This window comes from Amycolatopsis bullii, from assembly GCF_014654205.1.
Taxonomy (GTDB): domain Bacteria; phylum Actinomycetota; class Actinomycetes; order Mycobacteriales; family Pseudonocardiaceae; genus Amycolatopsis; species Amycolatopsis plumensis.
In genome coordinates this window covers 169834-224359 of sequence record NZ_BNAW01000005.1, presented here as the reverse complement: position 1 = coordinate 224359, position 54526 = coordinate 169834, and the positions used below count along the sequence as shown (strand labels likewise).

Below are 54526 nucleotides of genomic sequence, written 5' to 3'. Positions count from 1 at the left end.
CCCGCAGCTGTTCGGCCGCGCGGGCGAAGTTCAGCTGCTCGGCGACCACCAGGAAGTACCGGACCAGCCGCAGATCCAGGTCGGGGAGCATGTTCGCAGGCTACTCCGTCATGCCGTTCCGGTATGGCGTCGTGCGGATGAGGTCTTGGACGCACGGCACCGCGCGATGGTGTCTTGGGGACATGACCATGGCTTTCGTCAACGGCGTTCCCGTGACTCCCGCGGTGTGGGCGCCGCTGATCGACGAGTTGCCCGAGGCCCGGCAGCGAGAGGTGGTCCTGCTCGCGCCGCCCGGCTTCGGCGCACCCCTCCCGGCGGATTTCGCGGCCACGTTCGACGACTACCGGAACTGGCTCATCGACGAGCTCTCGCGGTTCGAACTTCTGGAACAGCTGGTGAACTCCGGTGGAGCGCGGCGCTCGCGAGGGTGAGTTCAGCTGACCTTTCCACGGGCGCGGTGTCGAGATCGGTGGCGGTCAGGGCCGAAGTCGGCGGCCCGACATCGACATGGATCCGCCGAGCGCGGAGACAGTTCCAGTGCCCGGGCGGCAAGGCTGGCGTGCACGGCGCGCGGCGTACCACCTGGCGAATCATCCAGTTTCAACCACGATCGCTGGGTGATCCGCCATGGCCGCCCCGCAACCCGGGGTGATGGACTGGCCTCATGAAACCGACCTCGGTGATCACGCGGGTGGACGTGCCCGCCAGAGAGGGCCGGGCCGTTCGAGTCGGCGCCGGGGACCTCGTGCGCGTCAGCACACCCGAAGGGGCTCAGGTGGGCGACCTCTTCGCGTTCGTCTCGGCCGACGCCGCGGAGCACCTGAGCGCCGCGCACACCCGCGGCCACGTCGACCGGCTGTTCCCGCACGTGCGCGAACAGTTCGTCACCACACGCAGACGACCCGTCCTGACCCTGGTCGAGGACACCTCGCCGGGCCGCCACGACATGCTGATCCCCGCCTGCGACCCGGCCCGCTACCGGAACCTGGGCCACCACGGCGAGCACGCGTCGTGCGCGGAAAACCTCGTGACCGCCTTGCGCGGACTGGACATCGAGATCACGACGGTGCCGCAGCCGGTGAACCTGTTCATGGACATCACCCCGAACGCCGGCGGCGATCTCGAGTGGCGGTCGTCGCCCGCCGCTCCCGGCGCCACCGTGTCCTTCCGCGCGGAGCTGGACTGTGTCGTCGTCGTGTCCGCGTGCCCACAGGACCTCGTCGGCATCAACGGGCACGAACCCGGCCCGCTGGTCATCGAGGTCCACCGAACCGACTCCGACGAAAGGTAGCTCGATGAGCACGACCCACCCCGCACTCACCCCGGTCCGCCTGGGGAAGCACGAGCTCTCCTCGCGGTATGCCGTCGCACCGATGACCCGCGTCTCCGCCTCCCCGGAGGGCGTGCCCACCGCAGACATGGCCGACTACTACGCCGAGTTCGCCGCCGGCGGGTTCCCCCTGGTGATCACCGAGGGCGTCTACCCCGACGCCGCGTACAGCCAGGGCTACCTCAATCAGCCCGGTCTGGCCTGCGCCGAGCACGTCGAGGCGTGGCGCGCGGTCACCGGCGCCGTGCACGCGGCAGGCGGAGTGGTGATCGCCCAGCTCATGCACGCGGGCGCGCTGTCGCAGGGCAACCGGTACACGAGCGAGCGGATCGGGCCGTCCGCGGTCCAGCCGCGTGGCGAGATGATGCCCGAATACGGCGGGAGCGGCCCGTGGCCGGTGCCCAGGGAGATGTCCGCACAGGACATCGAAGACGTCATCGACGGTTTCGCGGCCGCGGCGGGCAACGCGGTCACCGCCGGCTTCGACGGGGTCGAAGTGCACGCGGCCAACGGATACTTGCTCGATCAGTTCATCACCGACTACACCAACAAGCGCACGGACTCCTACGGCGGGCCGATGGCCAACCGGATCAGGTTGACCGCCGACGTCACGCGGGCGATCAAGGCCGTGGTGCCGCCGGAGTTCGTGGTCGGCGTCCGGCTGTCACAGACGAAGGTCAACGACTTCACCTACCGCTGGCCGGGCGGGGAACGCGACGCCGAGACCGCCTACACGGCACTGGCCGCGGCGGGGGCGGATTACCTGCACATCGCGAGCGAGGGGCGCAACTGGCTCGATACCGCGCGGCTCGCGAGCGGGCGTACTCTCACCAGCGTCGCCCGCGAGGTCACCGGTCTGCCCGTGATCGTCAACGGTGGCATGCACAACGTGGTGCTCGCCGAGCGAGTGCTGGATGAGGGGCATGGGGACTTGCTGTCGATCGCGAGGGCTGCGCTGGCCAACCCGGACCTGCCGCACCGGGTGGCCAAGGGGGTCGAGCTGGACCGGTTCGACCACGGCATGCTCGACCCGACGGTCACGCTGGACAACGCGCGCCGCCGGCGAGCGGGCGAACGAGGATGACCGCCGGTTCGTGGCTGGGTGGCGGCGCCGCGGTCGCCACCCTCACGTTCGACGTGGACGCGGAAACCCCGATACTGGCGGCGGGGGCGCACTACGCCGGGCACCAGATGACCATGTCGCACCAGTCCTACGGGCCGGACGTCGGCGTGCCGCGCATCCTGGACATGCTCGACGAGCTGGGTGTCCCGGCGACGTTCTTCGTTCCGGGCTGGGTGGCGCGGAACCGCCCGGGGCTCGCGGCTTCCATCGTGGAACGTGGTCACGAGGTCGCCCACCACTCCTACGCCCACCGTGCCCCGACTTCGATGAGCGAGCAGGAGGAACGCGACGACTTCGCCAAGGCGATGGAGGTCTTCGCCGCGCAGAGGATCGAGATCCGGGGTCACCGCGCGGCGCTGTGGGGCGCGCGGTGGCAGACCCCGGAACTGGTCGCCGAGCACGGCCTGTCCTACGACTCCTCGCTGATGGCCGACGACCGCCCGTACCGGATCGCGACTGCCGGTGGCGAGATCGCCGAACTGCCCGTGCACTGGTCGCTGGACGACTGGGAGCAGTACGCCTTCCTGCCGGAACCGCACATCGGCTCGGTGATCGAGTCGCCGGCGAAGGTCCTGGAGCTGTGGCGTGCCGAGCTGGACGGGATGCGGCACTACGGCTGCCTGTTCAACCTCTGCTGCCACCCGTTCCTGTCCGGGCGGCCGGGCCGGATCATGGCGCTGCGCAGGCTCGTGGAATACGCCTTGGAGTGCGGCGACGTCACGTTCCTGCGTTGCCGCGACCTCGCGGACGCCGTGCTCGCCGACCCGGCGCTCACCGCCCGGCCGGTGCCGAAACCACCGGTCTACCCGTAGAACTCGGCTGCTTCGAGCGCGAGGTAGAGGTCGACCCGGTCCTCGGTGCGGGCCACGTCCCGGCCGGTCAGCTCGGTGATCTTGACGAGCCGGTTCCGCAGTGTGTTGACGTGGACGAACATGGCCTCGGCCGTCGCCGTCCAGTGCCCGCCGTGTTCGAGGAACGTCCGGATGGTGCGGACCAGCTCGCTGCCGCGCTGGGCGTCGTGCTCCCGCAGCGGGCCCAGCACCACGTCGGCGAAGTTCCGCAACGTGTCGGCGTCGTGCAAGCCGAGCAGCAGGCGGTGCGTGCCCAGTTCGGCGAACGTCGCGACCGGGGGACCACCCCGGCGCCGAAGGACGTGGCAAGCCTCCCGCGAGCGCACCAACGGCTGCTTGAGTCCGGCGGCGTTCTCGGCGCTCCCACCGATACCGACCACCGCGGCGCGGCCGGGGAACCGTGTGCCGACGGCGCCTGCCAGCCGGGTGGCGAGGTCGTGGAGGTCGGTATCGGGCCGCCGCCACGGCACCACCGCGACGACGTCCCCGGTACCCCCGGCCACCGCCGCCGGAGAGTTCTCGGCCAGGAAGAACTCCATGACCGCCTCCGTCAGGCCAGGCAGGGTCGGCGCCCCGGCGCCCGTGAAGGCCAGGGCCACCACCGCGAGCGAGCCGCTGGGATCGACGCCGAACGCGCGGAGCCTGCCCGGCACCTCACCGCTGCGCTGCGGACCGGAGAGGATCATGTCCAGCAGCTCACTGGCGAACCGCAGCTCGATCGCGTGCACCGCCTGCTGCTTGGCCGTTTCCAAGCTGAGGAACCGGGCGGCTTGCTCCAGCGCGGCGCGCTCCCCGTCGCCGAGATCTCGCAGGCGACGCAGGCACAGCAGCGCCGCGTCGAGGTCCCCGATCGCGCCGACGAGGAAGACACTCGCCACTTCCTCGTCCCCGAGGTCGATCTCCAGCGGCGGTGGGTGGTCACCGAGGCGTTCGGCCACGGCGGCGCGCTGCTCCGCCGTCAGGTCCGCTCCGGCCGAGGCCACCGACCGTCCGGCCCGGTCGACCACGGCCAGCGGTACGTCGTAGTCGCGGCGCAGCACCTCCAGCACCCCGGAGGCCCCTGCTCCCTGTGACAGCGCGGTCGCCAGTGCGTCGCCGCGTCGCACCATGCCGAGCAGGCTGGACTGACGCATCGCGGCGTAGTGGCCGGCGGCCGCTCGCGTCACCGCCGTGAACGGCACTCCCGCGCCGATCTCCACCAGAGGCAGCGCGGCCGCGGCGCACGCGTCGATCATCGCCCGCGGCGTCCGCGGCATCTGCCGACGCAGGCCGAACACGATCCCGGCGGCACCCGCGTGCACCACGTTGCCGACGAACTCCGCCGCCTCGGCGTGCTCGAGCCACATGCCGTTCGTGAGCACCAGCTCCCGCTCGCCGAGGTACGGCGACGGATCGGGAAGTTCGGTGTTGTGCACCCACACGACAGCCTCGTCGAGCGCCCCGGGCCGGCCCTCCACGAGCAGGTGCAGGTCGAGATCGGCGTTGTCTACCAACGATCGGAGCGTGAACACGTTGTGAGCTTAATACAGTGATCCGGCCACAAGCTGGAGTTTCCTCTACTGGTCACGGTGGGGTCCTGGGTGCTTCGGTGAGGCCAGTCACCCGGCGGCCCCCAGGAGGTAGCGATGGCGCAGGACACGGCGGACAGTGTGCGTTTCGACGCGCACGGAATAGAGCCGATCCCCGACCACGGGCGTGACTCCACGCCGTGGGAGCAGTTCTGGATCTGGTCCGGCGCCAACATCGCGCCGATCAACTGGGTGCTCGGCGCGCTCGGTGTCACCCTCGGGCTGAGCCTGGTCGAGACGCTGGCGGTGGTGGCCCTCGGCAACCTGGCCGGATGCGCGGTCTTCGGCCTGTGCAACGTGATGGGCCATCGCACCGGCGTGAACCAGATGGTGCTCGGTCGTGCCTCCTTCGGCCGCCGTGGCGCCAAGGTGCCCGGTGTCGTCCAGGGGTTGCTGGCGATGGCGTGGGTGGGCGTCAACACGTGGGTGGTGCTGGACCTCATGCTGGCAGCGTTGCGACAGCTCGGCATCGAGGGCGGACCGTGGCTGCGTTACATCGTCGCCGGCGTGATCATGGCGGTGCAGCTGTGGCTGGCGCTGTACGGCTTCTACGCCATCCGCACGTTCGAGAAGTACACCGTGCCGGTCACGGTCCTGGTGATGGTGGTGATGACGACGCTCGCGCTCAGCCGGGCGAAGGTGGACTGGACGTCGTCGACCGCGGCCTCCGTGCCGGACAAGGTCACCGCCGTGACCCAGCTGCTCACCGCGATCGGGGTGGGCTGGGGTGTCACGTGGGTGCCCTACTCCGCGGACTACAGCCGGTTCGTCCGTCGTGGCGCCTCCTCGCGTTCGGTGTTCTGGGCCTCGGCGCTGGGCATGTACCTGCCGACCGTGTGGCTCGCGGCGCTGGGCGCGTGCCTGGCCAGCGCGGGCGGGAGCAGTGATCCGTCGGCGCTTGTGGTGAGCGCGTTCGGCTCGATGGCGTTGCCGGTGCTGCTGTTGATCATGCACGGACCCATCGCGACGAACATCCTCAACCTCTATTCGTCCTCACTGGCCGCGCTGACCGTCGGCGTGAAGGTCGCGCGGTGGAAGCTCACCCTCTTCGCGGGCGTGGTCGCGTCGGTGGTCCTGCTGACCTTGATGGAGGCGGAGAGCTTCGCGCACGCCTTCGACAACTGGATGACTTTTATCCTCATCTGGATCAGCCCGTGGGCGGCCATCGTGCTGATCGACTACTTCGTGCTGCGTCGCGGCCGGCTGGACGTCTCATCGCTCTACACCGGTACCGCCGCGGTGAACTGGCGCGGGCTGCTGAGCCTCGGGCTGGGTGTGTTCGCCGCGTGGACGTGGCAGTACGGGCTCACGCCGGTGATGCAGGGGCCGCTGGCGACCGCGATGAACCACACGGACTTCTCGTGGCTGTCCGGCTCGCTGGTCGCCGGCGGGCTGTATTACCTGTTGCAGAAGACGCGTTCGCCGGAAGCGCGGGCGATCGAGGCCGACCGGTGACCCCGGAGGAGGCGCTGATGGTGGCGCGACGGACACCGGACACGTTCCTTCAGCTCATGCCCGCCGCGCGGAACGAGGAAGCCGCCGGGCCGCTCGGCGGCGTGCCGTTCGCGGTGAAGGACATCTTCGACGTGCGTGGGACGCGCACCACGGCGGCGTCGCATGTGTTCGACCACCGGCCGCCCGCACGCGAGGACGCGGAAGCGGTGCGGCGCGTCACCGCCGCCGGGGCCGTCCTGATCGGCAAGACCACCATGAGCGAGCTGGCGTTCTCCGGGCTCGGGGTGAACGAAGGGTTCGGCACGCCGACGCTGTGCCGCGCCGGCCGTGACCATGTCGTCGGCGGGTCGTCGTCGGGGTCGGCCGCGGCCGTCCGCGCCGGCGTCGTCCCGTTCGCGCTCGGGAGCGACACGTCCGGGTCCGCGCGGATCCCGGCGGCGTGGACCGGCCTGTTCGGGTTCCGCCCCAGCTGGGGGCGGTACCCGAGCGCCGGGATGACCGCGCTCGCACCCACGCTCGACACGGTCGGTCTCATCGCGGACAGTCTCGAGTACGTCGAGACCGTCGACCGGGTCCTCGCGGACGTTCCGCCTCCGGTGGGGGATGTGCGGGCCCCGACGTACGTGGTCCCGCACGAGGCATACCTCGCGAGCTGTGACCCGGATGTCCTGGAACGGTTCCACGCCGACGTGTCCCGGCTGCGCGCGGCAGGGCACCGGATCGCCGAGCGGAAGATCGACTCCCTCGACGCGGCGCGCGGGCTTCACCAGCGTCACGTGCACATCGTGGAAGCGGAGGCGTTCGCGGCGTTCGGGGCGTATCTGGAGCAACCGGACCTGCTCGGACCTGCGGCGCGGCGCCGCCTCGAGCGAGCGCGTTCCCGTCTGCGCGCGGGCTCTGCCGACGTGCTCTACCAGGCCATGCCGTCGCTACGGCGTCAGTTCCGCCGGGAACTGGGGGAGGCGCTGCTGCTGAGCCCGGCGGTCGAGATCGACGCTCCCGCGTACGAGGACGTCCGCACGTCACCGCAGACGCACGACGAACGGAACGGGCGTGCTTTGACCATGACCATGGTGCTGAGCTACCTCGACGCGCCGAGCCTGGTCATTCCCACCGGTACCGGCGAGCAGCCGGCGAGCGTCCAGCTCTCGAGCTGCTCCGGGCAGGACCACTCGGTACTGCGCGCGGCCCGGCTGCTCACCGGGACCTGAGAAGCGGAGACCAGGCGGGTCGCCGCCGACCGCCGCGCAGGCGCCGGATCGGACGGTGGGAGCGCCTCGGCGATGGATCGTGACGGTACCGGCCCGATGACCGCGTCGTTGCGCGGTGAGCTCGGCCCGGTCGCGGGCACCCCGGATCGGCGCCGACCGGCGGCGTGGCCCCGCCCGGCACCCGGGCGGGGGCCGTCGCTTCCCGCATACTTTGATCGACCGATGTCTTGATCCGGCGGTCACGAGATCGTGGCTGCATGACGGTGAACGAGATCGACAAGACCCCCGCCGGCCGGCCGGCCGAGCCGCCCGACGCCCACGACCAGTGGAACTTCGCGGTGCGTCGCGAGACGCCGACGCAGCGGCTGGACCGCAACTACGCCGAGATCCTGCAGGAAGTGCGGGTGGCGCAGACCGGTGTGCAGCTGCTGCTCGCCTTCCTGCTCACCGTCGCCTTCACCCCGCGCTTCGCGACGCTGACCGAGTTCGAGCGGCGCGTCTACGTGGCCGCGCTGGTGCTCGGGGCCGCCGCCACCGCACTGCTGATCGCGCCGGCCGCCTTTCACCGGCTCGTCTACCAACGGCGGCTCAAGCGGCAGCTGGTGCTCGCGTCCAGCCGGTTCGCGTTGTGCGGGCTGACCCTGCTCATGCTCTCCATCGGCTCCGCGCTCCTGCTGATCCTCAGCGTCACCCTCGGGCCCGCGCACGCCGCGTGGTTCACCACCGGCGCGCTGGGCTGGTTCGCGCTGTGGTGGTTCGCTTTCCCGCTGTGGAGCCGGATGCGCCACTCCGGAGACCGCTAGCCCGACGCCGAATTCCTGCTCGCTTCGCGAGCGATGTCGATGCGGGAGTGCACGCCGAGCTTGGCCAGGATGTGCGAGACGTGGGTGGCCACCGTGCGCGGCGACAGGAACAACCGGGTCGCGATCTGCGGGTTCGACAGCCCCTCCACCACGAGGCCGGCGATCTTGGTCTCGGTCGGCGTCAGGCTTTCCCAGCCGTGCGTGGCCTGGCGGTGCTTCACCGTCGGGCCACGCCGGATGCCGAACGTCCGGAAGCGGGCGCGCAGCCGCGCCACGTCCCAGTGCGCGCCCAGGCTGCCGTACAGGTCCAGCGTGCGGGTGAAGGCGGCCCGCGCCGAGCCGCGGTCACCGGCCTCGGCGAACGCGATCGCGGCGGCTTCCAGCGCCTTGGCGCGGGGGAGAGGACGGCCCGCCTCGCGGTAGCCGTCGGCGGCGCGCAGCAGGGTCGCCGCCTCTCGCTCGGTCATGCCCTGGCTGTAAAGGCCCAGTGCCCGGCGGTGCGGGACGTCCGCCCCGGCCGTGATCGCACGGATCCTGGCGCCGACCGCGGCCGCGGTGGCGGTGTCACCGGTTTCCACGGCCAGCCGGACGGCGTCACCGAGCAGGCCCTCTCCTTCGTCTTCGCTCGCGAGCGCGGCGGTCAACGCGGCGAGCGCCCGGTCCGGCTCGCCTGCCTGCTCGAAGGCGAGGCTGCGCGCCAGGACCAGTGACTCCACGACCCGGCCACCGATCCGGTCCGCGCACGGTGCCGCCGCGTCCAGGTGTCCCTGCGCCGCGGCCGTTTCGCCGCGGTGGAAGTGGATGATCGCAGCGACGCCGTGGTCGCAGCACGCCACGCTCGGATCCTTGAGCTCGTCCGGGACGACGTCGACCTCCGCCACGGCGTCGTCCCACCGCCCGCTGCCCAGCAGCAGCTGCCCGAGCGCGCTCTGCGCCTGGGTCAGCCGCACGACGCTGCCCGCGCGGTCCGCCAGTTCGCGGGCCCGCTCGGCGGCGGCGAGCGCGTCCGGGTAGCGGTCGAGCGCGCCGAAGGTGACGGCCTGGTTGATCCGCAGCAGCAGGCCGAGGTCGGTGAGAGTGGGATCGTCCGACGCGGTGGCCATCGCGCGCTCGAACAGCGGCAGTGCTGCGGTCCACTCGCCGCGCATCATCGCCACCAGGCTCAGCACGTGCAGGGCCCACCCGGTCGCCCAGCGGTCGTCGCCGGCTTCGGCCAGGGCGGCGGTGGCGACCCGCGCGGCGGTGTCGACTTCGCCGAGGTCGCGGTGCGTCCGGGCGGTGAGCACGAGCAGCCGGGCCCGATGCCGGGCAGACAGGTCCGGTGCGGCCGCGGCCTGGCTCAGTGCGGCGAGGGATTCGGCGGAGCGGCCGGTCATCGCCCGGCACTGCGTCACCGTCGTGTGCAGGTCGACGCGCAGTTCCGGGTCGGCGGCCCGCGGCAGGGTGCGGTCGGCGACGCGTTCGGCTTCGGCGAAGTCGCCGACCCGGTAGAGCGCCTCGGCCAGCCGGCAGCCGAGCGCTCCGGCCGTCGCGTCGCCGCCCTGTACCGCGCGACGCAGGAGCGTGACAGCGACCTCGGGCGCCTGGCCGATCAGCGGGGTGGCGGCGCCGAGCAGCCAGTCCACGACCCAGCGCGGGACCGGTTCGACGGCGTCTCCGGCGGACACCGTTGGCAGCAGCTGCCGGGCGACCCGCTCGACCGGCGCACCGGCATCGGCCAGGGCCCGCGCGGCGGCGCGGTGCCAAACGACCCGGACCCCGGCGGGCAGCTCGTCGTACAGGGCCTGGCGGATCAGAGGATGCCGGAACGCCAGGTCGTCGCCGGACGCCGCCAGCACCCCGGCGGCCCGTGCCTCGTCGAGCGCGGAGACGAGAACGGCCAGCTCGGCGTCGGCCACGACCGTCAGGTCTGGGACCGAGAACCCCACGCCGAGCAACGCGGCCGCCCGCAGCACGGCCCGCGTCTGCTCCGACAGGAAGTCCAGCCGATCGGCGATCGCCTCCGGCAGCGAGTCGGGGGTGGGACCGCCGGTCAGCTCCGCGATCCCCGCGTCGTCGACGGCCAGGCACGCGCTCCGCGTCAGCGCGTCGAGCAATTCGGTGAGGTACAGGGGGTTTCCCGCGGCGCCGTCGGCCAGCCCCTCCAGCCGCTCGCCCGGCTTGCCGCCGGCCAGCTTCGCCACCAGCTCGAGCGCGGCCGGTTCGGTGAGCCGGCCGACGCGCAGCCGGTCGGCGGGACCGACGATCCGCCGCAGCGCGCGCAGGTCGTCGCGGCGGGGCACCGGGCGCAGCACACCGATCAGGAGCAAGGGCAGCTGCCGGACCGAGCGGGCGAGCCTGCCCCACACCGCCACGGTCGCGCGGTCGGCCCACTGCAGCTCGTCGACCACCAGCACCACCGGGCCGCCTTGGCAGAGCTCGTCGACGAGGACCAGCAGCTGCTCGGCGGCCGCCGCGGCGAGATCCGCTCCCTTGCCCCGCCCGGTGTCGCCACGCAGGAGCCCGGCAATGGCTCCTCGCCGGGGATCCGGTGCGGACCCGGTGATCCGCAGCGCGTCCAGCAGGGGGAGCAGGGGCAGCGCCTGCCCCAGTTCGTCGCCGGCGCCGCGGAAGACCTGGCACCCGGACCGGGTGGCGACCGCGCACGCGGCCCGGACGAGGGTGGACTTGCCGATGCCCGGCTCGCCGTCCACCAGGACCGCCCGCCCGCGACCGGCGGTGACGTCGTGCACCCAGCCCACCAGCCGGGACAGCTCACCGTCCCGGCCGATCAGGAGGTCGACACCGTCCGTGAGCGGTTGCACACACTCGATAATAGAAGACGAACAGTTGCTGAACAAGAGGTGTACTAAACATTGCTGCACGACGGGTCGGAAACCCGCTGTTCTCATTCTTGAAAGTTGTAGTTCGCTCATTGTTCGGAAACCCGCTCGGGCATGATTTGGCCGCCTGGCGTTGGCGGGTCCTTAACCATCCGTTGTCGGCCGGTTGTGCCGGACCTGGGAGCGTCTGCCTGGCACGGAAGTCAGTTTCGCCCCGATTGTCCACCGGAGGAATGATGTCGGTTCGCCGAGCGGTCGCCGCGGTCGCGTTGACCCTCTTCGCGGCTGGTGTCCTGGGAACTTCCGCGACCTTCGCCGTCGCCGCCGAGAGTGCGGCGCCGGCCGCCGTCCTCGCCGAGATGGGCTACAACGGCGTGTCGCCCGATGAAATGGGCTACAACTAAGGGCTCTGACGGTCCTGCGGCCGTGGCTGGAAGACCATTCCCGCCGCGGCCGTTCCGTTGTTGCGGAGAATTGCCTGTAACGAACGAACCGGCTCGATAGACTTCCCGGGCGAAACGTCCGCTTCTTGCGGCGGAATCCCTCCGGAGGTCTGATTCGGTGACGACCGAGAGTCCCACCCTCGAAGAGCCGCACCTCACCGTCCGGCCCCGGCCCTCGGCCTTCTTCCTGCGGCGCGGGTTCCTGCGGTCGTTCGGCCCCGTCCTGGGACTGGCGATCGCCGGGCTGGTCACCCTCCTGCTGTCGGGCAACGTCCTGGTCCCGTTCGAACCGACCCTGGAACTGGCCGGAAAGATGGGCTCGAAGGCGGACTTCTTCGCCGACGCGCAGGTCCAGGAACTCCTGATGCGTCACCACATCCGGGTCCACGTCACGCGCACGGGCTCCCGGGACACCGCGATCCACGACCTCGACAAGTACGACTTCGCGTTCCTCTCCGGCGAGCCCGCGGCCGGCCTCGTCCGCACGGCGCGGGCCGACAAGCTGGGCGGCACCATCCGGCAGCCGTTCACCAGCCCGATCGTGCTCGCCACCTACCGCCCCTACGCCGAAGCGCTGCTGCGCAAGGGCATCGCGTCCGCGCCCCCTGGGGCCGGTGAGCCGCTCTACTACACCCTGGACACCGAGAAGCTCGTGCAGGCCATGAAGGCCGGCGCCACCTGGAACTCGCTCGGCATCGACGGGGTGAACAACAGCAACCTGGTGCTCGCCCAAACCTCGAACGTCTGCGACTCCAACTCCGGGGCGACCTACCTGGCACTCATCGCCTACCTGGAAAACGGCAGGCAGGTCCCCTTGGCGGACCCGGCGCCGGCGGGCGAGCCGGCCGGCCCGGCGACGCTGCGCAACGCGCACGAGCTGGCCAACCGGGTCAAGCCGCTGTTGAACCGGCAGGGCTTCGCCTCGGCCGACCTTTCGGAGTCTTACTGGAACCTCGCCGAGGGCGACAAGCCGATCGTGGTGATCTACGAGCACCAGTACCTCGAACAGCAGCTGCGGATCAAGGCCGCGACCGGCCGCCCGGACTTCGACCACGTGCTGCTGTACCCGAAGGACAACATCCTGACGAAACCGCAGTTCGTGCCGCTGCGGCCGGAGGCGGAACGGCTCGGCGAGCTGATCACCTTCGACCCGGATCTGCAACGCCGGGCGATGGAACTCGGCTTCGGCGTCGCCACTCCCGCGGGCAGCAACAAGAGCGGGCGGCTGTACGGCTTCCTGACCGAACAGGGGCTGCCGACCCCGCAGCAGGCGGACAACGACAGCACCACGCCGCTGCCGGCGAACCCGGTCCTGGAAGAGATGATCAAGACCGTCGGTGACTGCCCGTGAAGCGGCTCGTCGCGATGCTGCTGGCCGCGGTCCTGGCGGCGACCGCGTGCACGGGCGGGCCGGGCGAGCAGCGGCTGAGCGTGCTGGCCAGCTCCGAGCTCGCCGATCTCGGGCCGATCCTCGACGACCTGCGCGCGGACACCGGAATCCGGTTGGACCTCGACCTGCAGGGCACCGTCGACGCCGGGACCGCGCTCACCCCCGGGCAGTACCACCACGACCTGGCCTGGCTGTCCACCGACCGGTACTTCCAGCTCAAGCTGCGCAAGTCCGGCTTCACCGGCGAACGCCCGGCCGCCACGCGGATCATGCTCTCGCCCATCGTCATCGGCGTGAAGCCGGCGGTCGCGGCCGCACTGCGCAGCCGCCACCCGGACGTCTCTTGGGCGGACTTCGCCGACGCCGCCGCGGCGGGCTCGCTGCGGTTCGCCATGGCCGATCCGGCCCGGTCGGCGAGCGGGCTGTCGGCGCTGGTCGGCGTCGCCACCGCGGCCGCGGGCACCGGCGCCGCGCTGCGGCCGCAGGATGTCGTCTGCGACCGGCTGCGGGGGTTCCGAACCGGGCAGTCGCTCACCGCGACCAGCTCCGGCGCGCTGGTCGACCTCTTCGCCGCGCACCAGACCGAGGTGGACGCGGTGATCGGCTACGAGTCCACGCTGCTTTCGCTCAACGCGAGCGGGAGGCTCACCGCGCCGCTGGAACTGATCTACCCGCGGGACGGGATCATGCAGTCGGAGTACCCGCTGCTGCTGCTCGACCCCGGCAAGCGCGGCGCGTACGAGCGGGTCACCGACTGGCTGAAGCGCCCGGAAACCCAGCGGAAGATCATGGAACGCACGCTCCGCCGTCCGGCCACCGAAGGCGTGCCGCTCGAACCGCGTCTGCCGAAGAGCGTCGGCACCGCGCTGTACTTCCCCGACGACCAGGACGTTGTGGACAAGCTGCTCGCCTACTATGCGGACCCGCAGGGCCGCACACCCGGCCACGTCGTCTTCGTGCTCGACTTCTCCGGCTCGATGCGGGGCGGCCGGATCACCGCGCTGCGCACCGCGTTCGACGCGCTGACCGGGGCCGGCGAGGCGGAGTTCGAGCGGTTCTACCGTGGCGAGAAGATCACGATGATCCGCTTCGGCGGCCGCGTTCTCGCCGAGCGCGACTTCGCCGTCGAGGGGCCTGCCGACCTCGCGGCCGTGCGCGGCTTCCTCGACACCGAAGAGTTCGACAGCGCCACGGCGGTCTGGTCGGCGCTGGCGTACGCCTACGGCAAGGCAGCGGAGTTCGCGAAGACCGAACCGGTGTCCATCGTGCTGATGACCGACGGTGAGAACAACGCGGGGCTGGGGGCCGACGAGTTCCTGCGTCGTCCCGCGCCGCCCGGAGTGCACACCTACGCCGTGCGGTTCGGCGAAGCGGACGCGGCCGAACTCGGCCGGGTCGCCGCCGCGACCGGTGGCCGGCTGGCCGACGCGACGGCGACGTCCCTGCTCGACGCTTTCAAGGAGACCCGTGGCTGCCGATGACGGCTCCCTCTACCGGAGCACCTGGGGAATCTGGTGGGGCGTCTGGATCCTGACGCTGCTGCTCCTGCTGGCCGCGGGCGTGATCCTCGTGCGGCACTGGCGTCGCGCACACCGCGGCCAGGGCACCGGCCCGATCAGCGGGATCGCGTTCTACCTGCACCACAACTCGGTGATGGGGTTGTACCAGCAGGACCGCTACAGCGAAGCGCTGGAGAAGGAAATCGAGAGGCGCTCCCACCGTGGCCGGTCGATCAACGGGAGGATCAGGTTCCCGGCCGGAGAAGCGACCGGGGAGCGGAACAGGACCGAAGAGGTGTTCAGCCGGTACATCGAACGCGCCGAGCCGATCACCGTCATCGGCATGGTGATGGAAGTGCTGGAGAAGCGCGACGACATCGTGTACGTCGACCTCGTCAAGCGCGAACTGGTGCAGAACAAGGCCCTGGTCGCCGCGCTCGGCTGGGCCGACGGGCCGGACAGCACGCGGCTGCGCACGGCGCGGCTGCGCGGCATGGACGCGTTCGTGTCGATGAAGGGCCTGTTCCGCCGGGTCCGCTCCGACGAACCCGGCTACACGACCTTCATCGCCGCCTACGGCGACCCGGCCGACCCGCTCGCCGGGCCGCGGGTGCGCTTCCGGTGCGGCATCCGCGGGTTCCGCGACGCCGACGAGGTCCCCGACGGCACCTTCCACGCCCAGTGCCTCGGCCGCGTCGAGGACTGGGACCCACACCGCGGGGAGCTCATCGTGCACCCCATCGCGATCTTCAAGTAGCGGCCAGCGCGGTCCGGACCGCCCGTTCGATGAGGATCGGGACGAAGGCGTGGATGCGGGCGCCGGCGAACCGGGCGCGCTCTCGGTCGATCATGGCGCGCAGCCGGGTGCGGGTGACGTTCGCGTAGTCGCGGCCCAAGCGGTCTTCGAGCTGGGCGAGGTGGGTGTCGAGCTGCTCGGAGGCCATCGTGTCCAACGTGCTCATCGTTCACCTTCCGGTCGGCTGTGGTACGGACAACATGCCCCATGAGACGACCGAGAGATGAACCCGAGGTGAACAGTACAAAATCACGCGCTGCTCGAGGACTCCGGTACCCGTCGGCGGCGTCGGACGAGCAGCGCGACGACGAGCTCGGCGAAGACGGCGACGATCACCGCCACTGTCCAGGGGACCGCCCCCGAGTGCGCGTCGGTGAGCAGCGGGACGAGGTGCACCGTTCCGGTCAGGTACAGGGCCGGAGTCACGCCGTGGACGGGTGTGGTCACCCGCCGCGTTTCGCCCGGGGGGTCAGGACGTTCGGGTGGCCGTGAGCGCACAGTGGGCCGGTGGGGCGGTCGTCGACCGGGTCGAACCAGACGCCGGTCGGAAGCTGGACCACGCCCGGGCGGAGGCCGTCGTCGAGGACCGCGCGGGCCAGGCAGGCGCCGCGGGCGTTGAAGATCCGGACGACGTCGCCGGTCGTGATGCCACGGGCTGCCGCATCGGCCGGGTTGAGGCGGATCCGCTCGTGACCAGCAACCGGCGGCGGCTCCCGCCGGATTGTCCACACCGGACACTCGTCGGCCGCCGGTGAGCACGCTCCCGTTGGCGCTGCCCGCGATCTACCTCGGTGTCGCGCGCAACGCGCTCGATCGGCTCACCGGTTTCCTCCGGGAGCGCGTCCCCAGCGGGCTCGGCAAGCCCCTGTCCACCCTGCCGAGGTTCCAGACCGGCGCCGGGGAGATCGCCGCGCGGATCACCGGAGCGGAGGAGATCCTGTTCGGGCCGGCCCGCCGGGCCGACGAGGGTGACCCGGACGCGGCGGCGTACGCGGGGGTGGCGAAGGTGCTCGCGACGAGGCTGCTCATCGAAGCGGTGGAACAGGCCGTCGCCCTGGCCGGAAATCCCGGGCTGACGCGGGCCAACCCGCTGCAGCGGCACTACCTGAACTCCGTTTCCTGATCAGCCGGCCTCGGCGGCGTGCACCGCTTCGGCGACCGAGAGGAGGGTGGCGATCGGATCGTCGCCGAGGGGGTAGACGCCGACCTGGTCAGCGCCCGCGTCCCGATGGGTCAGCAGCCGTGTCGCCACGGTGGCCGGGTCGCCGTGGGCGACGAGCGCGTCGATGAGGCGGTCGCTTCCCGCGTGGGCGAGGTCGTCGTCGGTGTACCCGAGCCGCCGGAGGCTGTTCGCGTAGTTGGTGACGGCCAGCGCCGTTCCGGGTGGGGCGGACCGGGCGATCGCGCGCGCCCGCTCGGCGTCCGGCTCGATGAGCGCGAAATGCCCGGGCAGCAGCAGCTTCCCGGCGCCGATGGCGGAACGCGCCCGCCGGGTGTGCTCGGCCGGCACCATGCACGGGATGGTGCCGGCGGTGCGGTCGCGGGCCAGGCGCAGCATCCTCGGCCCGAGTGCGGCCACCACCACCTGGCCGGCCGGGACGCCCGCGCGATCGAGCCGGTCCAGATAGGACACCAGCGTGTCGTGGGGCGATGCCCATTCGGCGTGGACCTCGCGGTGCCCGATGCCGATACCGAGCAGGAACCGGCCGGGGTGCTTGGCTTCGATCCGGTGGTAGGAGGCGGCGACGGTGTCCGCGTCGGCGGTCCAGACGTTCACCACGCTCGTGCCGACGACCAGCCGGGTGGTCGCGTCGAGCAGCTGCTCGGCAAGGGCGAGGTCGGCCGGCGGTGAGGCGTCCAGCCAGAGGGTGCCGTAGCCGGCCCGCTCGACTTCCGCCGCGCCTTCCGGGGTGACTTCGTGCTCGCGCAGGTGGGCGCCGAACAGGCCGAGATCGATGTTCATGCCCTCGACTTCAGCACGACGGCGCGTCGCGAACCAGGACCAAGGTGCCCGCGCAGCGATAACCTGAAGGCATCGTCGCAGGGGAGGGCCGGTGGAACTACGGGCGTTGCGGTACTTCGTCACGGTCGCCGACGAGCTGCACTTCGGCCGGGCCGCCGACCGGCTGCACATCGCCCAGCCCGCGGTCAGCAGGCAGATCGCGCAGCTGGAACGCGAATTGGGGGTCCGGCTGTTCGACCGTTCACCGCGCCGGGTCCGGCTCACCGCGGCCGGGCACCGCGTGCTCGACGCGGCACGCGCGGCGCTCGCGGCCGCCGACCGCGTCCGGGTCGCGGCGAGCCCGCGGGCGGGCGTGATGCGCATCGGAACCGGCACGGGGCAGTTCACCGCCCGGCTGGAACGGGGGATCGACGCGTTGCGCGAGCAGGCCCCGGCCTTCGACGTGGTGCTCGTCGACCTGCCGCTGCCCGCGCGCCTGAACGCCCTGCGACAGGGTGAGCTCGACATGGCGCTGGCGCGGGGCGTGCGGGCGGCGCCCGGGCTGCGGGTGCTGCCGACGTGGACCGAGTCGCTGTTCGCGGTCGTGTCCGCGCGGCACGCCGCTGCCGATCGCGCGGCTGTCGGCGTGGCGCAACTGGCCGACGGTCCCTTCCGGACTTCCCAGGACCACGACCCGTCCGTGGTCACGGCGCTGCGGGAGGCCGGCGCCCCGGCCCGGGTGGGGCACCGCGCGGCCACGGTCGGCGACACGATCGTGGAGGTCGGCTCCGACCCGCGCAGCTGGACGGTACTGCCCGCCGACCAGGTGGCGGAGCTGCACTCGACCCGGGTGCGCGCGATCCCGCTCGACCCCCGCACGACGGTCACCGGCAGCGTCGTCGTCCCGGCCGACCTGCCGTCCCACTGCGCGACGGCGCACCGGGCGGCTTTCGGTGACTGACGCTCGGCCCCGGCTGCACGAAGACGGCATCGGTCTGCCGGCCACCGACGAGGTCCGGGCCCCGGCCGGGTTCTCCGCGTGGGTCACCCGCCTCGCCGGCGACGGGAGCTGCCCGTACCGGTGGATCGTGAGTGGACAGGTTCTTCGCCTCCGCCACGCGGCTGCTGTCGGCGGCGCCGGTCGCCGGCCCGGAGGTCCAGCGTCGGCGCCGCGAAGCCGGGGGGCAGCTGCGCTAAGGCAGCTCCAGGTGCTCGCGCAACGTCGTGCCCTCGTACTCGGTGCGGTAGACGCCGCGGTCCTGCAGTTCGGGCACCAGTCGGTCGACGATGTCGTCGAGCGCCGCCGGGACCAGGTGCGGGCTGATGTTGAACCCGTCCACCGCGCGGGTGCGGACGTAGTGCGCCCACTCGTCGGCGACCTGCCCCGGTGTGCCGACGAAGCCGTGCTGGCGCGGCTGGACCTCGAGCACGAGCTGGTGGATGGACAGCTTCTTCGCCTCGGCCAGCTCCCGCCACGGCTGGATCCGGTCCAGCTTCCCGGTCCGGTCGGCGATCGAAATCGTCCCGCGTGACGGGTCGAGCTCGTTCTCGACGGGGTCGATGTCCGGCAGCGGACCGCGCGGGTCGTACGCCGACAGGTCCCGCCCCCAGTACTGCTCGAGGAACGCCAGCGCGCGCTGGGGCGTGATCTGGCGCCGACGGATGTCCTCCGCCCGCTCGGCCGCGTCGGCGGGGGTGTCGCCGAGGACGACGGTCGCGCCGGGCAGGATGCGGACGGCGTCGGCGGGCCGGCCGTGGCGGGCGAGGCGGGCGCGCAGGTCTTCGGCGTAGGCGAGGGCCTTGTCGTAGGCGGTGTTGGCCGAGAAGACGACGTCCGCGTACTTCGCCGCCAGTTCACGGCCGCCGGAGGAGTCGCCGGCCTGGAACAGCACCGGACGGCCCTGCGGGCTGGGCGGCACGGTCGGGGCCGCCCGCACGTTCACCAGGTCGGTGTGCCGGTCCACCAGCGTGTTCCCCGACCAGAGCGCCAGGGCGGCTTCGACGAACTGCTCCGCCCGCTCGTACCGGCGCTCGTGGGCCAGCCAGCCGCCACGGCGGAAGTTGGCGCCGGTCCAGGCGTTGTCGGTCGTGACGATGTTCCAGCCCGCCCGGCCGCCGGACAAGAAGTCCAAAGAGGACAAGCGGCGGGCGAGGTCGGCCGGGAAGTTGTAGGTGGTGTTCTGGGTGGCGACCAGCCCGATCCGGGTGGTGGCGGCGGCCAGCGCGCTCAGCTGGGTGATCGCGTCCGGGCGGCCGGCGACGTCGAGGGCGTGGACGCGTCCGCGGTTCTCCCGCACCCGCAGGCCCTCGCCGAGGAAGAACGCGTCGAACAGGCCGCGCTCGAGGGTCCGCGCCACCGACACGTACGTCTCGATCGCGGTGTGGTCGGCGTTCGACGGGTCGTCCCAGAGGAACTGCGGGCCGACGCCGGTGTAGAACACGCCGAGGTGCAGTCGCGTGCTCATGCGAACACGCTTTCCGCGCGCGGCAGGCCGAGAGACGCACGCAGCGTGTCGCCGGGTCGCGGCGGGATGAGCAGACCCTCGCTGCGCAGCGCCGGCAGTACCTCACCGGCCAGCGCCGGCAGATCGGCGGCCTGGTCCGCGAGGTGCAGGCGGACGCCGTCGACGCTCGTGGCCAGCCAGCCCAGCAGTTCGGTCAGGCCGAGCGCGGACCCGGTGTAGCGCAGGCGGTCGTGGTGCGTCCGACGTCCGGCGTCGCCGAGCTGGACCTCGACCTCCGCGAAGACGAGGGGAGCGCCCGTCTCCCGCGCCCGCGCGGCGCGGTTGCGGACGTCGTCGAGCCCGGCGCCACCCACGAGCACGATGTCCGGGCGGGCGGCTTCGGCCAAGGCGTCGGAGGCGAGCACGACCGGTCTGCCCTGCGGTGGTCGCGGGGTGATCAGAGGGCCTTTGACGGAGAACCGCGTTCCGGTGAAGTCGACGTGGTGGACCTTGTCGGGGTCGAGGTACCGCCCGGTGGCGACGTCCTTGATGACGGCGTCGTCCTCCCAGGAATCCCACAGCTTGCGCACGACTCCGACGACGTCGGCGACTTCGTGGTGCAGCGCGTCCGGATCGAGCCGGGATCCGCCGACGGTGGCCAGGGCCTCGGCCGAGCCGTCGGCGCCGACCACCCAGGCCGCCCGTCCGTGCGAGGCGTGGTCGAGACTGGCCAGCTGCGCGGCCAGGTGGAACGGCTCGGCCGTGGTGACGTTCGAGGCCGGGGCGAGCCCGAGCCGGTCGGTCAGCGTCGCGACGTACGCCGCGCGTGCGGTTGCGTCGAGCCGTGGACCGCCGGGAGGTGGCAGCGGTGAGTCGTCGAAGGTGGCGAAGGTGAACCCCGCCCGTTCGGCGGTGGCGACGATGCCCGCCAACGCGCCGGGCGACAGCTCGCCGTCCAGCTCCGCGGCGACGTGCAGACTGCGAGAAGTCATGTCTCCACAGGTATCCGGTGCGCCGCCGCGATGCACGGACGTTCAGGATGTGGAATCCGCGGTCGGCTCGTTGACCGGGCTCGGCGCGCTTCCTAGGGTTCGTCGGTGTCAGCGGAAAGCGTCAGCGCTTTCTTTCCTTTCCTTTTCCGGAACAGGTACCCCATGCCCGAATCCGTCTGGGTCGCCCAGTCTGATCCGCGGGTCCGGCCCTTGCTCGCCGACCTGGCCCGCGAGTATTCGTCGCGCTACCACCGCGTGCTCAACGACGTCCACTTCGAACTCCGCGAGTACCCACCCGAGCGGTTCGCTCCGCCACACGGCGGATTGTTGCTGCTCCTGACGGACGGCGCCGCCGTCGCGGGCGGAGCTTTCCAGCGCTACGACGAAGAAACCGCGGAGCTCAAGCGGATCTGGACTCATCGCGCGCACCGCGGCCACGGCCTCGGCCGCCGTGTCGTCGCCGAACTGGAGGCCGAAGCCGGCCGTCGTGGGTACACCCGGATCTTCCTCACCACCGGCCCGAACCAACCCGAGGCTCGCGGGCTCTACCTGGCCACCGGCTACACACCGCACTTCGACGTCCACGCCGTTCCCCGGACGCGGTTGTCCTTCTCGAAAGCACTTCCCGCCGCGGTGGGGGCCAGATGACCAGCGACCTCGGAACACGGCCCGCGCCCGCCGCGACGCCGGAAGAAGCGCTCAAGATCGTTCCCGCACGCCGTCCGCTGACCTGGATCGCCGCCGCCGTCGTGGCGGTGCTCGTCGCGATGGCCGGTCATGCGCTGGTGACCAACACGGCGTTCGACTGGCCGACGTTCGCCCGGTTCGTCTTCCAGAAATCGATCTTGGAAGCGGTCGCGCTGACGCTCGAGCTGACGCTGTTCGGTGTTGCGGCGGGGTTCTTGCTCGGGACTGTGCTGGCGTTGATGCGGATTTCCCGGAATCCGTTGCTGCGCGCGGTCAGCTGGACCTACACGTGGATCTTCCGGTCGGTCCCGCTCATCCTGCAGCTGCTGTTCTGGTACAACCTCGCCATCCTCTACAACGAGATCTCGTTCGGCGTCCCGTTCGGGCCGTCGTTCGTGTCGGTCGGGACGATGAGCCTGATCCCGCCGTTTTTCGCCGCCGGCCTCGGGCTTGCTTTGCACCAGGGTGCCTATGCCGCGGAGATCGTGCGTGCGGGGTTCCTGTCGGTGGACGCGGGACAGCGGGAGGCGGCCGCGGCGCTGGGGATCCCGGCCGGGCGGCAGTTCCGCCGGATCGTGCTGCCGCAGGCGATGCGCACGATCGTGCCGACCGCGGCCAACGAGATCGTCGGCCTTCTCAAGGCGACGTCCCAGGTTTACGTCATGGCCTTGCCGGAGCTGTTCTACCAGGTGCAGGTGATCTACACCCGCAGCGGCCGGGTGATCCCGCTGCTGCTGGTGGCCACCGCCTGGTACCTCGCGCTGACCACCGTGCTGTCGGTCGCGCAGTTCTCCGTCGAGCGCCACTTCGGCCGTGGCACCCAACGCACGCTGCCGCCGACGCCGCTGCAGCGCCTGCGCACGGCTTGGCGGCGGGCATGAGCGCCGAGTACATGGTGGACGTTCGAGGCGTCCACAAGAGTTTCGGCGCGCTGACCGTCCTCGACGGCGTGGACCTGCAGGTGCGCCAAGGAGAAGTGACCGTCCTCTTGGGACCATCCGGGTCCGGGAAGTCGACGCTGCTGCGGCTGATCAACCACCTCGAACGCGCCGACCGCGGCTTCATCAGCGTCGGCGGTGAGCTGATGGGCTACCGCCGCTCCGGCAACCGGCTGCACGAACTCAAGGAACGCGAGATCCTCAAGCAGCGCACCCGGATCGGCTTCGTGTTCCAGAACTTCAACCTGTTCGGGCATCTGACCGTGCTCGAAAACGTCGTCGAGGCGCCGATTTCCGCGCAGCGCCGTCCGCGCGCCGAAGCCGAGGCCAAAGCCCGTGAGCTGCTCACCCGCGTGGGGCTCGCCGAGAAGGCGGGCCAGTACCCGCGGCGGCTGTCCGGCGGGCAACAGCAGCGAGTCGCGATCGCCCGGGCCTTGGCGCTCGAGCCGGACGTTCTGCTCTTCGACGAACCCACCTCGGCGCTCGACCCCGAGCTGGTCGGGGAGGTGCTCGCGGTCATCCGCGACCTGGCACGGACCGGGACGACGATGGTCGTCGTCACCCACGAGCTGGGCTTCGCCCGCGAGGTCGCCGACACCGTCGTGTTCCTCGACGAAGGCCGCGTGGTCGAACAGGGCTCGCCCGCCGACGTTCTCGACAACCCCCGTCACGCCCGGACCCGGGCCTTCGTCGACAAAGTCCTTTGAGGAGAAACATGAGACTGAGAACGCTTCTGCTCGCTTCGGTGTTCGTGCTCGCCGCCTGCGGCAGCCCCGAAGCAGCGACCGCGCCGGCGGCCGACCAGCCCGGCGGCGTCAACATCACCGCGAACCAGAACCGCGTCCGGGCGCAGCAGGTGGATGCGATCGCCGCGCTCGTGCCGGCCGACATCCGGAACCGCGGCACCCTGGTCGTCGGGACCACCGGCAACGGCACGCCGCCGCTGTCCTTCCGCGCCGACGACGACAAGACGGTGATCGGGGTCGAGCCCGACCTCGCGCAGCTGGTCGCCGACGTCCTCGGTCTCAAGCTCGATCTGCAGGCGTCGTCGTGGGAGAACCTGTTCCTGTCGGTGGAGAACCGGCAGTTCGACGCCGGATTCTCCAACATCACGGTGACCGAGGAGCGCAAGGACAAGTACGACTTCGCGACCTACCGCAAAGACACCATCGCGTTCGAGGTGAAGAAGGAGAAGAACGTCTCGGTGCGCGAGCCGAAGGACATCGCCGGGCTCACCGTGGGCGTCAGCGCCGGGACGAACCAGGAGCAGATCCTGCTGCGCTGGTACCAACAGAACAAGGCCGCCGGACTGGCGCCGGTGAAGTTCCAGTACTACCAGGCGACCTCCGACTACTACCTGGCGCTGCAGTCCGGCCGCATCGACGCCTACGTCGGCCCGAACCCGACCTCGGCCTACCACGTCGCCGTCGACGGCAAGACGAAGATCGTCGGCACGGTTTCCGGCGGCGGTACCATCCCGGCGGACATCGCGGCGATGACCAAGAAGGGCGACGGCTTGGTCAAGGCGCTGCAGCAGGCGCTGGACACGGTGATCAAGAACGGGCGGTACGCGGAGGTCCTCAAGCGCTGGAACCTCACTTCGGAGGCCCTGCCGGCCTCGGAGATCAACCCGCAGGGCTTGCCCCGGAAGTGAACCGGCTGATCGCGGCCGCGTAGTCGAACAGCTGTGGCGAAGCTGCCTAGCGTGGACACGCCGGCCCCGCCCTCGGTGGCGGGCAGCCGTCGATGAGCGGGCCGGTCAGCGACACTCAGCTCTGCGGTCCCTCGATGCGGTGGAGTTGAGGGTGTTTGGCCGTGCGCTGGTCCCCGGAAGACTGGCCGCGCAGCCGCCTGCCGAGCCAAGGGCCGAGAAAGGTGGCTGCCCAGCGCAGTTCGGCGGTGGCGCGCCATTGCCTTGACGGTGGGATGGCCAACGATGGTGCGGGTTCGCTCCAGGAACCGTCGCTGCCCGGCACCTGCAGGGCGTGCGCGACCGCGTCGGCGATCAGTTGATGCCCCAGGGGGCTGCAGTGCAACCGGTCCTCGCTCCAGAAGCGACGGTCGGCGACGGAGGGGTGGAGCGCGATCTCCGCGACGGCGACTCCGTGCCGGGCGGCTGCGGCACGGATCCGGTCGTTGATGTCGAGGATGCGGGAGCGGACCGGCCGGGCGAGGGGGATGACCCTGGTGAGGTCGGGAAAGGTCACGGTCGCCACGCGGGCTCCGGAGCCGGTGAGCGCGGCGAACATCGCTTCGAGGTCGTCGGCCACCGTGGCGGTCTTGACCCGGAGCCGGAGCAGGTCGTTGACACCGGCGACCACGGTGGCCAGGTCGGGACGCAGTGCCAGAGCCGGCCCCAGTTGCTCGGACCGGACTTCGCTGGCGCGGCGGCCACGGACGGCGAGGTTGGCGTACTGGAGATCGGGGTTGGCGATGGTGAGGCGTTCGGCGAGCCGGTCGGCCCATCCCCGAAGGCCGACGAGGTCGTCGCCGTCACCGACGCCTTCCGTCTGGCTGTCGCCCAAGGCGACGTAGCGCAGATACCTGCCGCTGACTGTCACGCGGTCCTCCTAGTCATAATGTTGACTAATCATAACCAGAGCTATGATGAGCTTGCTCATGGTCGACGACGAGGAGAAGCGCCGGTGAGTCTGCGGCATGCTGTGCTGGCGGCGTTGCTGTCCGGCGAATACAGCGGCTACCAGCTGGCCAAGGCGTTCGACGTGGGCGTCGCCAACTTCTGGTACGCCCGGCCGCAACAGCTCTACCTGGAGCTGTCCAAGCTCGAGAAGGACGGGTTGATCAGCGGCCGGGAGGTGGTCCAGCAAACCCGTCCCACCAAGCGGCTGTTCACGGTCACCGACGCCGGTCTCGCCGAACTGGCGGACTTCGCCGCCGCCGTGAGCAAGCCGTCGTTCATCCGCGACGACCTGCTGGTCAAGGTCCAAGCCGTCGACCACGTCGACGCGGCGCCGGTGATCGCGCAACTGGAGGAACGAGCCGCGGCGGCCGCGGCCAAGGTGGCGATCCTCGACAAGATCCTGCGGCGTTACCGCGGGGAGCTCGACGAGGAGACCTACCTGCGTCAGGGATCTCCGATCGGGCCCTATCTGACGTGCTTGCGTGGTCGGCGGTTCGAGCAGGAACACCACGACTGGTCGGTGCGGGCCGCCGAACTGTTGCGTGATCGGACGTCGGTGTAGGGGCGAAATGCGGTGAGGTTACGGCGGCTGCAGGACATTTCGGACTCGGCTTCACTGGCCCGACGGCCGCAGCGGTGGATCCGGCTCGATGTCGGCTGCGCGGGAGGCTTGCTGAGGCATCCGGCCGAGGCCGTCGAGGATGAGGTCGAGCCCGAACTCGAATTCGTCGGCGAAGGTGAACCCTGTTTTCGCCAGTTCGGTGACCACTTCGGCGAGGTAGGGGTAGTCCTCGAGTCCTGATGGTTGCCGGTCGACGACGGCTTCTTGTCGTCGCGCCGCTTCCGCCGGGATGTCGCCGGCGAGGGTTTTCTCCTGGAGGGCGAACCCGTAGACGTAGGCGTCCATCAGGTTGTACGCGTGCACGGCCATGCGGAAGGGAAAGCCCGCGTCACGGCGGAGGCACCGCATCACCGCGTTGTGGTGGTGCAGGTTCGCCGGTCCTGGAGTACCCGTCTCCATCCGGCCGACCGCCCACGGGTGACGGAGCAAAGCCTGCCGCATCGACGCCGCGCGCAGGCGCATGGCGGTCCGCCAGTCGACGTCCACCGGGACCTCGACCTCGGCGAAGACCAGGTCGACCATGCCGTCGAGGAGCTCGCGCTTGTCCGCCACGTGCTTGTAGAGCGCCATCGGCACGACGCTGAGCCGGTCGGCGAGCCGGCGCATGGTCAACGCCTCGAAGCCGCCTTCATCCGCCAGTTCGACGGCGGCGCGCAGCACCTTGGCGCGGTTGAGCCGCTCCCGGCCGCCGGTCGTGGCGGTGTCCTGCATCGGGGTTCTCCCTCTCGTGCCGGTCTTGACAGGTGTACATCGTACGCCTAGCTTGGGCGCGGTAGAGGTGTACGGCGTACACCTCGTCATATCCCTCTCGGAGGAGCAACGCATGAGTGCGACGCCAAGACCCGGCAACTCGAAGCAGGTTTCCGTGGCGCCCAGCGCGAGGAGCCTTTCGCGGGCCACCGGAGTCGCTGCCGCGATCGCGGGGGCACTGTTCATCGCGGTCCAGATCGGCCATCCGGCCATGGACGTCTCGCTGGTCACCACCACCGACTGGGCCGTGCGCAGCACGGCGAAGGCGCTGATGGCCGCGCTGGCGCTCGCCGGCATCACCGGCATGTACCTACGCCAAGTGCGGCAGACGGGAATCCTCGGCTTCCTCGGTTACGTGCTGTTCGCCGTCGGTTATCTGTCCATGCTGAGCGTCGAGATCGTCGCCGCCGCCGTTCTGCCCGCGCTGGCGCACACGGCGCCCGGCTACGTCGCAGACGTCCTCGCCGTTGCCTTCGGCGGCACCGCATCCCATGGCATCGGCGCCATGCAGACGGTCATCGTGGTCAGCTCCGTCGGTTATCTCGCGGGCGGCTGCCTGTTCGGCATCGCGTTGTTCCGGGCGCGCGTGCTCGCCCGGTGGGCCTCGGCGCTGCTCGCCGCAGGCACCGTCGCCACGCTCGCGCTCGCCGTGCTTCCGGAGTCGTTCAACCGGCCGTTGGCCGTTCCGACCGGAGTAGCCCTGATCGGCTTGGGCATCTCGCTGTGGCGGGCCCAACCAGCCCAGTCCGACGACAACACGACGTCTCCCGGCGCGGAATACGCCGCCGCGCAATGACCACCCGGCAGCCCGGATGCCACCGTGAGCGGGCCGCGTGACGGAGGTGGTAGCGGCGGGAGCTGCGTCAGGCTACGGCGAGCGCACCACCGTGAGGGTCGCGGGACCGACTCGCAGGATCCCGTCATCGAGAGGGGCACAGCGGACGCCGCCGTGTCCGCGGAGCCCGCGGAACGCGCCGGGGGCCAGTACCACGTCCATCCAGGCGCACGGGTGGGCCGGGCGGTAGGCCTGGAACCGGACTTCGCCCGCCCCGGAGTCGAGGCCGAAGACGGTGCCGGTCCCGCCGCGCGGCGCGGCCAGCTCGTCGACGGGAAAGCCGCGCACGACGATGTTGCGTCGCGGCAGGTGCAGGTCCGGCACGGCGGCGAGGCCGAGGTCCCGTGCGAGAACGTCGAGTGATTCGGCGGCGAAGAGGGTGACGGCGGCCCGGCGGTGGGCGGGCTGGTTGAAGTACCGGTCGCCGACGAGCCCGAGCCCGGCGCGCACGGCCACCTCGTCGCGCTCGACGGGTTCGGGGTCGGGCCGCGGACCGTCCGCCGGGCGGCCTTCGAAGGCGTGCACGGGGGAGACCAGCAGCGCGACGATCTCCACCGGGGCCGAGATCGCGCCGGGCGGTTCCTGCATGGCTCTCCTCGAACGCGCCGGCGCGCGAACTGGCGAGTTCGCGCGCCGGTGACCTCACTTGCCGTCGGTGTCGCCGGTGAACAGGGTGCGGTAGTCGCCGTAGCCCGCGTCTTCCAGGTCGTCGAAGTGGATGAAGCGCAACGACGCGGAGTTGATGCAGTAGCGCAGTCCGCCCTTGTCGAGCGGGCCGTCGTCGAAGACGTGGCCGAGGTGGCTGTCCCCGTGCAGTGAGCGGACCTCTGCCCGGATCATGCCGTGGCTGAAGTCTTCCCGCTCGACGACGTTCGACGCGACGATCGGCTTGGTGAAGCTCGGCCACCCGGACCGGCTGTCGTACTTGTCGACCGAGGCGAACAGTGGCTCGCCGGACACGACGTCGACGTAGATGCCCGGCTCGTGGTTGTCCCAGTACGCGTTCGCGAACGGACGCTCCGTGCCGTCCTGCTGGGTCACGCGGTACTGTCCCGGATCCAGCCGCGACACGGCTTCCGGATTCTTGTGGTACTTGGCCTGCTGAGGCACAGCTCTCCCTTTCCCGCCTTCCGGCGCGAAGCTGGGCACCAGGTGAAACGCACCTGGACGTGCAGATGTACAGACGTGCGGCGTGACCGCGCTATTCCACTGGGCGGCCGGTCGGCGTGGGCGTGTTCTTCTTTCGTAAGTTCCCTAGCACCAGCCGCTTACGGCGCACTACCGCCGCGCTCAGGTCTTCGAGTACCTCTGAACAACCGAGTTCAGGTGTCTTGCGACGTCGCCGAGCATCGCGTACACCTCTGCCACGTCGACCGCCTTCGCCCGGTCGGCGCATCGAGGGCCGGAGAGCCAACTAGCCGTATAACGCCCTATGCATCGACGCGTGAGGCCCGACGGCTCGCGTCCAGCAGGGACGGTTCGCGGGCGCCGTTGTGCTGGAGCGGGCAGGATGTGGGGCAGGGGAGTCGTGCCGGCCGGACGCGTGATCCCTTTCCCGGCCCGAGGATTGGACGCGCAATGGGACGCTCGTCGGTGTTCACCTTCCAGTACATCGCCATCGACACGGAGGCTGGTGTGACGCCGGAGGAGTTCGAGACCTTCGTGCGTGCCGAGGGCGTTCACCTGCCCTTGTACCCGGGGTGGCGGTGGACTCTGCTGCGCGGGTTGCGCGGGGAGCGGACCGGGCAGTACCTGATGTTGTTCGAAATCGACAGTGCCGAGCAGCGCGACCGCTACGTCACGGCCCGGGGTGAGCAGACCGAGCAGGCCCGGCAATTCTGGGCGCGGCACCCGGAGGCGGAGGCGGTGCTGGCGCGGTGGCGGCGGCTGGGCACGTTCGCCGAGCTGCCGACGTTGTTCACCGACTACCGGCTGCTGGCCGACAATCCGCGGAGCACGGTCACGCCCGGACCCCGCTACCGCGACCGCCCGGGGGAGGAGCGCGTCGCCCGGGTCATCGGGATCCACCACCTCGCCTTGCGCGCCGGGGTGACCGAGGAGATGTTCGACCGCTTCATCGCCGAGAACCACCACCGGATCGACGACTACCCGGACTGGCGGTTCCACGTGCTCAAGGGCGAGCGGGGCAACCGCCTCGACCAGTACGTGATGATGATGGAGATCGCGAGCCTGGACGCGCTGGACGTCTTCTACCCCGAGCCCGACATCGCCACCGGCGAGGCCGCGGAGTTCGCGGCCGCCCACCGCGACACCAAGCAGATGTACGAGGAGTGGAAGCAGCTGGCCTCGTTCTCCGGCTCACCGCAGATCTACACCGACTACCTCGCCGTCGCGGAGAACCCGGCGTAGTCCCGCACGACCGGGACGAAGCCCACACCGCCCGGGCGGCCGGACTGGGCCACGTCGGCACCATGGTCTACGGCCGATCCGGCGACCGCTTCCTCGACGATCCCGGCTACGAAGACTTCTTCGCCGCGGCCGCGGAGCTCGGTCAACCGGTCTTCATCCACCCCCAGATTCCGTCGTCCACGCTGCGTGACGCCTCCTACCGGGGTTTCGACGAAATGACCGAACTCGGCCTGGCCACCTTCGGCTGGGGATGGCACCTGGACACCGCCACCGCGGCACTGCGCCTCGGGCCAACAGCCTCTCCCGCGTCGCCCACCTGCAACGGCCGCTGACCGATTACACCCGGTCGAACTTCCACATCACCAACTCCGGCATGGTCAACCCCGCCCTGCTCGATCACGTCCTGACGGTGACCACCGCCGACCGGGTGATCTTCTCCACCGACTACCCCTTCCAGCAGCCCACCCGAGACGAGATCACCGCCTTCCTCGGGCACTTCGCGTCCGAAGAGGACCGGCGCACGTTCTCCTCGGCCAACGCCGCTGCCCTCTTCGGCCTCGACGTCTGACTCGCCGAGGGATCAGGTGCGGGTCCACCTCTGGTTGGTGCCGCCGTGGCAGTCCCAGATGATGACCTTCGTTCCGTTGGCGGTGGCGCCGCCGTTGACGTCCAGGCATCGGCCCGATGCCACCGCGGTCACGCTGCCGTCGGAGTTGACGCGGAACTGCTGGTTGCCCTGGCCGTTGCAGTCCCACACCGTCACGGCGGTGCCGTTGGCCGTGCCCTGGTTGGAGACGTCCAGGCACTTCGCGCCGTCGTAGGCGCGCAGCTCACCGGCCGCGGTCGTCGTGAAGTGCTGGTTGGTCTGGCTGTTGCAGTCCCAGATCTGGGCCAGGGCGCCGTTGGCCGGGGTGCTGCCGGCGATGTCCAGGCAGCGGCCGGAGCTCTGGCTCACCAAGGAGAACGACGTGGGCACGGGGCCCCCGCCACCGCTGACCACGTACACCGCCGTGCCGTGCGCCGGGACGCTGGCCGAGATGGCGCCGGACGTGGTGGTCGTGCCGTTGGTCCAGGCGTCGCGCAGCGTGAACGAGCTGCCCGACAGGCCGATCGCGCTCGCCGTGGTCGAGACGGTGGTCGTGCCGCCGCCCTGGTTGAACAGGGCGACCGCGACGTTGCCGTTGGCCAGCTGCTTGGCCAGGACGCGCCGGGTGCCGTCGTTGGAGATCTGCCTGGCCTGCAGGCCGAGGCTGTCCTGGTTGATGGCGATGAGGTTCGCGTTCTTCAGGATGGCCGACGTGGCGGCGTCCATGGTGCGCAGGTCGTTGCCCGCGATGAGGGGTGAGGCCATGACGGCCCACAGGGCGAAGTGGCTGCGCATCTCGGTGTCGTTCATGCCGCCGCGCCCGATTTCCATCATGTCCGGGTCGTTGAACCCGCCCGGCTTGGCGTAGGACGCCAGGGGCACGGTGACGTTGACGATGTTCTGGATGCCCATCGGGTAGCCGTTGGTCTGCCCGGTGTCCCACTTGTTGGTGATGTCCTCGGTGGTGCGCCACATGTTCGCCACGTCGCCCCAGTTGCGCCGGGGTCCGGTCTTGTCGTGGATGCTGTTGGAGTTGATGCTGTAGACGATCGGGCGGCCGGCGGCGCGCAGCGCGTCGCGCATCTTGGCGAACGTGCGCACCTGGTCGTCGATCGTGCCGCTGGGCGAGCACCAGTCGTACTTGAGGTAGTCCACGCCCCAGGCCGCGAACTGGCGGGCGTCCTGCTCCTCGTGGCCCTGCGCCCCGGTCGAACCGGGGTAGGAGTTGAAGTACTGGGCGCACGTTTCGGCCAACGGCGCCTGGTAGATCCCGAACTTGAGGCCCTTGCCGTGGATGTAGTCGCCGAGCGCTTTCATGCCGCTGGGGAACCGGCTCGGGTCGCCTTGGAGGTTGCCCGCGGAGTCCCGGTTCGGGTTCATCCAGCAGTCGTCCACCACGACGTACTCGTAGCCCGCGGCACGAACGCCGGAGTTGACCATCGTATCGGCCATCTGCCTGATCAACGACTCGTTGATGTTGCAGCCGAACGTGTTCCACGAGTTCCACCCCATCGGCGGCGTGCGCGCCACACCGTTGTCCAACGCCTCCGCGGACGACGTGTGCAGTACCGCCGTCATCGCGGACAGCAGCACGCCTGCCGCCAACAGCGATGCCGCCCTGCGAGGACGGGGAAGTCGTGTTGCTGTCACCCTGATCTCACTCCTCGTGCGTACGACGTTCCGGTTGTTCGCCGGCGGGGCTGTGACGCAGCGACTTCCGTCAGCGGCGCAGGCGGGGACAGTGTGGCATTCAATGTTCACGCTCACAAGAACGCATTCCGCCGGCGTCCGCGAACAGCGGGGTTCCGGCGCCGGATACGAAAGTTTCAGCACCGAACAGCGGATTGGCCTTGACTGAATGCCTTGTTGGGATGGCGCACAGAACCGAGAAACGGAGACGATGTGACGATTTCGCGGCGAGGCGTGTTGCGGTGGGCGGGCGCGGCGATGGCCTCAGGTGCGGTGGGTGTGGGCGGGGAGGGGGTCGCGGAGGCGTTCCCGTCGCCGTGGGAGCGATTGCGCGCTCGCCTGGACGGTGAGCTCCTGTTGCCCGGTGATGACGGCTACGACACCGCACGGCTGCCGTTCAACTCGCTGTTCGACCATCATCGGCCTGCCGCGATCGCCCGGTGCGTGCGGCCACAGGACGTGCAGCGCTGCCTGGAGGAAGCACGCCTGTCTCGCGTCCGCGTGGCTGCGCGTGGCGGCGGGCACAGCTACGCCGCCTACTCCACCCCGCACAACGGCCTGGTGGTCGACCTCACCCGGATGTCCGCGGTCGAGGTGCGGTCCGACGGCACTGCCGTGGTCGGCGCGGGTGCCCGCCTCGGTCAGGTCTACTCGGCGCTCACCGCCGCCGGCCGGTGCCTGCCGCTGGGCAACTGCCAGTCCGTCGGCGTCGCCGGGTTCACCCTCGGCGGCGGGCTCGGCTGGACGCAGCGCACGTACGGCCTCGTCTGCGACAGGCTGCGTGCCGCCAGGATGGTCACGGTGGACAGCCGGGTGGTCACCGCGTCGGAAGACTGCGAGTCCGAGCTGTTCTGGGCGTTGCGCGGTGGTGGCGGCGGCAACTTCGGAGTGGTCACCTCGTTCGAGTTCGCCACCGCGCCGATGCCCGAGGTGCTGACCGTGTTCCGCGTCCGGTTCCCGGCCGGGTCGGCGGCAGACGTCCTCGGCGGCTGGCAGCCGTGGAGCGTGGCGCTGCCCGACGCGGTTTCCACCTCCTGCGTGGCCACGCCGAACGGCGCGGTGGACTTGATCGGCTGCGGCGTCGGACGCGAGGGCGTGGTGCTCGCGGAACTCGGCCGCCTGCTCAATGCGACCGGCGTGGACGCACCGATCGAACACGCCGAGGTCGACTACCCGACCGCGACGGCGATCATGACCGGTGGTCAGCCGACCCGCAACGCATTCCGCGCGTCGTCACGGATCGTGGACAGGTGGCGCGACCCGCAGGCGGTGGCCGACACGGTGCGCGGCATGGACAGCGCGCTGTTGATCCTGGGCGCGCTCGGTGGAGCGATCGACCGGCAGACGCCGACGGACACGGCTTACCCGCACCGCGGCGCACCGACGTCCATAGAGGTCTTCGGCACCGTCGGCACCCTGCCGCCCGACCAGGTCACACGGGAGGTGGACCAGGCGCAGAAGGCGTTGGCGCGCCTGGTCGGCACCGGCACGTACATCAACTACCTGGACCCTCTGCAGCAAGACTGGGCGCAGACGTCCTACCGGCACAACCTGCGCCGGCTGCGTGCCGTGGCGCGCCGCTACGACCCGGACCTCGTGCTGCGGTTCCCCCAGTCGGTGCACTGAGCGGTCATGGCGACCGAGGGCGCCGTGCCCAGCCGGCGGGCACCACTGAGAACCGTCCGGCCGGCTGAGGCGCTTCATCTTCACCGGCGGACCTGACCGGCGAGGGACTCCGCTTTCGCCAAATACCGGGCCACCGGGCCCAGGGTCAGCATGCCGCTGGGGGCGCCGGCGTCTTCCGCTCGAGCGTCCCGCAGGGCCGCCGCGGCCCGCGCCGCGGCTTCGGGTTCGTCGAGGCGGACTGCGGTGTGGGCGGTCAGGCACCACATCGCTTCCTGCATGTGGTCGGGAGGTGGCTCCGGCGCCGCGGCCAGGGCGGTGCGGGCGTCCTCGGCACGGCCTTGGCCGAGCAGCACGTGGGGCCGAGCCCAGGGCAGGTACGGCCCCCAGTCCAGGTGCCGGTCGGTGGGGGCGGGACGGTCGTGCAGCAGACGTAATCCGAGCAGGGCGAGCGGGAACAGGCCGCGGTGCAGGCCGGGCATCCCGGCGGTGCGAAGGGCCTCCTCCGCGGCACGGTACTGGGCCGCGGCCGCGGCAGGGGCCGGTCCGGCGGGCTCGGTGCTGCGGGTCGCCGTGACCCGGGCCCGGAACCAGGCCGTGAGGACGCCGACGAGCGGAGCCTCGGTGGTGGCGGCGAGATGTTCGGCCGCCGCCGCGTGCGCGGCCGCGGTGTCCAGATCACCGAGAGCCGAAGCGGATTGCAGGCGGACGAGCCGGCCGAGGACAGCGAAGTTCGGCAGGCCGTGCCTGGTCGCCACGTCGAGGATCTCGGCACCGATCCCGTCGCGCATCGCCGCGAGGCCGGGGCGGGCGAAGGACTGCAGGAACACGCCGTTGAGCGCGAACGCCAGCAACGCCGGATCGCCCAGCTCCCGGGCCAGCGCCTCGGCTTGGTGCGCGGCCTCCTGGGCGCGGCTCAGCACGCCTGCGGCCAGGTCGGCGGTGCGGCTTTCGACAGCGATCGTGGCCAAGAGACGCGCCCGGAGGCCGGCGGGCGCGTCCGGCCCGAGCCGGGTGAGCGTGCGTTCGGCGGCGGTGACGACCGCCCGGGACTGTTCGGGATCGTCGGCGCGGCTCCAGATGGCGGGAACGTCGTAGGCGCCGATGATGCGGGCAGTCAGGTGCAGGTCCCCGGTGCGTTCGGCGGCGTGGATCGCGGCGAGGCGGTCGCGCCGCGAGTGGATGAGCGCGTCGCCGCCGGCCAGCGCGAGCGTGCGGGCGAGGTCCACGGTGGTGCGTGGGCCGAGCCGGACACCCGGGCCGGTCCACGCGTTCGGCGGGCCCGGAGCGGGCTCGGTCAGGATGTCCGTCTCCAGACGTTGCAGGGCGGGTCCGGGATCGAGGCCGAGCTGGTCCGCGAGCACCGTGCGGGCGCGGCGAAGGGTCGACAGCGCGTCAGCCTGGCGGCCCGCGTGGTGCAGGGCGCGGGCCAGCAGTCCCCAGGCCGGTTCGCGCCACGGGTGTTCGGTGACGTGCGCGCCGAGTTCGGCGACGAGGTCGGCGCCTTCTCCGGCGTCGAGGAGGATGCGGGCGCGTAGTTCCAGCGCCGCCAGCCGCAGTTCCTCCAACCGGCTTCGTTCGCGTTGCGCCCACGGCGATTCCGGCACGTCCGCGTAGGCGGGGCCGCGCCAGGCCGCGAGCGTCGCACTGAGTTCGGTCACCGCGCCGGCGGAGTGGCGGGTCCGGGCGAGCGCGTCCTCGAACCGGTGGACGTCCACGTTTTCGCGGGGCAGGCGCAGCGCGTATCCGGGGCCTTCGGTGACGATCACCCGCGGCGGGGTACGCGGTGACCGGTCGGGTTCCAGGGCGCGGCGCAGGGCGGCGACGAACGTTCGCAGCGCGCCGACCGCGCGTGCCGGTGGCTCGGTCCAGAGGTCGTCGACGAGGGTGTCGGTGGTGACCAGCCGTCCTTCGGCGGCGACGAGGCGGGCGAGCACCTCGCGGTGGCGGGGACCGCCGAGGTTGACCGGGCTGCCGTCGTCGTCCAAGGCCCGCACGGCACCGAGCACGTCGATTCGCATGCCCCCATCATCGGTGCCGGAGGCCGGGTGCGCTCGGGCGCACTGATCGGTTGCTGATCGCCGTGGCCCAGGCTCGGCCGAGTCAGGTTCCCGATCCGAAAGACGACCTTCGATGACACTCTCCATCCCCGGTTTCGACCACGTCCGCCTGCCCGGTGCCGACGGTGTCGAGCTGGCTGCCGCGGTCGGCGGCAGCGGCAGCCCGGTGGTCCTGCTGCACGGCTTTCCCGAGACGCACCTGATGTGGCGGCACGTCGCCGAGCGGCTCGCCGGTGAGCACACGGTGATCTGCCCCGACCTGCGCGGCTACGGCGCCAGCGACAAGCCGGCGGCCACCAGCGAGGACGTGTACGCCAAGCGCACCATGGCCGCCGACGTGGTGGCTCTGGCGGCCGCACTCGGCCACGAGCGCTTCGCCCTCGTCGGGCACGACCGGGGCGCCCTGGTCGCCTTCCGGGCGGGCTTGGACCACCCCGAGACCGTCTCGCACCTCGGCATCCTCGACGTCGTCCCGACGCTGGACATGTGGAACGTGCTGCACGGCGTCTCGGCGGCGGTCGGCTACCACCTGTTCCTCATGGCGCAGCCGCCGGGCTTGCCGGAGACCATGATCGCGGCCAGCGCGGACGCGTTCTTCGGGTCGTTCCTCGACGCCTGGGCCGGCGACCCGGCCGCGATCCCGGCGGAGGTGCGCGCAGAGTACCTCCGGGCGAGCGCGGCGGCGGTGCCGTCGATCGTCGCGGACTACCGCGCCTCAGCCGGCATCGACCTCCAGCACGATCAGGCCGATCTGGATGCCGGGTCACAGCTGGCCATGCCGGTGACGGTCGTACAGCAGGACTGGGGCGCGCAGCTGGGCTACGACGCCGCCGCCGTGTGGAAGGCATGGGCGCCGAACCTGGACCACCGGCTGACCAACGCCGGGCACTTCATGGCCGAGGAAGCGCCGGACGAGATCGCGGGCGCGATCCAAGACCTGCTGACCCGCTGATCACGTCTTGATCAGCGGGTCGCCGCCGCGCCGACGACCGCCGCGCCGACGGCGGCCGGCGACGTCGCCCGGATCCGGGCCATCCTCCTGGGCGTTGAGTGGGACGCCGAACCATTGCCGGGTGGCTTCTCGTAGTTCGTCCTGGCCGGGGTGTGTCTCTGACGACGCCCATGCCACGTAGGAGTCGGGGCGCAGCAGGAGTGCGGTGACGTCGGTGGCGGCCGTGGCGCGGACGGTCTCGACGCCGTCGGTGTGCAGGTCGCCGTTCTCGGTGAGGTCGATCAGCATCGGCTTTCCGCGACGGACCAGTTCCGCGAGGCGGACCGTGCCGTCGGGAGTGCGCAGAAGACCTCGAACCCGGGCTCCCCGTGACGCGGGCGGCCGACCTCGCCGGTGGCAGTACGGAGCCGCCGATCGCCGTCCGCGACGGTGTGCCGCACGTCCTGCGGACCACCCGGGCCGCCCCGGCGCCAGCGCGGCCGACGTCGCGGATCGCGCCACCGTCGCGAGCCTGGTGGCCGGCTGCGAGCCGCCGTTGACGGCGGTGTGCTGGCGGCCCAGACGCCGGACCGCCTGGACGTCGTGCTGCGCCCCTATGCGGACGCGGCGCTGGTCCTCGACGAGGTGACCCGGCACCTGCCGCTGACGGCTTTCGTCATGTTCTCCTCGGTCACCGGCGTGTTCGGCAAAGCGGGGCAAGCCAACTACGCGGCCGCGAACCGGGTGCTGGACGCGGTCGCGCACCGCCGTCGCGCTCGGCTCGGCCGAACCGGTGCTGGTGCTCGTCCGGTCCGACCCGACGGCCTTGATGGCCCGCACGCTTGCCCGCGCCGCGGGCAAGCCGGCCGGAGAACCCGGCCGAGCCGGAGCTGCGTGAGCTGCTGCGCGCGGAGGTCGCGGCGGTCCTGGGACACCCGGACGCCGCCGTGATCGACGACGACCGCCCGTTCCCGGAGCTCGGGTTGATTCCCTGACCGTGATCGAGCTGCGCACCCGCCTCGCCGGGTTGCCGGGCATCGACCTGTCCGCCACCGTCGTCTTCGACCGGCCCACCGTCATCGAGCTGGCGCGGCATCTCCTGGATCTCCGGACCGCGCAGGAACGAAACCCGGCTCGTTCTCCTCAAGAAAATTACATATCCGGAATCAGGCCATCCACGCCGTGGAAACGGTTCCCTCTCCTTGACAGTGGCCAGGCCGGCGGGTTTAGTTCACTATCTGGACGAACTGTCCAGCGAGGCGCTGCCGAAACCGCACCTTCTCCCCGAAATGAGTCCATGCACACGGGCTTGCGTGGTGGGCGGGTGCGTCACTGAGGAGGCAATCGTGCAGGATCGCCACGCAGCACACGCCGATGATCCGACCGCCGGCCGTTCGCAGTTCTCCCGTCGGAGGTTCCTCGCCGCAGGCGCAGGCGTTGCCGCCGGGGCGACGTGGGGACTGGCCGGGCCGGCGTTCGCGGACACGGGCAAGGTGCGTGGAGAGACTGCGTTCGGGCCCGTCGTCGTGGCGGACCCGGGAGGACGGGCGTCCTACGCCCGGGCCGTGCGTCTCACCGCCGGGCGGCCTGCCGGGATGTCGCGGACGTTGCTCGCGACGTTCCAAGGGGGAGGCGGTCCGGGTTTCCCGCTCTACCGGAGCGACGACGATGGCCGTACCTGGGAAAAGCAGGGCAGTGTGCCCAACGCCGATGAGGCCACCGGATTCTCCCTCCATCCATTCCTGTACGAACTGCCCCGGGCGTTCGCGGGCTTGCCCCAGGGCGCATTGCTCTTCGCCTGCAACTGGCTGGACAGCTTCACCAGCACCAACATCCAGCTTCACGCCAGCACGGATGGCGGCCGCACCTGGCAGTTCCTGAGCACGGTGGCCCGGGGTGGACCGCCCGACACGACGAACGGCGCGACGCCGGTGTGGGAGCCTTTCCTGCTGCTGCACGACAACAGGCTGATCTGCTACTACTCCGACCAGCGGGACCCGAAGTTCGGTCAGAAGCTCGCCCACCAGACCAGCACGGACCTGCACACGTGGGGTCCCGTGGTCGACGATGCGACCGGAACGACGTACCCCGAACGACCGGGCATGACCACCGTGGCCAGGCTGAACCGGGGCCTGTGGATCATGACCTACGAATTCGGGGCCCCCGACGACCCGGACAACCCCGATCAAGACAATTACACCTACCACGTGCACTACCGGATCGCGAAGGACCCGGAGTCGTTCCGGTTCGCCAGGGACACCCCGCTCCTCGACCAGAACGGCGATGCGCCGAACGGAGCGCCCGTGGTGTCGTGGACGGACTCGGGTGGGCCGGACGGAACGATCATCGTCACGGACAACGACAACCAGGACTTCTTCATCAACCGCAGCCTCGGCAACGCCCGGAAGTGGACGCGCCTGTCCTCGCCCATGCCGGCCGGGTACAGCCGGTTCACCCTTCCCCTCGACGGTCTCCGGAGCCCTCGGAACCGTGGCCTGGTCTTCGTCATCACGGGAGCCCAGTACGGAAAGTCCGCGCCGATCGAGGCGGGCATCATCTCGGTGGACGACTGCGAGAACGCGGACCCCCGACGGCAATAGCGATACCGCCTGCTCCGGCGGCGTCTGCCTCAACCCACGTTTCCTTGCTCGGACAAGTCGGCGGCGGCGAGTCGTCGGGTAGGTGTCCTCGGCCGTCGCGCATGCGCTGGCGTGGATTCTCGGCGAGACGCGGGAAATGCTGGAGCAGCACTACCGGCACCTGCTCCCGGAGCGATCGCCCGTGACCTACCCCCTGGACCCGCGCACGATGGGGCGCGCCCCGATCCCGTTGCACCCGGGTGCGGCGGCCTGCTACGACGGTCTCGGCGGATGACGGACGCGCGGCGCCTGGCCGTGGTGGCCTCCCGGGCGCCGGCGGGCACGGGGACATGGTGTGGGGCCACGTGTCCGTGCGCGATCCCGACGGGCGCGGCATCTGGATCAAGGCACCCGGCTGGGGCCTGGAGGAGATCCGCGAAGACCGGGTCCAGCTGGTGTCGTTCGACGCCGAGGTGCTCGCCGGTGAGGGTAGCCCGCACAAGGAATGCCACATCACCTGGACATCCTCCGGCGGCAGCCGGAGTTGACCAGCGTGGTGCACACGCACGCGCGCGGCTCGGTGTCCTTCGCGGCGCTGGCCGTGCCGCTGCTGCCGCTGTCCCACGACGGCGCCCTGTTCGCGGGGGAAGACGTCCCGAGGTTCGCCGGGACCGGCGGGCTGATCAGCACCCCGGCCCCCGGCCGGGACCTCGCCGCCGCACCCGCCGCGCTGATGCCGCACCACGGGCTGATGGCCGCCGGCCGGACCCTGGCCGCGGCGGTCATGCACGCGGTCCTGCTGGACCGGGCCTGCACGGCTCAGCTCACCGCGCTGGCCGCCGGGCCGGTGCGATCCTGGTCCGGCCCGGCGGAGCCAGGGCGAAGGCGGCCGAGTGCTGGCCGGAAAGCCGGCTGGCGGCGGGATTCGGCCATCTGGTCCGGCGAGCTGGGACGAGGACGAATTGACCCATGGCGCCGATCTTGGGAAGCTGGAGCGAAACCACGCCGTACGTGAAGCTCCAGCCGACCGCCGCCCTCAGGCCTGATGCGCCTCATAGCCGTTGGCGAGGTAAGTGTCCAGTCGTCGGCGGCGCTCGGCGATGGTCTGTTCCTGCCGCAGAAGTTCGTCGCGGATCTGCCGGACGCGCGCGACGAGCTCGGTGCAGTCGCCACGCGGGTGCTCGTCCCGGGCGCAGGGCAGGATGTCCCGGACGACGTCGGAGGACAGACCGGCGTGGAACATGTCTTGGACGAACGCGACGACCTCGATCGAATCGGGGGAGTACTCGCGATAGCCGTTGGGCCGGCGCTCGCTGCGCAGCAGGCCCTGCTGCTCGTAGTAGCGCAGTGCCCGGCTGCTGACGCCGGTCGCCTTGCTCAACTCGCCGATGCGCATGCCCCAGTTCACCTTGACCCTGACATTGACGTCAAGGTTTAGCGTCGAGATCATGACCACAGCAGCGCACCTGCGCGACAAGTTCGCCGTCGTCACCGGCGCTTCCACCGGCATCGGGGCGGCCATCACCGAGCGGCTGGCCGCCTCCGGCGCGCACCTCGTCCTGGTCGCCCGCAGCGCCGGCAAGCTCGACGAGGCGGCCGAGCGGCTGAGCCGGCGTCACGGAGTGACCGTGCGAGCTGTTGCACTCGATCTCGCCACCGCCGACGCGCCGACGCGGCTGGCCAAGACGTTGGCCGACGAAGGCATCGAGGTGGAGATGCTGGTCAACAACGCCGGCGTCAGCACGCGAGGGCCGGTGCTCGACGGGGATCCGGCCCGGTTCCGGTCCCTGATCGACGTCAACGTCACCGCATTGACCGAGCTGACCACGCTCCTGATGCCCGCGATGGTCGCCCGTGGCCACGGGGCCGTCGTCAACATCGCCAGCACCGGCGGGTACATCCCTGCGCCCTACCTGGCGGTGTACGCGGCGACAAAGGCGTACGTCGTCTCGTTCACCCGGGCGCTGTGGGCGGAAACCCGAAGCACCGGGGTCCGGGTGGTCGCAGTCAGTCCCGGTCCTACGGAGACGCCCATGAACCCCCGCGGCACGCGCAGCGCCGAGGCCGTCGCCGCCACGGTGCTGCGCGCCCTGTCGGGCAACGGACCGGCGGTCGTCGACGGGAGAACCAATGCGCTGACCGCTCTCTTGTTCGGTCGGCTGTTGCCGGCGCGCCTCAGCCTCGCCGTCGCGCGCCGCATCATGGCCAAGAGCGGTGAGTGACCGGACCAGCCTCGGCGTCGAGCGAGCATTCGAGCCACAGCCTCCGACGGTGACTCCATTCGCTCCGGTCCGGCCTCTGGTTTTCCACCGCGAGCGGAAGCCGGGGGAGCCGAAGTGCACGACCGGGTTAACGACACCGCGCTCGGCGGCCCGCGAGCGTCACACGATGGGTTCTGACGTGGTCGGCCGGACGGATACCCCAGTATTTTCTGCTCGCGCGCGACGCAACCGTCGCCCGGTCAAGCTTTCCGATTCCAAGGAGTCTCCCGCATGCTGAAGAAGTTCCTCGTCGTGACCAGTGCGCTCGGTGCCGGTGCCTTCCTGACCGGTGGCGTCGCCGCCGCCGACACCTGGGGCGATTACGGGTACGAGGACGGCTCCGATTCGACCAGCCAGTTCAGCCTGGTCAACCTCGAAAACACCGACGCGCTGCACAACGTCGGCGGCACGGTCGGGTTCTGCGAGAACGAGATCAACGTCCTGCTCGTTCAGGTGCCGATCCACGATGTCGCGAACGGCGTCGGCGTGGGCAACGGCGAGTCACCGGACAGCTGCGCGGGCACTGGCGTGTCCGACGGCGGCACCGGCACCGGCAACTGAGCGACGCACCTCGAACCCCACCCGGCGTTTTTCAGCTCGACCAGAAATTCACTCTATCGAGCTAAGTGGCTCCCTTTTGCCACGGGGGCGGATATAACTGTCGGTCGCGGGGTAACTGCCGATGTGCCGTGTCGCGACCGCAACAAGGTGGGTCGCGCGAATGTGAATGGGAGTCCAGAGCAGCGTGACCGCTGAACAAGAAATCGCCACCCTCCTGACCGGAACCTTCGGCGTGGAACCGGTCGACGTCCGGCCCGAGGCGTCGCTGCGTGAGCTCGGCATGGATTCTCTCGCCCTGGAAGAATTGCGCGTGCTCCTCGAGGAACGCCTGCGCATCGACCTCGAAGACGTCCAGCTGACCACCCGCGAAACCGTGGGGCAGCTGGCCACCGTGGTCGACGAGAAGACCGCGGCGTGACGGCGCGCGGGCTCACCGCGGCGGTGACCGGCCTGGGGCTGGTCACCGCCGCGGGCATCGGAGCCGACGCCGCGTGGCACGGGGTGACCCGGTCCGGTGCCGCCCGGGGCGTCCGGCACCGCGACGAACTGCACGGGCTGTCGTGCGACTTCATGTACACCATCGACGACCTCGACGCGGAAAACCGGCTGGGGGTGCCGGCCATGCGGATGATGGACCGGTTTTCCCAGCTCGCGGTGATCGCGGCCCGGGAAGCGGTGGCGGACGCGGGATTCGACACCGCCGGGTGGGACACCGACCGGGTCGCGGTGGTCATCGGCTCGGCCCACGGCGGGCTTCCGTTCTACGACGAGCAGAGCACCGTCCTCGCGGAAAAGGGGGCGCGCCGGGTGTCGCCGAAGCTGGCGCCGATGACGACGGTGAACAGCGCCGCCAGCAGCGTCTGCATGGACCTCGGCGCCCGGGGGCCGAGCCTGAGCGTCTCCACGGCCTGTTCCTCGGGCACGGTCGCGATCGGTACCGCTCTGCAGCTGCTGCGCTCCGGGGCGTGCGACATCGCCATCGCCGGCGGCGCCGAATCGGTGTGTTCAAGGCTGTTGATCTCCAGTGCCTGCCAGATGCGGGCGGTGTCGACGCGCCGCGACGATCCGTCGACGGCGTGCCGCCCGTTCGACGCCGACCGCGACGGGTTCGTCGTCGGCGAGGGCGCCGGCCTCGTCGTCCTGGAGCGAGCCGAGCACGCGGCGGCGCGGGGCGCGCGGGTCCGGGCCGGCATCGCGGGCTACGGCGCCTCCAGCGACGCCTACGCGGCGGTGGCGCCGGATCCCGAAGGCGCGGGGATCGAGCGGGCACTGCGGACGGCCCTGGCGGACGCGGCCGTGGCGCCGGCCGACGTCGGCCACGTCAACGCCCACGGAACCTCCACCGTGATGAACGACCTCATCGAAGCCCGGATGCTGCACCGGGTTTTCGGCGAAGGTCCCCTGGTCACCTCCACCAAGGCCATGACCGGGCACGCGCTCGGCGCGGCCGGCGGGATCGAGGCCGCGTTGACCGTCCTGGCGCTGGAGAAGCAGCTGGTGCCGCCCACCGGCAACCTCCGAACCCGCGACCTCCGGATCCCGATCGACGTCGTCGCCAAGGAAGCGCGGCCCGCGGCCTTCGAGTGCGCGGTGAAGACGTCGATGGGCTTCGGTGGCCACAACGCCGCGTTGGTCCTCACGAAGAGCAGCTGATCACCCGGCGGTTGCCGGAAGCAGAAAGCAGAGCATGTACGAGGAAGTTGTCCGCGCGCTGGCGGTCGACGGGACGCGGTTCAGCTACCGGCGGCTGCGGCAGCCCGCTCCGCGGACGGAGCCGGTGGTCGTGCTCGGCGGCGGGTTCCAGGGCAGTTACGGCTGGCCCCACATGGAGGACCGGATCACGCCGCTGACGGACCTGGTGACCGCGGACCTGCCCGGGATGGGGACTTCGGACCCGCTGCCGGCGGGGTCGGACACCACGTTCATGGGCCAGGCGATCGACCGGATCATCGACGACCTCGGCGTACCGCGGATCAACCTGTTCGGTTATTCCTACGGCGCCGAACTCGCTTTCGGGTGCGCCCAGCGCAACCCGGACCGGATCGCGCGGCTGGTTCTCGGCGGCGTGGTCTCGCACACCAGTCCCGCGCAGCAGGCGTCGTTGCGCGAAGCGGCCGACCACCTCGCCGTCGGCGACGCCGAAGCGTTCGCCACGGTGGCCGCGCGGATGCAGTTGTGCCTGGACCCCGGCCGCCACATCCCCCGGCGGTCCCTGGTGTACCGCTACGTCAAGCGGTCGATGCTGCACGTCGCCGTGAACGTGCCCAACGTGATGGAGTACCTGCGCCGGTCCTTGATCAGCGGCCCCGCCTTCGACGGCGGCCTGTCCGGGGTGCCGACGCTGGTGTTCACCGGTGAGCACGACTCGATCACCTGCCCGGACCGGCAGCGGGAGTTCGCGGCCACGATCGCGGGCAGCCGGTTCGTGAGCATCAGGGAAGCGGACCATTGGGTGGTCCTGGAGCGCGCGGCCGACGTCGCGGACCTGGCTGTCCGGTTCTTCACCGACCAGCCGGTGGAGCCGGCGTCCTATGTGGCCGACCACGGCAGCGAACTGGACACCGACCTGCTCCCGGGCTCGTCCGGGTCACCGCGACCGGGATGGTGATCGCCCGCGACGAGCGCCGGCCTGCACTACGGGATGCCCAGCGCCGCGATGACGGCGCGGTCACTGGCGGAGTCGGTGGCAAGATCGACCAAGTCGAGCAAACCAACCTGTCAGCATCCACCCCAAGAAGGGAATGCACGGTCCGCCATGGCATCGGGGAGGGAAGACCGGTCGGAGGAGTTCCTCGAGCATGCCCGCCGTGCCTATGGAGACCTCCAGCACCCGTACTACGAGTTCTTCTCCGACGCGCTGGCGCTGCCGACCGGGCATCCATTCGAACGTCGATCATCAAAATCTGGAACACGTCTACCGTGCCGGCGATCCGCTGATCGGGTCTACCTGGCGCCTGTCCGGCCGGATAGAGTCCGATCATGGGTTTTCTGCAGCGGCGGCGTCGGCGTGCACAACAGAGCGCACTTCTTTCCGTTGTGGCAGAACAGGTCGGTGCCAGGAATGGCGTTGTCCTCAAAGATCGTTTCTCCGGCGGTAAGGGGCTCAACGGTCCACTCACCTTGGGCGTGATCACCCTCCGGAACGGCTCTCCCGTCGAAGTTGCACAAGCTCAGATCGATGCCGCTGTCGCCGCGGGTTACACCGATCCACCCGAGCCTCCGTGCGCAAGCGGACGTGGGTGCGGGTTCGTCACCACGCCAGGTTCACCCGTATGGGCAGGATGCATGAGCCCAGCCCGTCACCTGGCCTGCAACGCCGCGACGACGGCCTCGGCGACCCCGCGAGCGCTACCCGGATTCTGCCCGGTGATCAGCCGCCCGTCGGTCACCACGTACGGTTCGAAAGGCTTGTCGGCGATGCTGTAGTTCCCACCGCGGTTCTTCAGTTCGTCCTGGAGGCTGAACGGTACCGCGTCGGCCCGCTGCGCAGCTTCCTCCTCCGGCCAGGAGAATCCCGTCACGTTCTTGTCCTTGACCAGCGGGTCGCCACTGTTGAGGGTGACGTCCAGCAGGCCGGCGGGGCCGTGGCACACCGCGGACACGATCCGCCCACTGTCGTAGAAGCGGGCCGTCAGTTCGGCCAGAGCCTTGTCGCGGAAGTCGAACATCACGCCGTGACCCCCGGTGAAGTAGATCGCGTCGTAGTCGTCGACGTTCACCTCGCCGGCTTTCTTGGTGTTCTTCAGGAGGTCCATGAACTCGCGGTCGCGGTACCGCTGGTCCGTCCCCAACTCGCTCAGCACGTCGTGGGCCAAGCTCTCGGGGTCGATCGGCACGTACCCACCGGCCGGGCTGGCGATGTCGAGGTCGAAGCCGTGGTCCTCGGCGTAGTCGTAGAAGTGGGTCAGCTCGCCCAACCACAGTCCGGTTCGCATCCCGACCTTCTCGTACTCCCGGGCGTTCGTGACGATGATCAGAATCCTCTGGGTGGCCATGCGTGGTTCTCCCGTACTCCTTCGAGTTCTCTGCCTCAACCGGTGGCTTACCCCCTGAGCCGCAGCCCAATCGTGCCGCTCCACGCCCGAAGTGGGGGGCGAACTGCGCCGCGATCATGCGGCCACGGGTACCGACGAGGCGTGGCTCAGGTGGTCGCTGATTCCGAACCACTGCCGTCGTCATGTGGGGATGTCGCGGGCCTCAGTTCCACGCAGCATTCGCCTGCACGAGGATCGAGGACGGCTTCGACGGTGGAAGCCTGGAGTCCGTCAAGCAGGCCGCCGAGGAAGGCCTGGTTAATGCCGCACACCAGGTCCGGCGCCTTCGTGGCCAGCGGGTGGAAGGGGCAGTTGCGCAGCCGCAGGCAGGTCGCGGTCTCCCGATCCGGCTCGAAGCCGTGGCGCTCGACGACGGCCGAGATGAGCGTCAGCGCCCGCTCGGTGCCGAGGCGTCCCGGGCGGAGCTGTTCCCGTTCTGCCGAGCCCAGCGCTTCGCCGTGCCGGTGTGCCGTGCGCAGCGTCGCCTGCCGGGCCGTTTCGCCGTCGCCTTCCTCGAGCACAGCGTCCAGGAGGATGTCGGCGAGGAGGTCGTGCTGGCGGGGCGGGATGCTGACCTGCACTTCGAGGTCGGACGGCTCGTAGACCTTGGGGGCGCGCCCGACCTTGCGGATGCCGCCGACGAACTCGTAGCGCGTCCGCAGCAGGCCGGCGGCGACGAGCTTGTCGAGGTGGAAGGCCGCGAGCTTGCGGGAGATGCCGACCGCTTCGGCGGCTTCGTCGCGGGTGACCGGGTGCCGGGCGTGCCGGATGTGGGTGTACATGCCGCTCCGCAGCGGATCGTCCAGCGCGGCGAGCGCACTGATCGGCTCCTGGTCCATGGAAGCAGGCTAACACCGATAGTCATGGCTGTAACTCCGATCGGGTAGCGCTCACCTGCTCGACTTGACCGCCGCCGCTAGTAAGACCAAACTTCGCTGGCGAAAAGGAGTACTCACCATGACCCACGAACTCGAACAGGCGAAGCAGCCGGTGAGCGCCGTGCTCGCCGGCCCCTACGGGCACCCCTTCCACCCCATCCTGGTCACCGTCCCGATCGGCGCCTGGGTCTCCAGCCTGGTGTTCGACATCGGCTCGCGGATCGTCGACGACCCCGGTTTCCTGGCGCGCGGCTCGGTCTGGCTCATCGCGATCGGCGTCGTCGGCGCGCTGGCCGCGGCGCTGATCGGCACCCTCGACCTGCTGGCCATCCCCACCGGCACGCCGGCGTTCCGCACCGGGCTGACGCACATGAGCCTCAACCTCGTGGTCACCGCGGCCTACGTCGCCGGGTTCTTCTGGCGCCGCGCGGCTTCGGACGGACCCGGTCCGGTCGGGATCGGCCCGCTGGTGCTGTCCGCGGCCGCGCTCGTCGTCCTCGCCGCGTCCGGTTACCTCGGCGGCAAGCTGGCCTACCACTACGGCGTCCGCGTCGCCGCCGAGACCACCCAGGCCGAGGGCTACGCGACCCGCCACACCTCCTGAACCGTTCCTTCCCACCACCACACCGAGGAGAAATCTCATGGACATCGCCGCGCTGATCGCCTGGCTGGTCACCGCCGTCGGCGGCTTCGTCATGCTGGGCACCTGGATCGCCAAGGGCGGCACCCGCGAACCGGGACGCAGCCGGTTCTCCCCGGGACTGATCTTCGGGCACTTCGCCCTCGCCGCGGCCGGGCTCGTCCTGTGGATCATCTACCTGATCGCCGGCGGCAAGACGCTCGCGTGGATCGCGTTCGTCCTGCTGGTGCCGGTCGCCTTGCTGGGCTTCACCATGCTGGCCCGATGGATCCCCGGCTACCGCAACCGCACCGCGGCCGCCTCAGCCTCGGACGCGGCGCCCGAGCAGCACTTCCCCGTTGTGGTGGTCGCCGCGCACGGGCTGGTCGCCGTCGCCACCGTTGTGCTCGTCCTGCTCGCGGCCCTGGGCATCGACAGCTGACCCCGCCCAGCCCGCGCACCATCCGAAGTCCGATCGAGGAGCTCATCGGTGGTATCGCCGACGTTCGTCATCATCGGGGCCGGCTTGGCGGGCGCGAAGGCCGCCGAAGCGTTGCGGGGCACAGGGTTCGACGGCCGGATCGTCCTGCTCGGTGACGAGCACCACCCATCCGGCTCGCGGTCGAGGGCGTGACACCCAGGTAGTCGGCGACCACATGACGTTGTAGTTCAGGGTCTAGGTGAAGATCACCGTCGTCTTCGGCCACGCCGGAGCGGTCAGCCACGCCTGCGTGGGGCGTTCGGCGGGCCGAGATCGACCGGCCCTCTTCGCGCAGTTGATTGCGGACGCTGTCAGGGGTGACCCGGCGGATCTCCGGGCTTTCCGGCCTTCCCGGCGCCAGCGTGGCTGCATCGGAGCCATCGGGATCGGAGCACCGGCGGCCCGGCCCGGTCCGGGGGCGGCATCGCCGTCCGGGGTGCCTAATCCGCCGGTCCGGCGGCTGACCGCCGGAACCCCCGATGCGGCGGCCGCGAGGTTCGGATCCCGCAGGTGATAGAAACGGTTCGTCCGATTTCCGCGGTTCCACGCTGTGCTGGGGGTGTGATGACGGCCGGCACGCCGGGGCCCGTCGAGGCTCAGTTGCGAGCCTCGGTCACGCGGTTCGCCGGGCCGGCGCGGGCCGTGGCCACCACCCTCGTCGGGATCTTCGGCGTCGTCGCCACGCCCGGTGCGGCGCTGCCGGTGGCCTTCGGCCTGCTCGCGCTCAGCCTGGTCGCGGCGGCTGCCGACGTCTTCGGTGGGCGGCGTGCGTCGTTCGCGCTGTCGGTGGTGCGTGCGGGCGCGCTGTGCGCCACCCAGACGTGGATCACCTCTGTCCCCGGCGAGGCCAGCCTGTGGGCGGTCAACGTCCTCACGACCACGGCCATCACCTGGCAGTGGCAGTACCCGCCGCGGCTGACCGGGCCCGCGCTGGTCGTCCTCCTGGCCGCCGGGATCGGGGTCGGCCCGGGTGAATGGCTGCCGGTGGCGCTGCGGGTCGCCGTGGAGAGCGTGCTCGCGCGGCTGGCGTTCGTGCTGCTCGTGCGGTCGAGCCGGCGGACCGACGCCGCTCGCGCCGAACAGGCCGCGCTCGAGCAGGCCGAAGCCCTCGACCGGGACCGGCGCCGGCGGGAGCGCGAATACCTCGCGCTGCTGCACGACACAGCGGCGGCGACGTTCCTGGCGGTGGCCTCCGGCGCCGCGACGGACCCGGCCGCGGTGGCCGGTTACGCGGCACGTGACCTCGTCGTGCTGACCGGCGGGGACGGCGTCGCCGACGACACGCTCGTCGACCTCGAAGCCGGCGTGCGCGTGATCTCGACCGGGCGCGCACTGCCGGTGACGGCGGTCTGGGAGCCGGTGCCGCTGGTCCCGGCGTCGGCCGCCCTCGCCGTCGTGCGCGCGGCCGAAGAAGCGCTCCGCAACGCCGAACGCCATTCCGGTGCGGATTCCGTGGCGGTGCACCTGGGTCCCGCACCCGGCGGGGTCACGCTGACCGTCAGCGACGACGGCGCCGGCTTCGACCTGGCGAAGGTTCCCGCGTCCCGCCGGGGCGTGCGCGGTTCGGTGGTGGAACGGATGCGGGCCGCGGGCGGCACGGCGGAGATCACCTCGCGCCCCGGCGCGGGCACGACCGTCACCTTGAGGTGGTCCCGTGCGTGAACCACCCGTGACCCGGCTCACCCCGGCCCTCCGCATGGTGCTGCTCTGCGTCACCGCCGTCATCCAGCCCGGGCTCAGTCTCCCCGCCCTGCTGCGCCACCACGCCGCCTACCAGCCGCCGCTCGCCGCCGACCTCGCCTACGGAGCTCTCACCGCCGTCACCGGCGTCTGCGCCTGGTGGGTGCTGCGCCGCAAACCCCTGCCCGCGGTCGTCGCGGCCGGCGGAACCGCCGTCGTGCTCGTCGCCTCTTCCGTCGCCACCGCCGCGTTGCCGCCGGACGCCTTCTTCCGCGAACCACACTGGTCCGTCGGCCTCGTCGGCTGGCACCTGCTGGTCCTGCTCGCCGATCGCACGGCCGCCTTGCCGGCGGCGCTCGCCGGGCACGTCACCGCCGGTGTGGTCCAGTTCCTGCTCGACGGGACGCCCACGCGGACCGAGTCCGGCGACGCCGCGATCGTGCTGTTCGGCGTGACCGCGTTCCAGCTCGCCATCGCCGGGCTGGTCCGGCTGCTCGACCGGCGCGCGGGCGAGGCCGGGGCGGCCGCCGCCGAACGGGACCGGCTGGCCACGCGCGCCGCCGTCGCCGCGCAGGCGGAGCACGACCTGCGCGCCGGGTTCGCCGGGCAGCTCGGCGCCACCCTGCCGTTGCTGAGCGGCCTGGCCGACGGCACCGTCGACCCGCGCACCGCGTCCGCCCGGGCCCGCTGCGCGCTGGCGGCCGCCCAGCTGCGCCGGCTGTTCGCGGAGAACGACGAGGTGCCCGACCCCCTGGTGCACGAAGTGACCGCCTGCCTGGAGGTGGCCGAGCGGCGGGGGGTCGAGGTGACGCTGGCGGTGAGCGGCGACCCCGTCGACGTCCCGGCACCGGCCCGGCGCGAGCTGACCGGGCCGGTGCTCACCGCGCTGACCGCCGCCCGCTCCCGGGCCCGGGTGAGCGTGCTGCGCACTCCCGAGCTGGTCCGCGTCGCCGTCGTGGCGGACGGCGACGTCGCCGTCACGGGATCGGCAGCGGTTCCCGTCACGTCCCACTTCCGCACCGGGCAGACCTGGATGGAGGCGCGATGGCGACCCGAGTGACGGCCGTCGTGATCGACGACCACCCGGCGGTGCGCGCCGGCGTCGCGTACTGGCTGGCGTCCGGCCACCCGCCGATCGACGTCCTCGCCGACGGGGAAGACGTCAAGACCGCCTGGCTCGGCCCCGGCGCCACGGCCGACGTGGTGATCTTCGACCTGCACCTGGGCGGGCCCGCTCCCGCCTTCGGCGACCTCCGCCGTCTCGCCGAGGCCGGCCGCCGGGTGGTCGTCTACTCGATGCGCGCCGACGACGACGTCGCCCTGCAGTGCCTGGAACTGGGGGCGTTGTGCTACCTGACGAAGGCGGAGGGCGCCGAGCACCTGGTCGAGGCGACGCGGGCTGCGGCGCAGGACCGGCCCTACACGCCGCCGTCGCTGGCCGGGGCCCTCGCCGGGGACCGGTCGGAGACGCGGCCGGCGCTGTCGGCGCGGGAGGCGGAGGTGCTCGTCGAGTGGTTCCAGTCGGAGTCGAAGGAGTTCGTCGCCCACCGGCTGGGTATCGCGGCGAGCACGGTGAACTCCCACCTGGAGCGGATCCGGGTCAAGTACGCGCGCATCGGCCGCGAGGCGCCGACCAAGGCCGCGCTCGTCGCCCGTGCGATCCAGGACGGCCTGATCGGCGTCGACGATCTGTGACGTGCGTGTGGTGCGAACGGCCCACACCACCGCTCGGTCATCCGGGTTAACGTCGCGCCGACGGAGCCGCGCGGGCGCCCCGTCCGGGCTCCAGCGACCGGCCCGGGGGTGGCCGCGGCGAGCGGCTGCCGCCCCGCCGGAACCCGTCCGGCGGGCAGCACGAGGAGATCCATGAAGCACGTCCGCGCCACCCTGTTCGCCGCCTGTGCCACCACCCTCCTGCTCTCCGCGTGCGGCGGGGAGTCCGGCCAGGCCGTCCCCGCCACCCCGACCGGCACCCCGGCCGCTCCGGCCTCGGCCGAATCGAGCGCCCCGGAGTCCTCGACGGGCGCGGCCGTGCCGGCCGGCGACGTCACGCCGCCGGGCACCGAGCTCAAGCTGGGCGAGCGCGCGGTCGTCCCGTTCAAGTCGGGCACGACCAAGTCCGGCACGATCGCGATCACGGTGACGGCGATCGACAAGGGCGAGAACGCCGACCTGGCCAAGTACGGCGACAAGGCCAAGGGCATAACGCCGTACTACCTGCGCGCGACGATCGAGAACGTCGGCGGCACGGACCTGGCCTACGCCTCGGTGAGCCTGCGCGCCCGCGGCGCCGACGGCCGTTCCACGGGAGTGATCATCACCGGCAGCCTCGACCAGTGCAAGTCCGGCTCCGCGGGCAAGGACTTCACCACCGCGGGCGCCAAGTTCGAGACGTGCACCCTGCAGGGAGCACGCGAAGGCAGCACGGTCGAAGCCGCGGCGTTCGACAAGGGCGACGGCTACGACAAGTCCCCGGTGGTCTGGAAGAAGTGACGCCGGGGGCGCGTCATCTGGAGTCCAGGTTGGACAGCAGTCCGCCGGTCGAGGCCAAGGGATCCGGCCGACGGAGTGCGTCGAGATGGATCTTGTCGCCGATGAGCCGCCGGGGCGCGTCCCGCCCCGCGAGGATTTCGACAGGCCTGGGGGCCGGGCGCATCGCGTCATTCCCCGCGTGAGCGGATTTCCGCCGGCGATCCTTTCGGTGGTGAGGAAAACCCGGTCCGCTCTGGATCTCCGCGGTGGCCGCCGCTACCTTCGGGTGTCCCATGGGTCGTCCTCGTTCCTCGTTTCCCGGAGGCAAGCCATGTTCGGACATCCGCTGCGGCGGATCGGTGTGCTCGCCGCGGTTTCCGCGGCATTCCTGGCCATGGTGGTGACTCCCGCCGAGGCGCTCGTGCCGGCGGACGTTCCCGCCGTCGGCGTCGACACCGGCCGCTTCGACCTGCCCATCAGCTGCGCGATCACGCTGCCCGACGTGGGTGGCGTGAAGGTGTTCGACCTCGGCACCAGCGTCGACGTCCAAGGTGTGGTCGCCACCAGCCTCGGCCCGGGCCAGCAGTTCTTCCTGTCCCAGGGATCGGGTGCCATCACGTTCCCGACGTGGCTGACCGGGCTCGCCGGCACCGTGGGCATCGATCGCGCCGACGCCACCGTCTCGGAGTTGTCCATCGGGGCCACCAACGCGACCCCGCCGAGCATCAACGTCACCGAAACCCCGCAGGTCATCAAGGACATCGTCATCAAGCCCGGCGAGCCGCTCACCGTGGGGCTGCCGCTGCAGGGCACCTTCGACGTCGGCCCGTACACCGCGCCGCACAGTGGCACGGTGACGCTGAAGTTCGAGCAGGCGGTCGCGCACGTCACGCTCAAGGCGTCGTGGGGACTGCAGCTCAAGGTCGACGCCACGTGCAAGCCGACCGCGGGCAACGCACTGCTGACGATCGCCGTCGGCGGCGCGGCCGGGCAGCCGCCGTCGCTGATCCACGGTGCGCCGCTGAACTTCCCGCCGGTGGCACCGGGGTACCTGAACGGCATCATCAACGCGCCCTACAAGTGTTCCTTCGGCGGCGAGCAGCTCGACGCCGGGATCGCGGTCGGCGGGACCATCCCGCTCACCGTGTCCCGCACGGGTTCGATGTCCTTCACCGACGCTTCCGGCGCGTTGACGATCCCGAAGGCGACGGTGAACAAGCTGCTGGACAAGGGGTTCTCCGGCAGTTTCTCCGGCCGGGTCACCGAACTGAACCTCGTCGTGCGCGGCGGCACACCGGCGGTGCAGAACGTCGCGGCGAACGTGGTGATCCCGCCGACGCCCTTGGTGCGGGACAGGGACATCGTGCTGCCGCTGCCGACCACGGGCACGCTTTCGGCCGGACCGTTCCGGCCGGACGCCGGTGCGAGCAGCGTCGCGGTGTCCCTCGGCTCGGCGGCGGCGACGATCACGTTCAACGGCAACGCGGGCGAGCTGCCGATCACGTGCGGCGCGCCTTCGCCGGAGGTTTACCTGGTCGAGAACCCGGTGACCTGAGCCGGCCGGCTGGTGCCGCCTCGGACGCGGAGGCGGCACCGGCCGGTCAGGCGCCGTGAACCGTCGAATTCCGCGTTACACCGTGGTGCTCGCGAAGCAGCGTTCCGCGCCGGTGGCCGAATGTCACTTCCGGGTGAATGGTGCCGGTGACCCTTTCGCATCGCCGGAAACATCGATCGGCGAGTTTTCCCCCGAAAGTGCGCTGTGGGCGTGTGAGCGGGTGATTTCGGATTGCCGGTCGTCTCGATCTTGCCGACACTCGGTGTATGGAGAACACGGTTTCCGAACCCGAGGCACCGCCGGAGTCCGACGTCCGGTTCCCGCTCGTCCTGCGGGGGTACGACCGCAGGCAGGTGGACGAATACGTGCGGCTCGTGGAGAAGCGCGTGGACCGGCACGAGAAGGCGCGGCGGGTCGCCGAGCGGCGGCTGGCCAAGGCCCAGGTGCCCGCGCCGCGGGCCGCGGAACCGGATGGTGCCGCCGGGCTGGGCCGGCGGATCGAAAAGATTCTCCAGGTCGCGAAATCCGAGGCCGCGGAGATCAAAGAACAGGCTCGCCGGGAAGCCGAGGCGATCCTGGCGGCCGCGGAGAAGAAGGCCGCCGAGGCGGAGAGTGCGCGCGAAGAAACCGAACGCGCCGCGCAGCGGGACGCGCAACTCGTCGTCTCTCGCGCCGAAGAAGAAGCCGCGGCCATCCGGGCCGCCCACCGAGCGGTGCTGACCCAGCTGGGCCAGATCGCCGAAGGGGTCGAGGACTTGCGCGTCCGATACGGCGGCGAGGCCGAGGGGGAGGACCCGGCCGAGCCGGAGCCCGCGAAATCCGCGCCGTCCCCCGCCTGACCGGCAAGGCCTGAGCGCGGGCACGACGCGACGAACTCCGGCGGATCGCGGCGCAGACCCACGGGAGCCGGTCGCGGCCGGCTCCCGTGCTTCCGCGTTCGGTGGCCGCTCAGCAGTCGGAGTACACCGGCTTGCCGGCGAACCGGTCGGCCAGGTAGTGCACGAC

General features: G+C 71.0%; 62 protein-coding genes and 3 pseudogenes (2 of these 65 running past the window's edge). 45 read left to right on the top strand and 20 right to left on the bottom strand.

Annotated elements, in window-relative coordinates; all coding sequences use genetic code 11:
- On the bottom strand, nt 1–91 hold the 5' end (the start) of the coding sequence (locus IE317_RS09430) for a LysR family transcriptional regulator (protein WP_191308275.1). Its footprint begins 809 nt before the window's first position; only the first 91 of its 900 coding nucleotides appear in the window; the start codon lies at nt 89–91; its stop codon lies off the left edge, out of view.
- Between the two features lie 91 nt (nt 92–182).
- Between IE317_RS09430 and IE317_RS09425 the strand changes: the two genes are divergently transcribed.
- The 4 genes from IE317_RS09425 to IE317_RS09410 all read left to right on the top strand — a co-directional run bounded on the left by IE317_RS09425 (nt 183) and on the right by IE317_RS09410 (nt 3265).
- Entirely contained in the window at nt 183–431 is a 249-nt protein-coding gene (locus tag IE317_RS09425; protein WP_191308273.1) for a hypothetical protein, read from the top strand.
- Between the two features lie 233 nt (nt 432–664).
- Entirely contained in the window at nt 665–1291 is a 627-nt protein-coding gene (locus tag IE317_RS09420) for a DUF1989 domain-containing protein (RefSeq protein WP_191308271.1), read from the top strand.
- Nucleotides 1292–1295: 4 nt separating this feature from the next.
- Nucleotides 1296–2414: an oxidoreductase gene (locus tag IE317_RS09415; RefSeq protein WP_191308269.1), complete on the top strand. Its 1119-nt coding sequence runs from the start codon at nt 1296–1298 to the stop codon at nt 2412–2414.
- Nucleotides 2411–3265, top strand: coding sequence for a polysaccharide deacetylase family protein (locus IE317_RS09410; RefSeq protein WP_191308267.1), 855 nt, complete (start codon nt 2411–2413; stop codon nt 3263–3265). The genes IE317_RS09415 and IE317_RS09410 overlap by 4 nt, the downstream gene beginning before the upstream one ends.
- Here the strand turns inward: IE317_RS09410 and IE317_RS09405 are convergent.
- On the bottom strand, nt 3256–4815 hold the full coding sequence (locus tag IE317_RS09405) for a PucR family transcriptional regulator (RefSeq protein WP_191308264.1): 1560 nt from the start codon (nt 4813–4815) through the stop codon (nt 3256–3258). The genes IE317_RS09410 and IE317_RS09405 overlap by 10 nt on opposite strands.
- A 114-nt stretch (nt 4816–4929) precedes the next feature.
- Between IE317_RS09405 and IE317_RS09400 the strand changes: the two genes are divergently transcribed.
- From IE317_RS09400 to IE317_RS09390, 3 genes are all read left to right on the top strand, one after another.
- The gene (locus IE317_RS09400) at nt 4930–6327 is read left to right on the top strand and encodes a cytosine permease (protein ID WP_191308262.1); all 1398 of its coding nucleotides are present in this window, start codon (nt 4930–4932) and stop codon (nt 6325–6327) included.
- A gap of 17 nt (nt 6328–6344) precedes the next feature.
- The gene (locus IE317_RS09395; RefSeq protein ID WP_191308260.1) at nt 6345–7538 is read left to right on the top strand and encodes an amidase; all 1194 of its coding nucleotides are present in this window, start codon (nt 6345–6347) and stop codon (nt 7536–7538) included.
- Nucleotides 7539–7795: 257 nt separating this feature from the next.
- Nucleotides 7796–8341, top strand: a complete 546-nt coding sequence (locus tag IE317_RS09390) for a DUF6328 family protein (RefSeq protein WP_191308258.1) — start codon at nt 7796–7798, stop codon at nt 8339–8341.
- Here IE317_RS09390 and IE317_RS09385 read toward each other — a convergent pair.
- Nucleotides 8338–11145 carry a helix-turn-helix transcriptional regulator gene (locus tag IE317_RS09385; protein ID WP_191308256.1) on the bottom strand — a complete coding sequence of 936 codons (2808 nt, stop codon included), beginning with the start codon at nt 11143–11145 and terminating at the stop codon, nt 8338–8340. The two genes, IE317_RS09390 and IE317_RS09385, sit on opposite strands and share 4 nt — an antisense overlap.
- Nucleotides 11146–11399: 254 nt before the next feature.
- On the opposite strand from IE317_RS09385, the gene IE317_RS09380 reads away from it, so the two are divergent.
- The 4 genes from IE317_RS09380 (at nt 11400) to IE317_RS09365 (ending at nt 15252) form a co-directional block, all read left to right on the top strand.
- Nucleotides 11400–11567 (top strand): hypothetical protein, encoded by a 168-nt coding sequence (locus IE317_RS09380; protein WP_191308511.1) that lies wholly within the window; start codon nt 11400–11402, stop codon nt 11565–11567.
- A 157-nt stretch (nt 11568–11724) separates the two neighbouring features.
- Nucleotides 11725–12957, top strand: a complete 1233-nt coding sequence (locus tag IE317_RS09375) for a hypothetical protein (protein WP_191308253.1) — start codon at nt 11725–11727, stop codon at nt 12955–12957.
- Complete coding sequence (locus IE317_RS09370; protein WP_191308250.1) at nt 12954–14477, top strand: vWA domain-containing protein; 1524 nt, start codon at nt 12954–12956, stop codon at nt 14475–14477. The genes IE317_RS09375 and IE317_RS09370 overlap by 4 nt, the downstream gene beginning before the upstream one ends.
- Nucleotides 14464–15252 carry a hypothetical protein gene (locus IE317_RS09365; RefSeq protein ID WP_229902589.1) on the top strand — a complete coding sequence of 263 codons (789 nt, stop codon included), beginning with the start codon at nt 14464–14466 and terminating at the stop codon, nt 15250–15252. Before IE317_RS09370 ends, IE317_RS09365 begins: the two co-directional genes overlap by 14 nt.
- Here IE317_RS09365 and IE317_RS09360 read toward each other — a convergent pair.
- From IE317_RS09360 to IE317_RS09350, 3 genes are all read right to left on the bottom strand, one after another.
- On the bottom strand, nt 15245–15457 hold the full coding sequence (locus IE317_RS09360) for a three-helix bundle dimerization domain-containing protein (protein WP_191308248.1): 213 nt from the start codon (nt 15455–15457) through the stop codon (nt 15245–15247). The genes IE317_RS09365 and IE317_RS09360 overlap by 8 nt on opposite strands.
- An 83-nt stretch (nt 15458–15540) precedes the next feature.
- A complete protein-coding gene (locus tag IE317_RS09355; protein ID WP_191308246.1) occupies nt 15541–15738 on the bottom strand; it encodes a hypothetical protein in 198 nt (65 codons plus the stop codon).
- Nucleotides 15735–16022 (bottom strand): molybdopterin dinucleotide binding domain-containing protein, encoded by a 288-nt coding sequence (locus IE317_RS09350; protein ID WP_191308244.1) that lies wholly within the window; start codon nt 16020–16022, stop codon nt 15735–15737. The genes IE317_RS09355 and IE317_RS09350 overlap by 4 nt, the downstream gene beginning before the upstream one ends.
- Before the next feature lie 20 nt (nt 16023–16042).
- On the opposite strand from IE317_RS09350, the gene IE317_RS09345 reads away from it, so the two are divergent.
- A complete protein-coding gene (locus IE317_RS09345) occupies nt 16043–16414 on the top strand; it encodes an acyl-CoA dehydrogenase family protein (protein ID WP_229902588.1) in 372 nt (123 codons plus the stop codon).
- On the opposite strand, the gene IE317_RS09340 is transcribed toward IE317_RS09345, so the two are convergent.
- Entirely contained in the window at nt 16415–17254 is an 840-nt protein-coding gene (locus tag IE317_RS09340) for a TIGR03620 family F420-dependent LLM class oxidoreductase (protein WP_191308240.1), read from the bottom strand.
- Between the two features lie 91 nt (nt 17255–17345).
- On the opposite strand from IE317_RS09340, the gene IE317_RS09335 reads away from it, so the two are divergent.
- A complete protein-coding gene (locus IE317_RS09335; protein ID WP_191308238.1) occupies nt 17346–18194 on the top strand; it encodes a LysR family transcriptional regulator in 849 nt (282 codons plus the stop codon).
- Nucleotides 18195–18426: 232 nt separating this feature from the next.
- Here the strand turns inward: IE317_RS09335 and IE317_RS09330 are convergent, their stop codons facing one another.
- Together IE317_RS09330 and IE317_RS09325 are read right to left on the bottom strand one after the other, a co-directional pair.
- Nucleotides 18427–19698 carry an LLM class flavin-dependent oxidoreductase gene (locus IE317_RS09330; protein WP_191308236.1) on the bottom strand — a complete coding sequence of 424 codons (1272 nt, stop codon included), beginning with the start codon at nt 19696–19698 and terminating at the stop codon, nt 18427–18429.
- A complete protein-coding gene (locus IE317_RS09325; protein WP_191308234.1) occupies nt 19695–20669 on the bottom strand; it encodes an LLM class flavin-dependent oxidoreductase in 975 nt (324 codons plus the stop codon). The genes IE317_RS09330 and IE317_RS09325 overlap by 4 nt, the downstream gene beginning before the upstream one ends.
- A gap of 162 nt (nt 20670–20831) precedes the next feature.
- Between IE317_RS09325 and IE317_RS09320 the strand changes: the two genes are divergently transcribed.
- From IE317_RS09320 to IE317_RS09305, 4 genes are read left to right on the top strand one after another with little or no spacing between them, the layout of a single operon-like run.
- Nucleotides 20832–21317 (top strand): GNAT family N-acetyltransferase, encoded by a 486-nt coding sequence (locus IE317_RS09320; RefSeq protein WP_191308232.1) that lies wholly within the window; start codon nt 20832–20834, stop codon nt 21315–21317.
- On the top strand, nt 21314–22237 hold the full coding sequence (locus IE317_RS09315; protein WP_191308230.1) for an amino acid ABC transporter permease: 924 nt from the start codon (nt 21314–21316) through the stop codon (nt 22235–22237). Before IE317_RS09320 ends, IE317_RS09315 begins: the two co-directional genes overlap by 4 nt.
- Complete coding sequence (locus IE317_RS09310; RefSeq protein ID WP_308443392.1) at nt 22234–23001, top strand: amino acid ABC transporter ATP-binding protein; 768 nt, start codon at nt 22234–22236, stop codon at nt 22999–23001. The genes IE317_RS09315 and IE317_RS09310 overlap by 4 nt, the downstream gene beginning before the upstream one ends.
- A gap of 8 nt (nt 23002–23009) precedes the next feature.
- Nucleotides 23010–23948 carry an ABC transporter substrate-binding protein gene (locus IE317_RS09305; RefSeq protein WP_191308228.1) on the top strand — a complete coding sequence of 313 codons (939 nt, stop codon included), beginning with the start codon at nt 23010–23012 and terminating at the stop codon, nt 23946–23948.
- A gap of 115 nt (nt 23949–24063) precedes the next feature.
- Here the strand turns inward: IE317_RS09305 and IE317_RS09300 are convergent, their stop codons facing one another.
- Entirely contained in the window at nt 24064–24855 is a 792-nt protein-coding gene (locus IE317_RS09300; protein ID WP_191308226.1) for an SGNH/GDSL hydrolase family protein, read from the bottom strand.
- Between the two features lie 84 nt (nt 24856–24939).
- Here IE317_RS09300 and IE317_RS09295 point away from each other — a divergent pair, with 84 nt between their 5' ends.
- Entirely contained in the window at nt 24940–25497 is a 558-nt protein-coding gene (locus IE317_RS09295; RefSeq protein ID WP_191308224.1) for a PadR family transcriptional regulator, read from the top strand.
- 51 nt (nt 25498–25548) lie between these two features.
- On the opposite strand, the gene IE317_RS09290 is transcribed toward IE317_RS09295, so the two are convergent.
- Nucleotides 25549–26268 (bottom strand): TetR/AcrR family transcriptional regulator, encoded by a 720-nt coding sequence (locus IE317_RS09290; protein ID WP_191308222.1) that lies wholly within the window; start codon nt 26266–26268, stop codon nt 25549–25551.
- 154 nt (nt 26269–26422) lie between these two features.
- Here IE317_RS09290 and IE317_RS09285 point away from each other — a divergent pair, with 154 nt between their 5' ends.
- Nucleotides 26423–27103 (top strand): hypothetical protein, encoded by a 681-nt coding sequence (locus tag IE317_RS09285; RefSeq protein WP_229902587.1) that lies wholly within the window; start codon nt 26423–26425, stop codon nt 27101–27103.
- A 72-nt stretch (nt 27104–27175) separates the two neighbouring features.
- Here IE317_RS09285 and IE317_RS09280 read toward each other — a convergent pair whose 3' ends face one another.
- Both IE317_RS09280 and msrB read right to left on the bottom strand, forming a co-directional pair.
- The gene (locus IE317_RS09280; RefSeq protein ID WP_191308218.1) at nt 27176–27730 is read right to left on the bottom strand and encodes an MOSC domain-containing protein; all 555 of its coding nucleotides are present in this window, start codon (nt 27728–27730) and stop codon (nt 27176–27178) included.
- 54 nt (nt 27731–27784) lie between these two features.
- Nucleotides 27785–28252, bottom strand: a complete 468-nt coding sequence (msrB, locus tag IE317_RS09275; protein ID WP_191308216.1) for a peptide-methionine (R)-S-oxide reductase MsrB — start codon at nt 28250–28252, stop codon at nt 27785–27787.
- 468 nt (nt 28253–28720) lie between these two features.
- On the opposite strand from msrB, the gene IE317_RS09270 reads away from it, so the two are divergent.
- The 3 genes from IE317_RS09270 (at nt 28721) to IE317_RS44455 (ending at nt 30080) form a co-directional block, all read left to right on the top strand.
- On the top strand, nt 28721–29512 hold the full coding sequence (locus tag IE317_RS09270) for a hypothetical protein (protein ID WP_191308214.1): 792 nt from the start codon (nt 28721–28723) through the stop codon (nt 29510–29512).
- Nucleotides 29513–29574: 62 nt separating this feature from the next.
- Nucleotides 29575–29844 (top strand): hypothetical protein, encoded by a 270-nt coding sequence (locus tag IE317_RS44460; RefSeq protein ID WP_229902586.1) that lies wholly within the window; start codon nt 29575–29577, stop codon nt 29842–29844.
- 41 nt (nt 29845–29885) lie between these two features.
- Nucleotides 29886–30080 carry an amidohydrolase family protein gene (locus IE317_RS44455; protein WP_229902585.1) on the top strand — a complete coding sequence of 65 codons (195 nt, stop codon included), beginning with the start codon at nt 29886–29888 and terminating at the stop codon, nt 30078–30080.
- A gap of 12 nt (nt 30081–30092) precedes the next feature.
- Here IE317_RS44455 and IE317_RS09260 read toward each other — a convergent pair whose 3' ends face one another.
- Nucleotides 30093–31610, bottom strand: a complete 1518-nt coding sequence (locus tag IE317_RS09260) for a glycoside hydrolase family 27 protein (RefSeq protein ID WP_373309008.1) — start codon at nt 31608–31610, stop codon at nt 30093–30095.
- Here IE317_RS09260 and IE317_RS44450 point away from each other — a divergent pair.
- Nucleotides 31531–31956, top strand: a complete 426-nt coding sequence (locus IE317_RS44450; RefSeq protein WP_229902618.1) for a hypothetical protein — start codon at nt 31531–31533, stop codon at nt 31954–31956. The genes IE317_RS09260 and IE317_RS44450 overlap by 80 nt on opposite strands.
- Nucleotides 31957–32066: 110 nt before the next feature.
- Complete coding sequence (locus IE317_RS09255; protein WP_191308212.1) at nt 32067–33413, top strand: FAD-dependent oxidoreductase; 1347 nt, start codon at nt 32067–32069, stop codon at nt 33411–33413.
- Between the two features lie 80 nt (nt 33414–33493).
- On the opposite strand, the gene IE317_RS09250 is transcribed toward IE317_RS09255, so the two are convergent.
- Nucleotides 33494–35431: a BTAD domain-containing putative transcriptional regulator gene (locus tag IE317_RS09250; protein WP_191308210.1), complete on the bottom strand. Its 1938-nt coding sequence runs from the start codon at nt 35429–35431 to the stop codon at nt 33494–33496.
- 112 nt (nt 35432–35543) lie between these two features.
- Here IE317_RS09250 and IE317_RS09245 point away from each other — a divergent pair, with 112 nt between their 5' ends.
- Complete coding sequence (locus IE317_RS09245) at nt 35544–36422, top strand: alpha/beta fold hydrolase (RefSeq protein WP_191308208.1); 879 nt, start codon at nt 35544–35546, stop codon at nt 36420–36422.
- Here the strand turns inward: IE317_RS09245 and IE317_RS45420 are convergent, their stop codons facing one another.
- Complete coding sequence (locus IE317_RS45420; protein WP_373309005.1) at nt 36423–36923, bottom strand: aromatic-ring hydroxylase C-terminal domain-containing protein; 501 nt, start codon at nt 36921–36923, stop codon at nt 36423–36425.
- Between IE317_RS45420 and IE317_RS45290 the strand changes: the two are divergent.
- The 6 genes and pseudogenes from IE317_RS45290 to IE317_RS09220 all read left to right on the top strand — a co-directional run.
- Nucleotides 36816–37121, top strand: a pseudogene (locus IE317_RS45290) (KR domain-containing protein); the annotation flags it as partial. The gene IE317_RS45420 and the pseudogene IE317_RS45290 sit on opposite strands and share 108 nt — an antisense overlap.
- A 122-nt stretch (nt 37122–37243) precedes the next feature.
- Nucleotides 37244–37396, top strand: coding sequence for an acyl carrier protein (locus tag IE317_RS44440; protein WP_229902617.1), 153 nt, complete (start codon nt 37244–37246; stop codon nt 37394–37396).
- Nucleotides 37397–37398: 2 nt separating this feature from the next.
- Nucleotides 37399–37446: pseudogene (locus IE317_RS45415) on the top strand (hypothetical protein); the annotation flags it as partial.
- Between the two features lie 163 nt (nt 37447–37609).
- Entirely contained in the window at nt 37610–39001 is a 1392-nt protein-coding gene (locus IE317_RS09230; protein WP_229902584.1) for a sialidase family protein, read from the top strand.
- An 82-nt stretch (nt 39002–39083) separates the two neighbouring features.
- Nucleotides 39084–39275, top strand: coding sequence for a hypothetical protein (locus IE317_RS09225; protein ID WP_191308204.1), 192 nt, complete (start codon nt 39084–39086; stop codon nt 39273–39275).
- Nucleotides 39276–39330: 55 nt separating this feature from the next.
- Nucleotides 39331–39995: pseudogene (locus IE317_RS09220) on the top strand (class II aldolase/adducin family protein).
- A gap of 21 nt (nt 39996–40016) precedes the next feature.
- Here the strand turns inward: IE317_RS09220 and IE317_RS09215 are convergent.
- Complete coding sequence (locus tag IE317_RS09215) at nt 40017–40430, bottom strand: MerR family transcriptional regulator (RefSeq protein ID WP_229902614.1); 414 nt, start codon at nt 40428–40430, stop codon at nt 40017–40019.
- Between IE317_RS09215 and IE317_RS09210 the strand changes: the two genes are divergently transcribed.
- The 5 genes from IE317_RS09210 to IE317_RS09190 all read left to right on the top strand — a co-directional run bounded on the left by IE317_RS09210 (nt 40429) and on the right by IE317_RS09190 (nt 44410).
- Complete coding sequence (locus IE317_RS09210) at nt 40429–41202, top strand: SDR family NAD(P)-dependent oxidoreductase (RefSeq protein WP_191308202.1); 774 nt, start codon at nt 40429–40431, stop codon at nt 41200–41202. The two genes, IE317_RS09215 and IE317_RS09210, sit on opposite strands and share 2 nt — an antisense overlap.
- Nucleotides 41203–41472: 270 nt before the next feature.
- The gene (locus IE317_RS09205) at nt 41473–41802 is read left to right on the top strand and encodes a hypothetical protein (RefSeq protein ID WP_191308200.1); all 330 of its coding nucleotides are present in this window, start codon (nt 41473–41475) and stop codon (nt 41800–41802) included.
- 184 nt (nt 41803–41986) lie between these two features.
- On the top strand, nt 41987–42220 hold the full coding sequence (locus tag IE317_RS09200) for a phosphopantetheine-binding protein (RefSeq protein ID WP_229902581.1): 234 nt from the start codon (nt 41987–41989) through the stop codon (nt 42218–42220).
- Nucleotides 42217–43455, top strand: a complete 1239-nt coding sequence (locus IE317_RS09195) for a beta-ketoacyl-[acyl-carrier-protein] synthase family protein (protein WP_191308196.1) — start codon at nt 42217–42219, stop codon at nt 43453–43455. The genes IE317_RS09200 and IE317_RS09195 overlap by 4 nt, the downstream gene beginning before the upstream one ends.
- A 34-nt stretch (nt 43456–43489) precedes the next feature.
- The gene (locus tag IE317_RS09190; protein WP_191308194.1) at nt 43490–44410 is read left to right on the top strand and encodes an alpha/beta fold hydrolase; all 921 of its coding nucleotides are present in this window, start codon (nt 43490–43492) and stop codon (nt 44408–44410) included.
- A gap of 691 nt (nt 44411–45101) precedes the next feature.
- Here the strand turns inward: IE317_RS09190 and IE317_RS09185 are convergent.
- On the bottom strand, nt 45102–45797 hold the full coding sequence (locus IE317_RS09185; protein ID WP_191308192.1) for a type 1 glutamine amidotransferase domain-containing protein: 696 nt from the start codon (nt 45795–45797) through the stop codon (nt 45102–45104).
- A 146-nt stretch (nt 45798–45943) separates the two neighbouring features.
- Nucleotides 45944–46675 (bottom strand): helix-turn-helix transcriptional regulator, encoded by a 732-nt coding sequence (locus IE317_RS09180; RefSeq protein ID WP_191308190.1) that lies wholly within the window; start codon nt 46673–46675, stop codon nt 45944–45946.
- Between the two features lie 118 nt (nt 46676–46793).
- On the opposite strand from IE317_RS09180, the gene IE317_RS09175 reads away from it, so the two are divergent.
- From IE317_RS09175 to IE317_RS09135, 9 genes are all read left to right on the top strand, one after another.
- On the top strand, nt 46794–47318 hold the full coding sequence (locus tag IE317_RS09175; RefSeq protein WP_191308188.1) for a DUF2231 domain-containing protein: 525 nt from the start codon (nt 46794–46796) through the stop codon (nt 47316–47318).
- Nucleotides 47319–47355: 37 nt separating this feature from the next.
- Entirely contained in the window at nt 47356–47775 is a 420-nt protein-coding gene (locus IE317_RS09170; RefSeq protein WP_191308186.1) for a hypothetical protein, read from the top strand.
- A 48-nt stretch (nt 47776–47823) separates the two neighbouring features.
- A complete protein-coding gene (locus IE317_RS09165) occupies nt 47824–47967 on the top strand; it encodes an NAD(P)-binding protein (RefSeq protein ID WP_191308509.1) in 144 nt (47 codons plus the stop codon).
- A 447-nt stretch (nt 47968–48414) separates the two neighbouring features.
- On the top strand, nt 48415–49476 hold the full coding sequence (locus tag IE317_RS09160; protein ID WP_229902580.1) for a sensor histidine kinase: 1062 nt from the start codon (nt 48415–48417) through the stop codon (nt 49474–49476).
- The gene (locus tag IE317_RS09155; protein ID WP_229902579.1) at nt 49469–50554 is read left to right on the top strand and encodes a hypothetical protein; all 1086 of its coding nucleotides are present in this window, start codon (nt 49469–49471) and stop codon (nt 50552–50554) included. Before IE317_RS09160 ends, IE317_RS09155 begins: the two co-directional genes overlap by 8 nt.
- On the top strand, nt 50539–51189 hold the full coding sequence (locus IE317_RS09150; RefSeq protein WP_191308182.1) for a response regulator transcription factor: 651 nt from the start codon (nt 50539–50541) through the stop codon (nt 51187–51189). Before IE317_RS09155 ends, IE317_RS09150 begins: the two co-directional genes overlap by 16 nt.
- Before the next feature lie 171 nt (nt 51190–51360).
- Nucleotides 51361–51987, top strand: coding sequence for a hypothetical protein (locus IE317_RS09145; protein ID WP_191308180.1), 627 nt, complete (start codon nt 51361–51363; stop codon nt 51985–51987).
- Between the two features lie 310 nt (nt 51988–52297).
- On the top strand, nt 52298–53521 hold the full coding sequence (locus IE317_RS09140; RefSeq protein ID WP_191308179.1) for a hypothetical protein: 1224 nt from the start codon (nt 52298–52300) through the stop codon (nt 53519–53521).
- 266 nt (nt 53522–53787) lie between these two features.
- Nucleotides 53788–54360 carry a DivIVA domain-containing protein gene (locus IE317_RS09135; protein WP_191308177.1) on the top strand — a complete coding sequence of 191 codons (573 nt, stop codon included), beginning with the start codon at nt 53788–53790 and terminating at the stop codon, nt 54358–54360.
- A 109-nt stretch (nt 54361–54469) separates the two neighbouring features.
- On the opposite strand, the gene IE317_RS09130 is transcribed toward IE317_RS09135, so the two are convergent.
- Nucleotides 54470–54526, bottom strand: partial view of a lipase family protein gene (locus tag IE317_RS09130; RefSeq protein WP_229902578.1) — the final stretch only. 1122 nt of this gene lie beyond the right edge of the window; only the last 57 of its 1179 coding nucleotides appear in the window; the start codon falls outside the window, past its right edge; it ends in the stop codon at nt 54470–54472.

Excerpts from the sequence above, each read along its gene's own strand:
- IE317_RS09175 (WP_191308188.1), top strand. The coding sequence starts at position 46,794 with ATGACCCACGAACTCGAACAGGCGAAGCAGCCGGTGAGCGCCGTGCTC.
- IE317_RS09135 (WP_191308177.1), top strand. The coding sequence starts at position 53,788 with ATGGAGAACACGGTTTCCGAACCCGAGGCACCGCCGGAGTCCGACGTC.
- IE317_RS09325 (WP_191308234.1), bottom strand. The coding sequence starts at position 20,669 with ATGACTTCTCGCAGTCTGCACGTCGCCGCGGAGCTGGACGGCGAGCTG.
- IE317_RS09340 (WP_191308240.1), bottom strand. The coding sequence starts at position 17,254 with ATGAACATCGATCTCGGCCTGTTCGGCGCCCACCTGCGCGAGCACGAA.
- IE317_RS09245 (WP_191308208.1), top strand. The coding sequence starts at position 35,544 with ATGACACTCTCCATCCCCGGTTTCGACCACGTCCGCCTGCCCGGTGCC.
- IE317_RS09190 (WP_191308194.1), top strand. The coding sequence starts at position 43,490 with ATGTACGAGGAAGTTGTCCGCGCGCTGGCGGTCGACGGGACGCGGTTC.
- IE317_RS09400 (WP_191308262.1), top strand. The coding sequence starts at position 4,930 with ATGGCGCAGGACACGGCGGACAGTGTGCGTTTCGACGCGCACGGAATA.
- IE317_RS09380 (WP_191308511.1), top strand. The coding sequence starts at position 11,400 with ATGTCGGTTCGCCGAGCGGTCGCCGCGGTCGCGTTGACCCTCTTCGCG.
- IE317_RS09250 (WP_191308210.1), bottom strand. The coding sequence starts at position 35,431 with ATGCGAATCGACGTGCTCGGTGCCGTGCGGGCCTTGGACGACGACGGC.
- IE317_RS09205 (WP_191308200.1), top strand. The coding sequence starts at position 41,473 with ATGCTGAAGAAGTTCCTCGTCGTGACCAGTGCGCTCGGTGCCGGTGCC.
- IE317_RS09185 (WP_191308192.1), bottom strand. The coding sequence starts at position 45,797 with ATGGCCACCCAGAGGATTCTGATCATCGTCACGAACGCCCGGGAGTAC.
- IE317_RS09310 (WP_308443392.1), top strand. The coding sequence starts at position 22,234 with ATGAGCGCCGAGTACATGGTGGACGTTCGAGGCGTCCACAAGAGTTTC.
- IE317_RS09410 (WP_191308267.1), top strand. The coding sequence starts at position 2,411 with ATGACCGCCGGTTCGTGGCTGGGTGGCGGCGCCGCGGTCGCCACCCTC.
- IE317_RS09390 (WP_191308258.1), top strand. The coding sequence starts at position 7,796 with ATGACGGTGAACGAGATCGACAAGACCCCCGCCGGCCGGCCGGCCGAG.
- IE317_RS09360 (WP_191308248.1), bottom strand. The coding sequence starts at position 15,457 with ATGAGCACGTTGGACACGATGGCCTCCGAGCAGCTCGACACCCACCTC.
- IE317_RS09145 (WP_191308180.1), top strand. The coding sequence starts at position 51,361 with ATGAAGCACGTCCGCGCCACCCTGTTCGCCGCCTGTGCCACCACCCTC.
- IE317_RS44455 (WP_229902585.1), top strand. The coding sequence starts at position 29,886 with ATGGTCAACCCCGCCCTGCTCGATCACGTCCTGACGGTGACCACCGCC.
- IE317_RS44460 (WP_229902586.1), top strand. The coding sequence starts at position 29,575 with ATGGTCTACGGCCGATCCGGCGACCGCTTCCTCGACGATCCCGGCTAC.
- IE317_RS09425 (WP_191308273.1), top strand. The coding sequence starts at position 183 with ATGACCATGGCTTTCGTCAACGGCGTTCCCGTGACTCCCGCGGTGTGG.
- IE317_RS09180 (WP_191308190.1), bottom strand. The coding sequence starts at position 46,675 with ATGGACCAGGAGCCGATCAGTGCGCTCGCCGCGCTGGACGATCCGCTG.
- IE317_RS09210 (WP_191308202.1), top strand. The coding sequence starts at position 40,429 with ATGACCACAGCAGCGCACCTGCGCGACAAGTTCGCCGTCGTCACCGGC.
- IE317_RS09215 (WP_229902614.1), bottom strand. The coding sequence starts at position 40,430 with ATGATCTCGACGCTAAACCTTGACGTCAATGTCAGGGTCAAGGTGAAC.
- IE317_RS09290 (WP_191308222.1), bottom strand. The coding sequence starts at position 26,268 with ATGCAGGACACCGCCACGACCGGCGGCCGGGAGCGGCTCAACCGCGCC.
- IE317_RS09415 (WP_191308269.1), top strand. The coding sequence starts at position 1,296 with ATGAGCACGACCCACCCCGCACTCACCCCGGTCCGCCTGGGGAAGCAC.
- IE317_RS09140 (WP_191308179.1), top strand. The coding sequence starts at position 52,298 with ATGTTCGGACATCCGCTGCGGCGGATCGGTGTGCTCGCCGCGGTTTCC.
- IE317_RS09280 (WP_191308218.1), bottom strand. The coding sequence starts at position 27,730 with ATGCAGGAACCGCCCGGCGCGATCTCGGCCCCGGTGGAGATCGTCGCG.
- IE317_RS09260 (WP_373309008.1), bottom strand. The coding sequence starts at position 31,610 with ATGGGGTGGAACTCGTGGAACACGTTCGGCTGCAACATCAACGAGTCG.
- IE317_RS09330 (WP_191308236.1), bottom strand. The coding sequence starts at position 19,698 with ATGAGCACGCGACTGCACCTCGGCGTGTTCTACACCGGCGTCGGCCCG.
- IE317_RS09320 (WP_191308232.1), top strand. The coding sequence starts at position 20,832 with ATGCCCGAATCCGTCTGGGTCGCCCAGTCTGATCCGCGGGTCCGGCCC.
- IE317_RS09170 (WP_191308186.1), top strand. The coding sequence starts at position 47,356 with ATGGACATCGCCGCGCTGATCGCCTGGCTGGTCACCGCCGTCGGCGGC.
- IE317_RS09420 (WP_191308271.1), top strand. The coding sequence starts at position 665 with ATGAAACCGACCTCGGTGATCACGCGGGTGGACGTGCCCGCCAGAGAG.
- IE317_RS09395 (WP_191308260.1), top strand. The coding sequence starts at position 6,345 with ATGGTGGCGCGACGGACACCGGACACGTTCCTTCAGCTCATGCCCGCC.
- IE317_RS09305 (WP_191308228.1), top strand. The coding sequence starts at position 23,010 with ATGAGACTGAGAACGCTTCTGCTCGCTTCGGTGTTCGTGCTCGCCGCC.
- IE317_RS09270 (WP_191308214.1), top strand. The coding sequence starts at position 28,721 with ATGGGACGCTCGTCGGTGTTCACCTTCCAGTACATCGCCATCGACACG.
- IE317_RS09150 (WP_191308182.1), top strand. The coding sequence starts at position 50,539 with ATGGCGACCCGAGTGACGGCCGTCGTGATCGACGACCACCCGGCGGTG.
- IE317_RS09315 (WP_191308230.1), top strand. The coding sequence starts at position 21,314 with ATGACCAGCGACCTCGGAACACGGCCCGCGCCCGCCGCGACGCCGGAA.